This is a genomic window from Francisella sp. 19S2-4 (assembly GCF_036281795.1).
GTDB lineage: Bacteria > Pseudomonadota > Gammaproteobacteria > Francisellales > Francisellaceae > Francisella.
The window spans coordinates 1-51,279 of record NZ_JAWUZH010000011.1 but is presented as its reverse complement, the minus strand read 5'-3'; the positions used below and the strand labels follow the sequence as shown (position 1 = coordinate 51,279).

Here is a 51,279-nt window from a genome sequence, read left to right as displayed (position 1 = left end):
ACTAATATCTGTAACATCTGTATTTTACAAAATATATCTAACAATTTGGGATATTAATTCAACAGTCTTTAGAATGTCTAATTATAGCTTTTAAAAATGCTATAGGTATTTTAATTAAAAAGTAAAATAGGAAGGGATTATGAACCTTAAAAAAAGTTTAGTAATAATGGTAGCAACTAGTTTATTAACAATGAGCTTAGCTAGTTGTAGCTCAGGTGATGATAAGCAAAGTTCGATAAAATCAGAGGTATATGCTCCTACAGATAAGGACACACTTATTAAAGGTAATATGACTGAGCCTGAATCTTTAGATCCTATCCATGTTTCAACAAATGTTTCAGCAGCTATTGAGTATGATCTTGGAGAAGGATTGCTTGGAGAGAATCAGGCAAATCAACCTATTCCAGCCATAGCGACTTCTTGGAAAATCTCAGATAATAATTTAGTTTATACTTTTTATCTACGCAAAGATGCTAAATGGTCAAATGGAGAGCCTATTACAGCAGAAGATTTTGTTTACTCACTTAGACGAGCTGTGAATCCTAAAATGCTTCAGAAGTGAGCTATAAACTAGCGCCAATTAAAAATGCTCAAGCAATTATGGATGGTAAAAAACCAGTTTCTACATTGGGAGTAAAAGCTATTAATAAATATACCTTACAAATAACGCTTGATTATCCTGTTTACTATTTCTTAAGCATTATGGCAGATACTAGTACATATCCTGTATATGCACCAGGAGTTGAGAAGTATGGAGAAAGCTTTTTTCAAGCTGGCAAGCTTATTTCAAATGGTCCTTATGAATTAAAGGAGTGGGTGCCAAATGGACATATAACTGTTACGAAGAATCCATATTATTGGGATGCAAAAAATGTTCATATTAAAAATGTTAAATTTTTACCAATTACTGATAGGGTAGCTGCATATAATGCTTATGAATCAGGACGTTTAGATTTTGTTTCAGCAGTACCTGTAAGTAATTTACAAGCAATTAAGAAGAAGTATGGTAGTCAGGTTCGACATGCAGAATGGTTGACTCTAGAGTATTTAAACTTTAACTTAACTAAACCTCCTTTCAAGGATAATCCTAAATTGCGTCAAGCGTTATCTATGGTTATTAATCGTAAAGATTTAGTTAAATATGTTACAAAAGATGGAGAAACTCCAGCATATAGTTTCTTCCCTAGTAGTATTGAGGGAGGTATATATAAAGACATTGGTTATAAATGGAAAGATTGGCCAATGTCTAAACGTATTGCTGTAGCTAAAAAATTATATAAAGAAGCAGGGTATTCTAAAGATCACCCACTTAAGATAGATATTGAGTATAATACAGAAAATGTAATTAAGAAGAATGTTGAAGCTATTGCTCAAATGTGGAAAGATACTTTGGGAGTTGAATCAAAAGAGGCAAATTCTGAATTTAAGGTGTTCATAGGAATTAGATCAGCTCGAACTTATAGTGGGGTTGCTAGAGGAGGATGGATTGCTGATTTTAATGCAATAGATAATTTTGCAGATATGTGGACATGTAATAATGCTGATAATTATACCGGATATTGTAATCCAGAATATGACAAGTTAATTAAAGAAGGTGAAAAACAACCGAATCCAACGGCAGCTAAGCCTTACTTTACAAAAGCCTTAAACTTGGTTATGGCAGATTATCCAATCATACCTCTTTACTCAGGTACAGTAACACATTTAGTTAAACCATATATTAAAGGTTATCAGTCAAGCACAAATCATTTAGACCATGTTTATGATAAATGGCTATCTTTTAATAAGAAAAAGTAATTAGGTTCTGTGCACAAAAAATATAAATTAGATTGAAAATAGCTAAACCGTTGTTATTTAAAAGTTGAAAAGCAATAAATATCAAAGTTTTAGCAAGTGAATTATCATATAAAAGAAGTATTTTGGTCAAGTATTTTATCATTCTTAAAATTACAAAAAGGTATACATACAAATGATGAAAATAAGTTAAGATTATTTATTGAAGCAATATTTTACGTGTTACGTACAGGCTGCCAATGGCGGATGTTACCATTTTACTATGGTAAATATAGATCAATACATAAGCATTTTAAAGATTGGTGTGATAAGGGTATATTTTTTGATCTATTTCAGTCAGTGCAAGACCCTGATTTACAAGAAGTTATGCTTGATTCAACCATAACGAGAGCTCATGCCTGTGCTACAGGATATAACAAGGATGATAACCAAGCAATTGGTAGGTCAGTTGGAGGAGTGACTACCAAGATTCATGCTATAACTGATGCTTTAGGCAATCCGATGGAAATATTACTATCAGAAGGCAGAATTCATGATAGTAAAGTAGCAATAGACCTACTACAGAATGTATATAATACAAAAGTTATCGCTGATATAGTATATCACTCTAATGAGATTAGAGAACATATTCAAAATATATCCTCTGAGGCTATTATTCCCTGTAAATCAAATACTATAAATCCTATAGCTTTTGATATTCAAATATACAAAGAAAGATATTTGATAGAAAACTTCTTTTCTAAACTTAAACATTTTAGAAGAGTATTTTCCAGATTTGATAAAATCATTTCTGTATATCTAGGAATGATTAAATTAGCTTGTACTTTTATTTGGCTACGATGAAAATTTATTTTTGTGCACAGAAACTAATATAATTTATCTTTTTATCTCTAAAAACCATATAAAACCTAATCTTTATTGCCTATTCATTTTGTAACTTTTATACTTCTAATTAGAAATAATTAAAACTTTATGGTTATGAAAGAAATTTTAGGTCCAATAAACGATGTTATTAAAAATTCTAAAGAAAGTATACTAAATAAAAGTCTCAAAAAGCTTGACGTAGTTAGTAGAGAAGAATTTGAAGTTCAAAAGAAAATATTGTTAAAAACAAGACAAAAGCTTGAACAGATAGAAGCAAAGTTAGATAAGCTTCTTGATAAGAAAGGTTAGTATGTCGTTAGCGATATTAAAGAGCAGAGCCCAACTTGGTATTGAAGCTCACTCTGTATCAATAGAGGTACATTTGTCTAATGGGTTACCTGGTTTATCAATTGTGGGTTTACCTGAGGCAGCTGTTAAAGAAAGTAAGGATCGTGTCCGTAGCGCAATTATAAATTCAGGATTTAATTTTCCAAATAAAAGAATAACTATAAACTTAGCTCCAGCTGACTTACCTAAAAGTAGTGGACGTTTTGATTTACCAATTGCTTTAGGAATCCTATATGCTTCTGGGCAAATTAATCCATCTAAAAATCTTGATGAATATGAGTTTGCAGGAGAGTTATCTCTAAGTGGTGAGCTTAGAAAAATATCTAGTGCTATTTCAATGGCAATAAGATGTGTTCATGATGCTAAGAAGCTAATTATTCCAATTCAAAATGAAAAAGAAATAACTCTTGTTGAAGATGTACAAGCTTATGCATTGTCTGACTTGAAAGAGACGGTTGATTTTTTAGCAGGAGAGGATGATAAGCAAGAGATTAAGTTTGAGACAGAAATTGATTTTGATGGTTTATATCATGATCTAGAAGATGTTAAAGGGCAATATCAAGCAAAGCGAGCTCTTGAGATAGCTGCAGCAGGCGGACATAATATTCTCTTGGTAGGTCCTCCAGGTACTGGTAAGACAATGTTGGCAAGTAGGCTAAACTCCATTCTGCCACCGTTAGATAAAAAAGAAGCTCTTTCATCTGCTATGATTGCCTCAATTAAAGGTGAGTCTGGTATCGCAGAAAGCTTCTACAAAAGACCATTTAGGCATCCTCATCATACTTCATCAGGCGTATCGCTAGTCGGTGGTGGTTGTCAGTTCCATTAATTAATACTAATATCCATTAATTGTTGCTAATATTTTGATTCTTTTATGGATTTTCAATGATTTTTGTTATTATTTAAGTTATGTAGGTACCCTAGATACTAATGATTTGTATGTTCAAACTCAATGGTAAACCTATTAACACAGTCGTGGATAAACTTTGAGTTTTGTATAATAGAGTTTGATGAAAAATTATCAAATATATTAGGAAGGTGTTACAACATTTAATTAATAGTAGAAGAAGATATGTATATTAGCTCATTAAAAATACGAAATTTCAGAAATTTTTTATGCTCAAAATTCTTATTTAAGAAAGGTGTTAATACAATTCTTGGTGAAAATGGTTCAGGTAAAACCAATGCACTTTTTGCATTAAGACTCCTTCTTGATGAGTCGCTACCAAGAAACGTAACAAAATTACGAGATGGTGATTTCTGTCGTAATCTTGCAGGCTGGAAAGGCCACTGGATTGTGATTTCTGTGGATTTTGATGAGCTGTCAGCTCATGAAGGTTGCCAGATGCTAAAACATAATGCAGGTCATATGGACGGCAGCGATAAAGGTACATTAACTTATTATTTCCGACCTTGCCTAAAAACAAGGAAAGCCCTATTTGAAGCAAGTGGTAACATGGCTTTAGCCCAGCAAATAATTGATGAAATTAGTATTGAAGACTATGAACCAGTATTTTCAGGTAGAGCTAACGCAGATTTTTTATGTGATGATGCATATAAAAATCTAGTCGGTGACTTTCAAAACTTTGAGTTTCCAGACCCTGAAAGCAAAGATTTTAAAGCTTATGGAATTAATATTTCACCTCTGCACGAAGAAGTATCGTTCACTTTTGTAAAAGCACTGAGAGATGTAGTTTCAGATTTAAAGAACTATAGAAAAAGTCCATTAATAGCTTTATTAAAAGGATTAGAATCAGAAATATCTGATGAAGATTCTGAGAACATTACGGGTCTCGTCTCAGACATAAACAACGTAATTTCAGAGCTGGATGAAATCAAGAAAGTTTCTAGGGGAATCCAAGATACATTGCATAAAACGGTTGGCTATACTTTTTCTCCAGTTATCGATATTGAGTCGTCTCTACCAAGTGAATTAGATAAGCTGTTACAAAAACTTTCGCTAACTGTCGGTGACAATTATGTTGACGGTTACAGTGGTGACTTAAATGAGCTTAGTCTTGGTGGTGCTAATTTAATCTATGTCGCGCTAAAACTACTAGAGTATGAGCGAAAACAGGAGGCTGATAAAGCTGCACAGTTTTTAGTTATTGAAGAACCAGAAGCTCACATCCATACTCATATTCAAAAAACATTGTTTGAAAATAACGCTATTAATAAGACTCAGGTCTTCCTATCTACTCATTCAACTCATATCTCTTCTGTTGCCAAAATCTCTGAAATAAATATACTTGGTTTGAATGGAAATTACGTAGATGTTTTTCAGCCCTCAAAAAATCTAAATCCAATAGAGTGTAGTCGTATAGAACGATACTTGAATGCCACCCGCTCAACACTTCTTTTCGCTAAAGGAGTAATTTTAGTTGAGGGTGATGCGGAGCTTATATTGATTCCTACTTTAGTTAAAAAGGTCTTTGGTGTATCACTGGATGAGCTTGGGATTAGCTTAATAAGCATGGATAGCGCTTTTTTTAAGCACGTTTCAAACTTATTTCACCCTGACAGGATACGAAAAAACTGTGCAATTATTACTGATTTAGATGCATCCATCGAACCCCTTCCAGACAATGAGAATGATGACAACAAGTATCAAAAATCATGTCGAAATTCTCAAAAATCAGGCGTAGATAGAAAGGACGATCTAGACGAGTATACTAAGAGTAATGATTATATCAGCGCTTTTTACGCTAGCCATACTTTTGAAGTTGACTTTGTCGGTGCTGATAAATCGAATGTATTGGATGACGTGCTCCCATCAATTTACAAACAAGAAGCCAGTATTAATAATTCAAAAAGTCTGCTCAAAAATAGTGAAGTCAAAATTTATGGAAAAGAAATACTGCGTCTCGCTAATAAGGTTGGTAAAGGCTGGCTATCTTTACTGATATCTGAAAAAGTAACTTCTCAAACTTCCATTCCTAGATATATATTAGACGCAATTGCATTTTCATGTGGCTATAAGCTAACACCTCAAATTCTTTATAAGATGCTTTGTTACAGGCTTTCTAATAACCCCATGCCAGTAATGGAAGATAAAGATAAACCAATACAATTTTTTACCAAGAACAGCGTGGATATTAACGCATGTATTGTTGAATTCGAAGAACGATGCCCTGATGATGATTTATTTAATTTAATTAAATTATTGGATCAGTAGATATGAAGTTAAGTGTTGAACAGCACGCCGCTGTACACTGTACAGAAAATGTATACGTTACTGCTTGTCCGGGAAGTGGAAAAACTAGAGCACTTACGGCACGAATAGCAAAAGGTGTTGAGGAACTAAAATATAGAAGTAATAAAGTATTAGCCGTAACTTTCACAAATCGAGCCGCCGATGAAATAAAGACAAGACTAGAAGAGAATTACACCATAGAAAGTGGTCGCGTTTGGGCTGGAACGATTCATTCATTTGCACTTGAGTGGATAATAAAGCCTTATGCCTCATACGCTGAAACACTCAATTATGGTTACTCTATTGCGGATGAGTTTGAAACAAGAAAAATCCTTAGTAAATTAAAAGTCGCTAGAGGTTTAAGAGTCTTTGATGACGTAAATACAACCTTTAATAGGCAAGGTATGGTTGAAAATAGTGATGCCCGAGCAAAAGAAGTAGAACAGGAATACCGTCAGATACTATCTTCAAGAAAGAAAATCGATTTTGACCAGTCACTATATTTTGCATTTCAACTAATGGAAAGGCTACCAGAAATTGCTCAGACGTTAGGTAATATATTTACTCATATATGCGTTGATGAAATTCAAGATACTCAAGATTTACAGTATGCAATTTTATCCAAGATATTTAATGAGTCATGCAAAAAGCCTTCATTGTTTATTGTAGGTGATGAGAATCAAGCAATTTATGGAGGCATTGGAGGAAAATCTCTTTCCTTAGCAGAATTAAACTCAGAATTTATAGATAGCAATATTAACCATTTTACGTTTAGTGATAATTATCGCTCTACGCAAAGACTAGTAGACTACTTCTCTGTTTTTAGAGGTGTTCAAGGGGGGATATCAAAAGCGGCACATAAAAATGATCAAGGAACTATAAGTTTTTTTAATCAATCAGTACACAAAGATTATTTGGCTGAAGCTATATCAAAGTTAATTCAAACAGAACTCAATAATGGCGTAAATGAAAATGATATATGTGTTATTGCTCCTCAATGGGAGCCGATAAGATCGATGACAAAAAAGCTTATAACTTTATTACCACAGGTGAAGTTTGATGCCCCTGCTTTGTCACCATTTCATGGTCAGCATGATAATTTTTGGTTAATAGTTTCAAAATTGTTATTGACTGAACCATCAGGAATGTTGTTAAGTACCCGTGTTAGATGGGCAAATGAATTGTTAAATAACCTCATAGAAAGTCATCACCATATCCGTGATTTAACTGCTAAAAAGCTGCTCAAAGTAATTAACTCTTTTCACAGTAATACTGTTGTAGGCACGGAATACCTTAAAGAATGTTTTGAGTTTATCTTGGATGAGTTAGATATAGATTTAGTGCATGATTTGTTGCTCAAAGAGCAATTTGACTTGTTTTTTGAGAAAGCTACTTCAAATATAGAAAACAATAACGATCAATATGAAGATACTGTCATTGCCCTTAAGAGTTTTTTTAAGGAGTCTACGGGAATTGTTGTGGATTCTTGTCATGGAGTAAAGGGGGAGGAGTATAACACAGTAATAGCATTTGGTTTACTAAAAGGTTTTGTCCCCCACTGGAAGGATATAATTAATCAACCTGCTCAATTAGGACGGAGTGCTGAGTCCAAAATGCTTTATGTAATAGCTTCAAGAGCAAAAGAAAATCTTTTTTTATTTGCTGAAAATGGTCGTATGACAGCTAGGCACAATTTTTATACAACATCGGAAATGTTGAGCGCATATAACTTTAGATATGATTAATATCATAAAAAATTGAGTTAATGCAGTGAATCTCAAAAAATTATTTGAGACTTTTATTTTGAATGACTAGGCTTTGAATATTTCTTACTATTTTCTTTTAAAGATCTGGTTTTATTCTTATTGATGTTATCATCAAATGATTCTCGTTTTTCTAATGGTAAGCTTTGTCCTCTCTCTAGTTTATCATTAGCCTTTCGAAGGCCTTTAAACACAGTTTCCCAGGTTATTTTCTTTTTCATTAGAAACCTCTATATGGATTAATTTATTTAATTCTAGTTAATAAGATATTGGTTTTAAAGTCCATTTAATTATGCTAATGTCTTTAGTATTAGTGTTTAGAGTATTTTTTTCTTTGAAGAAGAATCAAAAAAAGGAAGCACCACCTTTAGAGTTTCTACCGAATGATAATAGGTATAGATTTATATGGACAATAGAAGGGCTTTTAAAAGGTGTGAGTTCAGAACCAGATGTTATGATGGTTTTTAGATATTTTTATAATGGTAGACCATTTGGTTTTGAGTGGTATCCTGTACCTTATAAATATGCATGTATATGTAAAGCCGGCCAAGTATATAAAGGACAAAAGCTTGTTGATAGACCATACCCTAATGAAGTGGATGATGTAGAGATATTATCTTTTTATGATGGTGAGACTTATTATATAGAACAGGAGACAGCTTTCAAGGTAAGTTACAATAATCCTGTGAGACATTACTCTACTAATTTACCTGAGAGTAAGAAATATATCTTACCGTTAGAAATGTTAAGGCCTTCAGTGAGAAAATGGACTTCATTAAATAAGAGTCCTCAGACGAATCAAATAACAGAGTTGGTTTGTGATGAAGGTAATATTTTGTATGTCCCAACATTTGAGATTTTTCAAAAAATGCTGGTGCCACAAAGTAAAGAGATACAAAGAAAGCTTTTGATTTCCCACCTTGATGAAATACTTAAAGATTATTTAGTTTTAGAAAATTGTTCAAAGATTGATGGCGATAAATGTAAGATTCAATTCAAGAAAGACTATGAAAACATTAGCAAGACCTCTAAACATTTTATAGCTTGTTTATACGTTGATGAGCAAACAAGAAAGATTGCAAGTGGAATATGGTCATATATGCAAAATAATTATGATAGAAACACTCCTATTATGCCAGCAGCAGAACCATATACTGATATGGATATAACTGCTAGAGGTATATGGCTAAAAGATAATGTTTTCTTAGTTCTTAACATAACTGGTTTGCATTTTGGACAAAAGGTGGAGCTAGAAGAGCTTATTGATGAATACTCAAATAATTCATCGGGAGATACTCGTAAATCACACAATAGAAAAAAGAGTATTCATGAAAATGATCTACCATACGACAACTATAATGATCCTGGTGCAAACGCTGGATTAAAAAAGATTAAAAGTAATGTTGATGTAGGGATCAATATGGGTATTACGAATTCTTCTATACAAAAAGAATCTGAAGGAAGTGTAGATAAAGAATTCATCGATGAAGATGAAACACTTGCTGTTAGCTTCGGTGATGAAAGTAATGCTTGTCAAAGTAAGAATATAGCAAAGTGTATTGATTATGAGATTGAAAAAAATAATATGGAAGGTAGCTTGTTTCTTATTTATGAAACTTTGATAAGGTTACAAAAAGCGTCGTATATTAGCGAGGTTTGTTGCTTAACCCATGATTTTAAAGATGTCCACAGCTATCATTTAAATACCTTTCCCAGGGAACTATTACCAAAAAGAAAGAATAGCTGGTTACTTAAGGACAATGGTGATTTAAGGAACTATTTATTAGTTAAGATAACTCTTGATAATGGTAGAAAATTAATCTTATTTGAGCTAGAAAAAAGAACAAGTAGCGAAGCATTTTGTGGGATACTTTTTAATAATCCTCATAGCTTCTTTAGAAGGTTGGATATACTTTTAAGATTTATTGTGGAAAATCGTGGTAAATTAACAGAAAAAGCTAACGGTAAATTAATTGATAAAGATCTGCCTGTAGATAATAATCAAGTATTTTCTCATAAATATAGTTCTAATCGTTTAGCAAATACTTTTATTTCATTATTAGAGCCCTATCAGAGTGATTAAATAGCTGTTTGTTCAGAGGTATAAAATAATCTTCATTTAATAGTTTTATAAAGCATTTGTCATTCTTCTTTCGTATTATTTTATCTGTTATATAAGAATATTTTGGTAGATCTATCTTATGGAAATATGCTAAACATAACATAATTAATTGTAGCTTTTGTTTTGATGATAGAAAATCTTTTCTTAAAAGACTTATTAATTGTATTCTTAAGTATGTTTTTGATTTGGTTGTTTTCGTTATTAAAGCCTTAGGAAGCTTTGACATTTTGTGGCTAACTAACTTTCTCTCAAATAAGTAGTTTATAAATTCTGTTATCGATGCTTTGTAGCCAGGATATATGAGAAGAAAAGAGCTGATGGCTTTTTCATTATATTCTTTCAAATTGAAAAAAATATGAGTCTCTATTAATTTGTTGGCTGGCGTAAGGGCTAATTTTATGCTACTTAAAGTTATTGATTTGAATTTGTTTAGTAAATAATGATAGTAATCAAGGAATACACTTGAGAGTTCTGAACTACAGCCTTTATGTTTATTTATATATTTATTTATCGTTTTTATATTTTGATAATCTTTTTTATCTAAATAGTTCTGAATAATCAAACCTTTGCCTAGTAAAAACTTAAAGAGAATGTTGCTGTAGGTTTTGTTCTGTTTGATATATTCAAAAATAATATCTCGATATGAGGGGAATTTTTTCTGATTTATGTAGAGTTTATCTATTAATGTAAAGTGTTCTAAGAAGCGATACAGATTGATACTAGAAAAATGTGGATCTCTATATTTAGCTAACCAAAAACAAAATTCTTTAAACAAGTCCTTCGTATATGTGAGATTTGCTTTATTAGCCTTTAGTTTGTTTCTTATGGCGTTCATAGAACTACAGTTCTTGCAAAAATTTCCAGACCCAGCTGGAATGTTTATACTACATACTTTACATTGCCGATATCTCTCTATTGAACATATTTTACATAAAGGTTCTTTTTTTATGTTGTAAGAATAAACAAATCTTTTATATTTACAGTGTGAGCATATTTTCTTAGCTGTCATAATATTCTTAATATTTCATTCATCATTTGATTAACTATATGCTTAGGTGTAGGAAGTAATAAACTCTTGCTACGAGAGGTTGATACTCTTGATTTGCTAGAATGATCTAGCAGTTGTGAAATATATTTGATACTAGGAGAGTTTGTGATTTGCTGGATAAACATTGTTCTTGTTATGTTACTGTTTCTTAAAATAAGAATTAAATCATCTAAAGAACTATAAGCTAGTTTTGTTAAAGCACAAAAAATCATATGTCTTTCTTTTATACTCTTTCGTTCAAAATGAGTGGGAGTTAGAACCACACTTTGTGATATAGAAAAATACTTCAGAAGCTTATTAAAAGCTTTGGGCCTATTAAAAGCTCTTTGTATTAAGGTTATTATGATTCTTAATGCTTCAAGCTGCTCATCATGACTATTTGTTTCTAATAAGTATGGTGCTTCAGTGTTGTTTAAGTGTTCCTGTAACTTTAGAGTATCATCATTTATTTTATAAACTTTTGAGCCTATTAGACTGCCATTGCAATATTGGCATTTTGCAATATCTGGATTATAATATCTTATTAGATGTGGAGCGAATGGGAAATGGCATATTGGGCAAGTATTTGAGAGTAATATCTTATGCTTTGAGCAGGCTGTACTCCAGGCAAGCCTCCAGCTTTTTCTGATATAAAAATCGTTATCTTTGATACATTCGTTACAATAAAGAAAACCATTGTTCTTAACTCTATTTCTAGAGCCTAGTGGAATAATCCAGGGTGTATATCCATGTCTAGAATCTGGTATAAAAGATTTGAGAGTGGAATTATACAGTTTCTTATAATCAACGCCAGATATCTTTGATAAATGTAATATTTGTGAGAGTGAAACACTCTTATCAATATCTAAAGACCATCCTCTCCAATTATTCCAAATGGCTCCTGTAAAGCTTATAGGATCAGAACCATTAGCTATTGAGTTTCTAATCAGCCATGAGCTTAGTATTTCATTATCTTTTATAGATAACACTACAGGCCATCTATGTATTTCTTCTTCTAAGTCCATGAGTTTTTTTAACCCATTTATGTTGTTTAATAATATCTGTAGATATTGATTCAGATTTTGTTTCTAAGGTTGTAATGCAACACTCTATTAGGAGCTTGTGTAAGTCACCAAGATTACCTTCTGAAATCGTATATAATAATGTTGCTTTTTCTTTGGACGCTAAATTAGATGCTTCTTTGAGAGGTAACCTCATTTCAAATGATTTTAGTAGTGACCTAAAGTTTTTATCTAAATCCCACTTTGGAAGATTTACTATATCAAATCTACTAGCATGCTGAGGATCTGAATGTAAAATTAAAGCAGCATCTTTGGTGCCAACACCTACTATTGGTATTAATAGTTCATTGCCAAGGTTCTTTATAGCATTCATAACAGTTCTTTGTTTAGAAGCTGTTCCACTAAGAAGATTGTGTATTTCATCTAAAATAAGCATTTTAACATTGCAAAGCCTCATTAAATGGATGACTTGATATCTAAGCTTAACTGTTGAATCTGTAACTCGGTAGGGCGTCCAAAATGTATCTAATATAGATACATATAGTCCCTTTTCATCAGCTGTAGCTGGAGATTGAGCAATAACTAGTGTTTTATTAACTTTTGACATACCATCTTCATCTTCAGAAGTATGATTAGGATGTATGGAATGAAAATAGTTGATCAGAGATGTTTTACCAATATTGGATTCCCCAATTAATAGGAGATTTTGCATTCTTGGTTGTTTTGGTCTTTTAAGTAGACTATTTAATAACTTTATAACATCTATTGTTTTGGGGTAGTTTATCCAAATAGGTTGATATAGATACTCAATTCTAGTATCTAAGTCTAATTCAACTATGCTTTTAGTTTCTTCGTTAAGGTGTGTATATTTCATTATCTATCCTTAATCAAAGGATTCTACATTATCATCCCAAAAATCATTCTCATTATTAGAGTTTTCTGTTGTTATCTTAAGAGTTTTTGGTGAAGAAAGTTGTTTATCACGGTTAGTTTTTCTTTGTATTGTTCTTCTAGCTTTCTTAGATTTTGAGATGCTAGATTTTACATGGTGTTGCATTTCTTCTAATGCCATTAGTATGTTAGCGGGCGTTATAGATGTTCTCTTTTTCTTTAAGTCACTTTTGATAGCATAATATTCGAATAGACTAAGAGGTGGAATTGATTGGTCTGCTAAAGGTATTTTAAAATAGTACTTTAGTTGAGGCTCATAAAACCAAATGTAAGATATATTCCTCGGGTCTCTTCTTAGTATGAATTTAGTTTTCTGCTTAGTATTTCTATTTATATGATTAATCCATGGCCTTAAGCAGTTATCATAATAATTTAAACCATCGATATTTACACCGTTCTTTTGGATGGTTCTGTTAAAGATAGGAAGAAAATCAATAAGTAAAGTTTCACTATCACTTGGTTTCATAGGATAGCCACAACCAGGATTTTGATCATCTCCAAATATTCCTTTTTCCCATTTTTCTATAGGCGTCATATCAATTGAGCTATGTTGCTTCTGGTGATATACTTTTGTAATAAATAGAAGTAGCCATTTTTCAAATTCAGCAAATGTCATGCAAGCATTTTTATCAGAATCATAATTAGCTCTTTCTGCTATATTTGAGAAAGTTGTTCCTGGTAAAGAGTGAACCTTTTTGACGATTGTTCCTATAAGTCTTTCTATATGTCCACCAAAATTAGGTCTACCAACGGGCCTAAATTCAATGTTTATACCATAGGATAAGCAGGACTTTCTCAAGCTATCAGATCTGAAATCTGCACCATTATCAACGTGTATAGTATTCATTAGTCCCCATACTGGCCATTCAGCATTAATATCATGCTCAAGTAACATTTTGTCTTTAGGAAGAATGGAGTTAGTTAAGCATAGAGCAACAGAAGCTTCGCTAGGAGGTTCAAGAGATAAGTAGTATCCTGTAATCATTCTACTAAAAACATCAATGGCTAAGGTTAGCCAAGGCCTACCGATGGGTAATCTATTATTATCATCAACAAGGATTATATCCATAAGAGTATGATCTATTTGTACAACTGATAATGGATGCGTTGCATGAGGGAATTTCCCAGCAGATGGATAATATAAATCTTGGGCTTTATTTCTATTTCCTTGTCTTTTTAATTTCTCTTCATGTGAAATTTTGGCAACACGGGCTCTAATGGTATTCTTACTTGGTGTAGTAATGTTTTTATTGTGGCACTCTATTTGTACAAGCTCTATTACTCTTTGGATACAAGGCTTTTGTTTAGTGAGATAGTATTCTTCAATATTTTTCTGAATAATAGCTTCAGCTGTTAAAGATAATCGCTGTGAGCCTAAAGTACATCCTCTTTTTTGTGGGAGTAAACTAGTTATTGAGCCAGTATTATTATATGCTCTTAACCATCTATAAATAGTAGTAAAATGAATATTATTGTCATAAGCGAGTTTTTCAATATCATCTTTGGTTGTAGACACTCCAATTAGTGGCTTAATTATAGAAAAGCGTTTTTCGACTTCTTCCCATTGTTTATCTGTGTATGAATCAATATCTTGCTGATGATTAGATATTTGATCTTTTTCTATGATACTTTTGACTTCATCAGTCAGAATAGATTTTGCCTTACCTGTTTTAACATCAACGCCAACAACAGTATTAAAGTCTATTGTTTGGGTAATTCTATATATATTTACGCCAACCTTAACATATTGATTGGGCTTAATAGATATACGACCTCTGTCTATATTGTTCATATTTGATTATCTCTATTATTTAACCAGACTATAGTCTTTCTATTTATAGGTGCTTGCATGTCGCAATACAATGTGTGATTAGCTATTAATCCAAGAATCTGTCCTAAGGCTATACCTTTTTGCTCACTCGTTACGTATAGATATTCTAAGATGTGGTCAATTGTTGAATGTCCGATGTTCGTAATATAGTCAATAATCCTAGATTCTTCTTGAGAAGAATACTTCATATGTTTACGATTATTAACCAATCTAATATTATCTAGATATGGACCTCTTATTTTATTCTCATCAAAAATCTTAAATACACAGCCATTATCTTTAGCATAAGAAGTAGCTAATTTAAACTTTTCTCTTAACTTATACCAATTAGATTTTATAAACTTATTAGGCTTAACTTCTACAATATAAGGCGGAATATTTGAGGATGCTAAAAAATCAATTCTAAAATCTGGTGTATATGAAGCATTGCGATTGCTTGAGTTTTTATACTCGATAGTTACTGGTTGTTCAGTAATATCAAGAACAACAAGATTAAACTCCATTAGTGATATAAAGTCTCTTTCTAATGTTGATTCAAAACTAACAGTTTTTTCTAATCTAAAAGGATAATTTCCTGAAACACTTGAATAAGTGTAGTGTATATCTCTATAATTAGACTTTATTTTCATAATGTTTTTTTCAGATGTTATTTATTAGCACTAATTCTTGGATAATTGACATATTTTATGGCAGATTATCATTAATTCTTGGAATTGTGTCTAATAAAATCATTGCTTTATATAGAAGTATATTAGCACTAATTCTTGGAATTGACAGTGGTAGCAATCCAATGCCTGGTGAAATTTCTTTGGCACATAATGGTGTTTTGTTTTTAGATGAATTGCCAGAATTTGACAGAAAAGTTTTAGAAGTTTTACGAGAGCCTTTAGAAACAGGTATTGTAAATATCTCTCGAGCAAGATGTCAGGTTGAATATCCTGCAAATTTTCAATTAATAGCAGCGATGAATCCATGCCCTTGTGGTTATTTAGGATCACAGTTCAAAGAATGTACAGACTCTATACAAGCAATTCGGCGCTATCAGAGTAAGCTTTCAGGACCTCTTTTAGATAGGATTGATTTGCATGTTGAGGTGCTAGAGCTTTCTAAAGAGGATTTAACAAATCAGAATTTACGTGGTGAAAAGAGCTATTATGTAAGACAGAGGGTTGAAAAAGCTCGCCAGATACAAATAACAAGGCAAGGTAAAATCAATGCTATGCTAAGTAGTAAGGAGTTGGATTTGGTTTGTAGCTTAAATGAAGAGAATAAAGAAATGCTATCTCAAGCAATAGAAAAGCTTGGATTATCGGCTAGAGGGTATTATAAAATATTAAAAGTAGCTAGAACTATAGCTGATATAAATGGTAGTAAAGATGTTGATAAAATTGCCATACAAGAAGCAATAAGTTATAGAAAAATGGATAAGTTTATTAAGTAGCTTTAAATGATAGCTGAGTTATAAAGCAATTAAAGTACCCTAAAGCAAAAATCGCCCTATGTTTAGTATATTTTATTTTCTATAATAATCATCAGAAATATAATTAAGCGTTAGTTAGCGTTTTTGAGACTAAAGAGGTATTGTTTTATGAGAAGACTTTTTTTGGATGCATTTAATCAAGAGAAATTAGAAAAACCTCCAGTATGGATTATGCGTCAAGCAGGTAGGTATTTACCTGAATATAGGGCTGTTAGATCAAAATTTGAGAACTTTATGGATATGTGTCGTAATGCAGACGCTTGCTGTGAAGTAGCTCTGCATCCATTAGATCGCTATGATCTGGATGCGGCAATTGTTTTTTCAGACATTTTGACAATTCCTGAAGCTATGGGCATGGATCTTAAATTTATTAAAGGTGTTGGGCCAGTGTTTTCAGATCCTATCGAATCTATAAAAGATCTAGGAAAGCTTAGATCAATAGAGGATAGTGTTGGAGATTTAGAGTATGTTTATAATGCAGTTAAAATAACTAGGTCAGCAATAAGTGTTCCTTTGATAGGTTTTACAGGTAGTCCATGGACATTGGCGGCATATATGGTCGAAGGATCTGGATCAAAACAGTTTAGTAAATTACGTAAAATGATGTATTCAAATCCACAATTAATGCATAGCTTATTACAAAGGCTATCAGATATCACAGTTATATATTTACTTGAGCAGGTTAAGTCAGGGGCTAGTTCTTTGATGATCTTTGATACATGGGGTGGAATTTTACCTCTGGAGAAATATAATGATTTTTCTTTAAAGTACATGGAATATATCGCTAGTAAAGTTAAGGAAAAATCAAATGTTCCAGTAGTGTTTTTTACTAAAGGTGGAGCTAATTTTTTTGACGAGTTAAAGGATAAGTCTTGTGATGGTGTTGGAGTTGATTGGAGTGTGACTATAAAACAAGCACGTCACAGGATTGGTGTTGGTAAAGTTCTTCAAGGTAACTTTGATCCGGCATTTTTATATGGAACTACAGATAGTATTCGAGAAACTGTTAAAAAGCATATGCAATTTATCCAATCAGATAAGTTAAATAATTATATTGTGAATCTTGGTCATGGTATTTATCCTGATATTGACCCAGATAATGTTAAAGTAATGATAGAGGCTATTAGAGAGTTTAGTGTTTAAGGCATAATTCTTGTTAAGAATCATTAAAAAACTTGACATAGTGAAAAACACTGTTATTATATATGTCTATAGACGCGGGGTGGAGCAGTTTGGTAGCTCGTCGGGCTCATAACCCGAAGGTCGTTGGTTCAAATCCAGCCCCCGCTACCAATCAGGAATTCTTTTACAAAGGCCCTTTAAGGGCCTTTTTGCTATCTAGACGATATGCAAAATCTAAGGGGTGAAAATGTTACTAGATGATTTATATGAGATAGTAGAACCCATCACAGCTGACTTAGGCTATATTTTATGGGGAATAGAGGTTGTAGGAAGTGGTAATATTACCATCCGTATTTTTATTGATCATGAAGATGGTGTTTCTGTTGATGATTGCCAAACTGTTAGTAGAGAGGTTAGTGCAATGTTTGACGTTGAAGATCCTATTTCTGGAAAATATGTTCTAGAAGTATCTTCTCCAGGAATGAATCGCCAGATTTTTAATATATCTCAAGCACAAGCATTGATAGGCTTTAGTGTAAAAGCTGTTACTTTAGCGCCTGTTGAATCACAAACAAAATTTAAAGGCTTGCTAAAAGGTGTTGATGGTAATAATGTTATTCTAGAGTTAGAGAATAACAAAGAGGTGAGTTTTGACTTTGATGAGCTTAAGAAGCTAAGAGTATCACCAGATTTTAGTTAGATAGAAGGAATAGGATATGAGCAAAGAATTATTGTTAGTATTAGAGACTGTAGCTAATGAGAAAGATATTTCAAAGGATCTTTTATTTGAGGCTATGGAAGAGGCTTTAGCTATTGTAACTAAAAAAGAACTTGATGAACAAATGAATATCGAGGTTACTATTAATAGAGTAACTGGTGAGTTTACGGCAGATAGAGTTTGGCACATAGTTTCTGAAGATGAAGATTTGATAGACTATTCAAAAGAGTTATATGAAGATGTTGCTCAAGAAAAGGGCTATGATGTTAAGGCTGGAGATGTGATACGTGAGCCTGTAGAAGTCAAAGAATATGGTCGTATAGCTGCAACAATGGCTAAACAGATCTTGATGAAGAAAATCAAGAATTTTGAGAAAGAAAAAACAGCAAAAATCTATCAAGGTAAAATTGGTGATATTGTTTATGGCGAAGTAAAAAGAGCGACATATGAAATATTAGTCATCGATCTTGGTAATAATGCTGAAGGTATTTTGCCTAAGAAAGATCTTATAGCTAGAGAAAGATTCCGTGTTGGAGATAAGATTAGAGCATGTGTAGAAAGTGTTGAGCAGGATGAGTTTGGTAAGCCAAATACAGTAATGCTAAGTAGAGCTAGCAATACAATGTTAAAAGCATTATTTAAGCTGGAAGTTCCTGAAGTTGAGGAAGAGCTTATAAATGTAGTGAATGTTGTTCGTGAACCTGGCTTTAGATCTAAGGTAACGGTTAAAAGCAATGATCAACGAATTGATCCTTGTGGAGCATGTGTGGGAGTTAGAGGGTCTAGAATTCATTCTATAATGAGTGAATTGAATGGTGAAAAAGTAGATGTTATCCTTTGGGATGAGGATGTTGTACAGTATGCTATTAACTCTTTATCTCCTGTCGATTCTGAAGATATATTAGAAGTTAATGTTGATGAAGAGTCAAATACAATGGATATCGTAGTTAAACAAGAAAGTTTATCTAAGGCTATTGGTAAAAATGGGGTTAATGTAAGACTTGCTAGTGCTCTTATTGGTTGGAGAATAAATGTCTTATCTGATGCTGAACAAGAAGAAAAGCAAATGTCTATAGTGGAGAAATTTGTTGAAGTATTAGATATAGATCATGATTTTGCTTTAGTCTTAATAGAAGAAGGGATAGAAACCTTAGAAGATCTGGCGTATTTAGATAGAGATGAGCTTTTAGAAATTGAAGGTTTTGATGAAGATGTTGTAGATGAGCTTCAAGAAAGAGCTAAAGCAGCTGTTTTATCAAAGGCATTAGGTGATAAAGAGCCAGCTGAAGATTTATTAAATATGCAAGGTATGAGTCAGGACTTGGCAAATCAATTGGCTCAGAATAATATAGTTACTATGGAAGATCTAGCAGATTTATCTGTTGATGAGTTACTAGATATTGTAGCTATGGATGAAGAGCAAGCAACAGATTTAATTATGCAAGCAAGAGCTCCTTGGTTTGAATAAAAAAAGTACGCGATAAATATAGAGTACAAGGGAGAGGGAAATGGCAGATATTACAGTTGGGCAATTAGCACAACAAACTAACAAAGATGTAGATACACTACTAAAGCAGCTAGAGTCTTTTGGTATATCTAAGTCTAGCGAAAAAGATACGCTTACATCAGATGAGATGAAAACGCTTTTAGAAAAAATTAATAGTGCAAAAACTGCAACAGCTAGAAAAAAAGTAACAACTATGAAACTTGATGGTAAACATAAGATAAATGTTTCTGTTAAGCGTAAAAGACGTGTTGCTAAAAAAACAGAAGATGTTGCTCCGAGTATTTCAGAGACTAAATCTCATGAAACAGAGCAAGTTGCTAAAGAAGAGCAATCTATAGTATCAGATGTTAAAAAAGATCAATCTTTGACAGCTCCGCTTGAGAAAGCTTCTGAGAAGAAAGTGGAAACAGCAGTTGCACAAGAGTCTAAAGTAGCTCCTATAAAGAGTAGTGGCTTCAAAATAACATCGATGCCTGAGGTGGTCTCAGAGGTAAGTGAGCAAGAAGATGCTGCTACAGATGATGCTTCTAACAATAAACAAGCAAAGAAAAAATCTACAAAGAAAGCTTTCTCTGAATCTGTTGCTAGTAGTAATACGAAATATAAGAGAGAAGAAGAAGAGAAGAAATCTAAAGCTAAAAAAGTTAGTGGTAAAGGATTTAAAAAAGCAAATCCTAGACAACTATCTCAGCTTACAGGTGATTTAGAATCATTTGATGATTTTGGATCTAGAAAAGGCAAGGTAAAACACTCAAAAGTTAAAAGACAAGAGTTTACTATGCCTGTTGAAAATACAGTTAAAACAGTTGAAATATACGAAGGTATTACTGTTAGTGATCTAGCTCAAAAGATGGCTGTAAAAGGCGCTGAAGTTGTTAAGATATTATTTAATATGGGTGTGATGGCAACTATTAACCAATCATTAGATCAAGATACAGCTATCTTAATTGTTGAGGAAATGGGCCATAAATATACTTTACATAATGAAAATGCTTTAGAAGAGGCTGTGACAACTGTTGATAGAAGTGGCTATAAGCAAATCTCAAGAGCTCCAGTTGTTACTATTATGGGACATGTTGATCATGGTAAGACATCTTTGCTTGACTATATTCGTAATGCTAGAGTTGTTGATGGTGAAGCTGGTGGGATAACACAACATATTGGTGCATATTCTGTAAAAACTAAGAAAGGTGCTTTGACGTTCTTAGATACTCCAGGCCATGAGGCTTTTACTTCAATGCGTGCTAGAGGTGCTAAGAGCACAGATATCGTGATTTTGGTTGTAGCGGCAGATGATGGTGTTATGCCTCAGACTGAAGAGGCTATTCAACATGCTAAGGCTGCTGGAGTTCCAATAGTTGTCGCAGTGAATAAGATTGATAAGCCTGAAGCAGATCCAGATAAGGTAATTGGCGAGTTAGCACAAAGAAACGTTATCCCTGAATCTTGGGGTGGTGATGCGATGTTTGTCAATGTTTCTGCAAAAACAGGTGAAGGAGTGCCAGATCTTTTGGATGCTGTATTACTTCAATCTGAAGTTTTAGAGTTAGAAGCGTTTGTTGATGGTAATGCAGAAGGTGTAGTAGTAGAGTCTCGTCTTGAAAAAGGTAGAGGTCCTGTTGCAACAGCGCTTATCAAAAATGGTAGACTTAAACAAGGTGATATAATTCTTTGTGGTAAGGAATATGGGCGTGTTAGAGCTATGTATAATGATCTTGGTAAACAGATTGAAATAGCGGGTCCTTCTACACCAGTTGAAATACTTGGTTTATCAGGTGTTCCAGCGGCAGGTGATGAGATGATTGTTGTTGAAAGCGACAAAAAAGCAAAAGAAGTTGCAACACAAAGAGCACAAAAGCAAAAAGAAGCTAAGATTGCTCAAGAGCAGTCTCTTAAATTATCCAATATGTTTAATAATATGGGTAAAGAGGGTGAGCAGCAGGTTCTTAAAATAATACTTAAAGGTGATGTTCAAGGCTCTGTGGAGGCGATTAGAGAATCACTAAATAAACTTTCAACAGAAGAAGTGAAGGTTGATATTATTGCTAGTGGTATTGGTGCAATTACCTCGTCGGATGTCACTTTAGCAGTTGCATCAACGGCTGTTATTGTTGGTTTTAATGTTCGTGCTGATGGTGCGGCTAAGAAACTAGCTGAGAGTGATGGTGTGGAGCTTCGTTATTATAATATTATTTATGATTTAATCGATGATGTTAAGAAAGCTATGACAGGTCTTCTATCTCCTGAGATGAAAGAACAGATTATTGGTATTGCTGAAGTTAGGGAGGTCTATAGATCATCTAAATTTGGTTCAATTGCTGGTTGTATGGTTATTGAGGGAAGTGTTAAAAGAACTAACCCTATCCGTGTACTAAGAGATAACGTCGTTATCTATGAAGGGAGTCTTGAGTCTTTGAAGCGATTCAAAGATGATGCTTCTGAAGTTAAAAAAGGTATGGAGTGTGGTATTGGAGTTAAAAACTATAACGATGTACGTGCTGGTGACCAGATAGAAGTGTTTGAGGTTATTGAAGTAGCTAAGGAGTTATAGTGTTATGGCTGCAGAAGGTAGAGTGCAAAGAGTAGCAAGCGAGCTACAGAAAGTAATATCTTTATTATTACGTACTAGAATTAAAGACCCTAAGCTCGCTACTGCAACTATTACAGAAATAGATCTTTCTAGAGATTTATCTTATGCGAAAGTTTATTATACATGTCTTGCTGTAGAAGATAGGGAATCTATTGCAAAGGCTTTTGATAAATCGAAAGGCTTCTTTAGATCATCAATAGCTAAGTCTTTAAATTTAAGAATAGTACCGAATCTAAAATTTATTTATGATCAATCGTTAGATTATGGTATGGAGATGGAAGATAAAATCCAGAAGGCTTTAGATGCGGATTCTAAAATAATCAAACAAGATAACAAATCTCTAGAAGAGAATTATAAAGACAGCGATAAAGAAGATAAAGCTGAAAAATTGAGGTAGATTTTCTATGAGCAAACTCACTGCTGTTAGAGGGTTTAATGATATATTACCTGAACAGAGCCATAAGTGGCAATTCTTAGAATCTAAAATAAAATCCATTCTTGATAATTATCATTATGATGAGATCAGACTTCCTATTTTAGAAAAAAGCGAACTTTTTCATAGAAGTGTTGGAGAAACGTCAGATATTGTTTCAAAAGAGACGTATGACTTTCAAGATAGAAATGGTGATAGTTTGACATTGCGCCCAGAAGGAACCGCTGGATGTGTTAGGATGGTTGTAGAAAATGGCTTGGCTAATAGAGGGCAGACGCAAAAGCTTTGGTACTGCGGGCCAATGTTTCGCTATGAAAGACCACAGAAAGGGCGCTATAGACAGTTTTATCAGCTTGGTGTTGAAGCATATGGTTTTGATTCAATTGCAATTGATTTGGAGATTCTCTCTATCGCATGGAATTTATTTAATGATTTGGGTATATCAGGTTATGTTACATTGGAGTTGAATAACTTGGGCTCGAGCATTAATCGGCAAGAGTATGTCAAAGCTTTATTAAATTATTTAGAACCATATCACAATGAGTTAGATGAAGATTCTATTAAAAGGTTAGATAAAAATCCTTTGAGAATACTAGATTCAAAAATAGAAAGAACGCAAGAAATTCTTAAGGATGCTCCAAAATTAATAGATTTTATTGATGATGAGCAAAAATTGAGGCTTCAGCAGACTTGTGAATATCTTGATGTTATGGGTATTAACTATATTGTTAACTATAATCTTGTAAGAGGGTTGGATTATTATAGTGGTTTAGTCTTTGAATGGACAACTGATAGGCTAGGTACTCAAAGTGCTATTTGTGCTGGTGGAAGGTATGATAGTTTGATTGAGAATCTTGGTGGGCAAAAAGCAGGCTCAATAGGTTTTGGTATGGGCATGGAGCGTTTATTGTTGCTTTTAGATGAGCTTGGTAAGTTATCAGCCAAAGATGACACATGTGACGTTTTCTTTGTGTTAGATAAAGACTATTTACATAAGTCTTTTGCAATAGTTGAAAGTGTTAGAGAGGCACTTCCTAATTTAAGAGTAAATATGGATCTTAAGGCGGGAGGTTTTAAATCACAATTTAAAAAGGCTGATAAGTCACAAGCAAAAGTTGCTGTAATAATCGGTTACGATGAGCTAGAGAGGGGATTCGCTAGCATTAAGTATCTTCAAAAAGACCATCCTCAAGAGCAAGTTTTGTTGAGTGAGTTGGTAAATTTCTTAGAAAGATAGGTTATGAAACTACATAATATAAAAGGTTATGCTTGGATCGTTGTTGCTCTGAGTTCATTTTTATTGATTGATAAATATATAATGAATGTTTCGCCAAGTTTGATTGCGAATGATTTAATGAGTAGTTTTTCAATAAATGCTACTGAAATGAGTGCAATGGTATCCTTGTTTTTATGGGCTGTTGTTTTTTGTCAATTTTTTGTTGCTGGGCCAATTGTTGATAGGTTGGGCTTTAGAAAAGTTAGCTTTTTTTCTTTAGTCTTATCAGCTATTGGTTTGCTGTTATTTGTTTTATCGGCAGATATTCATAGTTTTGTTTTAGGTTGTATATCAAGGTTAATGATTGGAATCGGAGCATCTTTTGCAACTGTTGGATATATAAAGGCAGCTGCGGTGTGGTTCAGTCCTCGTAAGTTTGCATTTGTGTGTAGTTTTCTTATGACTGCTGCGATGACGGGAGCATTATTAGGTCAAGTTCCGTTAGCATACCTTATAGAATTAACAGGATCTTGGCATAGAGCTTTGATAAGTTATGCTTGTTTTAGTGTTGTTATGGCATTGCTATATTTAGCTTTAGTAAGAGATTACAATCCTCACGCACCTGATGTTAATAAAACATCGGCAGACGCAGGGACTCTTGCTGGAATAAAAAGAGTGCTTTTAAATAAAAATAATTGGTATCTTACTCTATATACGGGTTTAACTTTTACAACGATAGATGTTTTTGGGGGTATTTGGGGTAATAATTATTTTAGAGAGCTTTATGAAATAACTTCAAAAGATGCATCATTTATAGTGTCAATGATGTTTTTGGGGCTTGCTATAGGCTCTCCTGTTATAGGTAAACTTTCAGAGAGATTTGATAATAGAATAGGGATAATGATCATATTCCATATTATTGCAACTATTTCACTGGCAGGTGTTTTACAATTTAAGCTTACGCCAATGTTTTCTGGAATTTTATTATTTACGTTTGGATTTTGTTTAGGTGTTTATATGCTTGCTTTTGCTATAGGTAATAGAATTAATCCTATAGTTGTTGCAGCTACAGTCGCAGCTCTTATCAATACAGGAGAGCCTTTGCTTGGGGCTTTGTTTGATCCTCTTATTGGACATATGTTAGATATGACATGGACAGGGCAGTATATTGATGCTCATAATAATATTACTAATGTAATATCAGAAGGAGCGCATAGATACTTTGGCATTCAAGCCTATCATAATGCCTTTTTAATATTGGTTTTTAGTATGATTGTGTCATTCTTCTTATTGATTTTAGTTAGAGATAAAGAAGTTAAGTGAAAAAATGAATCTTAAAGAAATATATTTTGAAAAAGTTAAGAAGCTTAATTTAAAAGCGGACTCTTTACAAATTGAAGCTGTGAGTTGTTTACAAAAAATAGTTGATCAACTTCTTTCGAAAAAAGCTTCAAAGATTGGTTTCTTTAAGAAATCGATTTACCCACAAATAACTGGTTTATACATGTGGGGAGGGGTTGGTCGAGGTAAGACTTTTATTATGGATATCTTCTATAATAATTTACCTATAGAAAAAAAAAGACGTCAGCACTTTTCTCATTTTATGAAAAGTATTCACTCGCAATTAAGAAAGTATCAAGGTAAAAAAAACCCTATATCAAAGGTGGCTTATGATATGGCTAAAGAGATGCAAGTAATATGCTTTGATGAATTTTTTGTCGAAGATATTGCTGATGCGATGATATTAGGGAATGTTTTTACAGAGTTGTTTAAATTAGGAGTTGTTTTAGTAGCAACCTCTAATATAGAGCCTGAGAAGCTATATCGTAATGGTTTGCAAAGGGAGCAGTTTTTGCCTGCTATTGATGTTTTACTTGAACATGTCGATGTTTTGAATTTAGATTCGGGAATAGATTATAGATTTCGTTTGCCAACTGATTATATGAATTATTTATATCCATATAATGAACAAAATCGTAAGAATTTTTTTGATAGGTTTTTTATAAGAAATAAATATTTTGATAAAGATTCAAAGATTCAAGTTTTAGGTAGAAGTATTCCAGTAATGCTTTTAAGTCATAATGATGTCTGTTTTGATTTTAAAATTATTTGTGGTGATGGTAGGAGTTCCCAAGATTATATAGATATTTGTGAGCAGTTTGAGCAAATATTTATATATAATTTAGTCGGATTTGATGAATATAATGAAGATATGGCAAGGCGTTTTATAGCCCTTATTGATGAATTTTATGATCAAAATAAGAAGGTTGTAATTTTAGCTAATTATGATTTTAAAGATATATATAAGGGTGAACGGTTAAAATTTGAGTTTCAGAGAACTGTGAGTCGCCTCAATGATATGCAAAACCCAAAATTTGGAGCCTCAAATGAATAAGGTTCAGTTTCTTGAAGTTTCTGATGATGTTGAAAGTCAGCGAATAGATAATTTTTTGATTGGGAAGTTCTCTCAATTACCTAAATCCTTAATTTATCGCTGGATTCGTAAGGGTGAATTACGAGTAAATAAGAAAAGAGTGAAGCAAACTTCACGAGTTAGTGCGGGCGATATTGTCCGTGTTCCTCCTTTTAGTCTCGAAGAGAGTCAGGAGCTGATAAAGGTATCGCAATCCCATCTTGATTTTCTTGAACAATGCATACTTTATGAAAATGATGACTATATTATTGTAAATAAACCGTCAGGGATGGCGGTGCATGGAGGATCTGGAGTAAATTCAGGACTAGTCGAGCGTCTAAGGCAATTAAGACCTAAAGCTAGACGTTTAGATTTGGTTCATCGACTGGATAAAGAGACTTCAGGATGTGTACTTTTAGCTAAAAAACATAGTTCATTGGTATATTTTTTTGATTTATTCAAGCAGAGAAAAGTTAATAAAATCTATTATGCTGTAGTTCATGGCAAATGGGATAGTAATATTAAAGAAATAGATTTACCATTAAAGAGAACGGAAACTAAAGATGGTCAGAGACTAGTTAAGATTGATAAAAAAGAGGGTAAAAAAGCTCTTACAAAAATTATATCAGTTAAGCATCTTGGCGATTATAGCTTGCTTGAAATTAAGCTGGAAACGGGAAGGACTCATCAAATTAGAGTACATACGAGGGCTATGGGAAACCCAATAGTCGCAGATAAGAAGTATGGTTTTGTCGATAAAGATAAAAAATTAGCTGATAATGGTGTTGATAGGTTATTGCTCCATGCTAGTAGATTAGAGTTTTTTGATGAAAAATTGCAGCGAAAGATAACAGCGGTAGCTGAGCTAGATAATAGATTTAATAAGTTTTTGTCAAATTAGTCTTTAGTATCTTTGATCATAATTAAGATTATTAATGACGCTACCATACTGATAACAAGTGTTGTGAAGGCAAAGTGATAAGAGCTTAAGTCAAAATACTTGATATCTGCAGAGCTTGTATGTTGAGAAACTATTTCACCTGCTTTATTTATATATTTGCCAGTCCAAGATAAATCTAAGAAATATCCTATTAGAGGATCAAATATTGCTCCTAATATAGGTTCTCCAGTATTGATAAAAGCAGCCACAGTTGCAGTGATTATGATTGGATTTATTCGATTACCTATTGCAAATGAGAGCATATAAATTCCAAGACATAAGCCAAAAATAAATAGTAGAACTGCTGATATAATAGCACTAGTCTTTGCTAGTAATACGAAGCTGATAGCTATAGTACCTATTATATGAAAAAATATCATTACACCTTTTCTACTATTAAGTGTTTCTGAAAGTTTACCAATTATTGGAGAGCCTATGGCCATACCTATGAATATCATTGAGATTATACTTGCAGCATCTTCTTTAGAAACATGATAAGCTTCACGGAAGTAAGCATTACCCCAAAAACCCGCAAAGGCATCAACAGCGGTAAAACTTAATCCAACATAGAATGTTAGTAACCAGTTGTTTTTATTTTTTACAACTTCTTTGAGGGCATCGATAGTTTTTAATTGGTGGCTAGGCGAACTAGCTTCTGGTTGTTTAGGGTTAAAGTCACGAACAATAATATAATATACGACTCCCATAAGTAAGCTAGCTACAGCAAATAAAAGCATAGCCATTTTCCAGTCACCACAAAGGCTGATTAGGTATGCTAGAGGAGCCTGCGCACATAATGCTCCAATCATTGCAGCAGTGGCTAAAAAACTAGCTGCGAAGGCAAATCTACGAGGTTCAAACCATACAGAGACAGCTTTTAGGTAAGAGATTGTTGCAAAAGAAACGCCAAATCCTGTAATTATTCTAGCAATATATGCCATGCTAAGACTATTAAGGTTGGCAGCAACAACAAATAAAATAACTCCTATTGCAGAAATAGTTATGGAGATAGGACTAATTATTCTAAAGCCAAATTTGTCGATAATTGGGCCAGCTAAAAAGAGTTGACAGATAATGATAGACCAAAAGAAAGCAGAGCCTAATGCGCCGGTTTGTGTAGCATTTGTACCAAAACTTGACATCATATCATCTGTAATAAGACTAGGAAAAACTTGCATTATATATTTATCAAACAATAAAAAAGAACTTAGTATTATTATTATCCAAGCATACCCGCGTATGTTGTGTATTTTCTGCTCCATGAGATCCAATATATGTAATAAAATATGATATATAGCTTTTAATTTTATGCTTGAAAGAAAGCTATTTCAAGATAAAAGCTTTTTCTTTTCTAATATGGTATTTTTTGTTATGATAAGTCAATATTTTTGTTAAGTTATGTGGTGTTATGTTAGCAAATATGATAATTGATGCTAAGAGGTTTGTACTGATACAGGCAGTATTGGCATTAGTTGGTTATGTTATAACTCTTTTATTTTTTAACCATTTATATGCTAATTCTTTCTTTATGGGTGCTTTGGCTATGTTTATAGCTAATATGGTGTTTTTTGGAAGACTTTTTGTACGTAAACAGTTCTCTCCTGGTATTGAAATCGTTATTTTTTATCTGAGTGAAATGCTTAAATTAGGCATTGTAGCTGTAATTACTATAGTGTTAGCGATTTATGTAAAACCGAAATTATTTTCTTACATTTCTGGATTAGTTTTGTTACAATTAGTAGTGTGTTTTGTGCCTGTCTTATTTAAAAAGATTAGATAGGTTTGTTTTTATGGTATTGAAATAAAAAGATAATACTTTTAAAGTAATATTTAATTTTATATTGGTGGAAAGTTTAATGGCAAATACAGAGGCAGGCTCTCAAGTAGCTACTGAATATGTTCAGCATCATTTACATCACTGGCAAATAAGCTTGGGTAAGGGTGCTTTTTGGCAGCTTAATGTTGACTCAATCCTAGTGAGTGGTGTCTTAGGGGTTGTTTTTATTCTTGCGATGTTTTTGGTGGCAAGAAAGGTTCACTCTGGTGTTCCTGGTAAGTTTCAAAATATGGTTGAAGCAATATGGGAATGGATGGATGGACTAGTTGCTGAAAACTATCATCAAAAGAGAGATTTTGTGACTCCGTTAGCTTTAACAATATTTGTATGGGTTGTTTTGATGAACCTAATGGATCTTTTGCCTGTAGATCTGTTTGGTTGGATTCTTAGTTTTTTTGATGGTGGTCACGAACCTTATTTTAGAGTTGTTCCTACAGCGGATCCAAATGTGACTTTTGCTATGTCTATAGCGGTGTTTTTCTTAGTTATTTTTTATAACCTTAAGGCAAAAGGTTTTGGTTTGGCTAAGGAAATTTTAAGTGCGCCTTTTGGTATTTGGCTATTCCCTTTAAATATATTTTTTAGATTGATTGATGAGGTTGTTAAACCGGTCTCTTTATCACTGCGTTTGTTTGGTAATATTTTTGCAGGAGAGCTTATATTTATTTTGATAGCTTTACTGCCTTGGTGGTTTCAGTGGACTTTAGGTAGTATATGGGCAATATTCCATATACTGATAGTTTTGATACAAGCTTTTGTATTTATGATGTTGACTGTGGTTTATTTAAATATGGCACAGGAAGCTCATTAATTTTTAATTAACTAAAAAAAAGAATCTTTAAAAAAACAGGAGAAATGAAAAATGAATATGTCTTTACAAGTTTTAGGAAACTTAAATGGTTTAACAGCGATTGCAGTTGCACTGTTGATTTCTTTACCAGCTTTAGGAACAGCTGTTGGTTTTGGTGTGTTAGGTGGTAAATATCTTGAAGGTGTTGCACGTCAGCCTGAGCTGGGTGGTATGTTACTTGGTCGTATGTTTATTGTTGCTGCTTTCGTTGATGCGTTTGCTGCAATTTCAATAGCAATAGGTTTCTTGGTTCTTTATGCAAACCCTTTAGCAATTCCTGGTTTAGCAGAAGCAGCTCAAAAAGTAGTTGGTGCATAATTTAGAATTATAAAATCATAAATTTCATTATCTAAAGGATAAGTAGATGGATATTAATATAACCCTAATTGGCCAGATGATAACATTTGCAATCTTCGTTGGTTTTACAATGAAGTTTGTATGGCCGCCACTACGCAAAGCTTTAGACGAGCGTAGAGAGAAAATAGCTGAAGGATTAGCTTCTGCTGATAGGGCATCTAGAGAATTAGAAGTTGCTAAGAGAAAATCAGCTGAAGTATTACGTGAAGCTAAGGCTAAAGCTACTGAGATAGTCGAGAATGCTTATGTTAGAGCACACAAGGTTGATGAGCAAGCAAAAGAAGAAGCTATTGCTGCAGCTGATAAAATCAAAAGTATGGCTATGGCTGAGATTGAACAAGAGAAGATAAAGGCGAGAGAAGAGCTTAAACATGAGCTTGTGACATTGGCTATGGCTGGAGCTAGTAAGATTATATCTGCAAAAGTTGATCAAAAAGCTAGTCATAAGATTTTAGAAGACTTTGTAGAGAAGGTTTAATTTTTAATAAGGTAAACACATGGTAAATCTAAGTGTGATCGCAAAGCCATATGCTAAAGCAGCATTTGAATTTGCGAATGAAAATAATCTACTACAAGAATGGTCTAGATTACTTAAAGTATTTGCTGAGTTAATTAAGGATAGCTCTATTGCAGAGATTATATCCAGTCCTGTTTTTTCGCAAGTAGAAATAGTAAGTGAGTTAAAAGATCAACTAGATAAAAACTTTTTTAATTTTCTTATCTTAGCTGCTGAAAATAAAAAATTGTCAGTTTTGCCTGAAATTGCAAAGCAGTTTGAAGTTATACAGAATGCTAGTAATAATGTTAAGACTGCAAATGTTACTTTAGCATATGCTGCAGATGAAGACTTATTAAATAGTTTGAAAAAAAGTCTGGAAAAAAGATTTGGCTGTTCTATAAATATTAAAGTAGATATTGATCCAGCAATAGTTGGTGGAGCAATAGTCAAGGTTGGCGATACAGTTATCGATAACTCTGTATCTGGTCGTTTAGAAAAATTAAAAAGTATTTTGTTATCATAAATTATAGGAAGTGAGCTTATGCAATTAAGTCCATCAGAAATAAGTGGTTTAATAAAACAAAGAATTGAGAAGTTTGATAATTCAATTGAACTTAAGTCAGAGGGAACAATCGTTAGTGTAGCTGATGGTATTGTTACTATATATGGTTTGGATGATGTGACTGCTGGTGAAATGATTAAATTACCAGGAGATCTTTATGGTCTTGCTCTTAACTTAAACACTGACTCTGTTGGAGCAGTTGTATTAGGTGAGTATGAGCATCTTAAAGAAGGAGATAAGGCATATTGTACAGGTAAAATCTTAGAAGTTCCTGTTGGAGAAGCTTTACTTGGAAGAGTTGTTGATGCTTTAGGTAATCCTATTGATGGTAAAGGTGAAATCGAAACTGATCATTCATCTCCAATTGAGAAGATTGCTCCTGGAGTTATTTGGAGAAAATCTGTAGATCAAGCGTTACAAACAGGTATTAAGTCAATTGACTCAATGGTTCCAATTGGGCGAGGGCAAAGAGAACTTATTATCGGCGATAGACAAATTGGTAAAACAGCCATTGCTATCGATACAATTATTAACCAAAAGGGAACTGGTGTTAAGTGTATTTATGTTGCTATTGGTCAAAAAGCATCATCAATTGCTAACATAGTTAGACAGCTAGAAGAGCATGGAGCTATGGAGCATACTATTATTGTTGCTGCGACAGCTTCAGATTCTGCTGCATTACAATATATTGCACCATATGCTGGTTGTTCTATGGGAGAGTACTTTAGAGATCGTGGCGAAGATGCTCTTATCGTATATGATGACTTAACTAAGCAAGCGTGGGCTTATAGACAGATTTCATTATTATTAAGAAGACCTCCAGGACGTGAAGCATATCCAGGTGATGTTTTTTATCTTCACTCAAGACTTTTAGAAAGAGCAGCTAGAGTGAATGAAGAATATGTTGAGAAGTTTACTGAAGGTAAGGTTAAAGGAAAAACTGGTTCTTTAACTGCATTACCTATTATTGAGACTCAAGCTGGTGATATATCAGCATTTGTACCTACAAACGTAATATCTATTACAGATGGACAGATATTTTTAGAGACAGACTTGTTTAACTCTGGTTTAAGACCAGCGATAAACCCAGGTAACTCAGTATCTCGTGTAGGTGGTGCGGCACAAACTAAAATCATCAAAAAACTAGGTGGTGGTATACGTTTAGCTTTGGCTCAGTTTAGAGAGTTGGAAGCATTTTCACAGTTTGCTTCTGATTTGGATGAAGCAACAAGAGCTCAGTTAAGTAGAGGTCAAAGAGTGACTGAACTTCTAAAACAGAAGCAGTTCTCGACATTATCTATCGCATTAATGGCTTTATCATTATATGCAGTTGATAATGGTTATTTAGATAGCTTAGAAGTTTCAGAAGTTATACCTTTTGAAGCAGCTTTACATGCTTTGGCTGAGGATAAATATGCTGAGATAATCGCAGATATTAATCAGACTGGTAATTATGATGCAGAAACTGCTGATAAGTTAAAAACTATTGTAGAAGATTGCAAAGCAAATCAAGCTTGGTAGGAGTATAGACGATGTCTAATGCTAGAGAAATAAAATCCAAAGTAGCCAGTGTTAAAAATACTCAAAAAATTACTGGTGCTATGGAGTTAGTAGCAGCAAGTAAGATGCGCGGCGCTATTGTTAAAATGAATAACGTACGCCCTTATGTTGAGAGTGCTAATACTATTATTAAAAATGTTACTGCTGCTAGTATTGATTATCCTAACCCTTATCTGTTTGATAGAGAAGCAAAAAGAGTTGGTTATATCATTACATCAACAGATAGAGGCTTATGTGGTGGATTAAATATTAATCTTTTTAAACATGTATTGAAGGATATTAAAAAGTATCTTGATAGTAGGGTTGAGGTTGATGTTTGTGTTATTGGTTCTAAAGCAGAAAATTTCTTTGCAAAACTTAAAGATGTAAATGTTGTAGCAACTGCTCATTATAATGATAAAGATATAGATGGTAGTGTTAGGGCTATAGGCGGAGCTGTTAAGGTAATGCTGGATAAGTTTACATCAGGTGAAATCGATAGACTATATATGAGTAGCAACCAGTTTGTGAGTACTATTAAACAAAGACCAAGATTGCAAACGTTACTACCAATTCAAGATATCTTTACTGAAGAAGAGAAGAAGGCAAATAAAGAGCAGGCCTCTAAAGGTCACTGGGACTATATTTATGAAAGAGATATAGAAGAAGTGTTAAACGCTCTTTGTATTAGATATATTGAAGCTCAGGTTAGAGGAGCAATATTAGAAAATGCTGCATGTGAGCAAGCTGCTCGTATGATGGCGATGAAAAATGCAACTGATAATGCTAGTGATATTATTGATCAGTTGAAACTAGATTATAATAAAGTAAGACAGGCTATGATTACACAAGAGCTTGCAGAAATTTGTTCAGGTGCGGCAGCAGTTTAGGAGAGGTAAATGAGTACAGGTAAAATTATTCAGGTAATTGGTGCTGTTATCGATGTAGAATTTTCTCGAGATAACACTCCAAAAGTATATGATGCTTTAAATGTAGAAGAAGCTGGTCTAGTACTAGAAGTACAGCAACAGATTGGTGATGGTGTAGTTCGTACTATTGCTATGGGATCAAGTGATGGTCTTAGACGTGGTATGAAAGTTAAAAATACTAATGCCCCTATTTCTGTTCCAGTTGGACAAGGTACTTTAGGACGTATTATGAATGTTTTAGGAGAGCCTATAGATGAGGCTGGCCCTATTGAATATACTGAGACAAGATCTATACATCAAGCCCCTCCTGCATATGATGAGTTAGCACTGAGCACAGAAATTTTAGAAACAGGTATCAAAGTAGTTGATCTTATTTGTCCATTCGCTAAGGGTGGTAAAGTAGGGTTATTTGGTGGTGCTGGTGTTGGTAAGACTGTAACGATGATGGAGCTTATCAATAATATCGCTAAAGAGCATAGTGGTTATTCAGTATTTGCAGGTGTTGGTGAAAGAACTCGTGAAGGTAATGATTTCTATTATGAGATGAAAGATTCTAATGTATTAGATAAAGTGTCTCTAGTGTATGGTCAGATGAATGAGCCACCAGGAAACAGATTAAGAGTAGCTTTAAGTGGTCTAACGATCGCTGAAGGTTTCCGTGATGAGAAGCGTGATGTATTGATGTTTATTGATAACATCTATCGTTATACTCTAGCAGGTACAGAAGTTTCTGCTCTTTTAGGTCGTATGCCTTCTGCAGTGGGTTACCAGCCAACTCTAGCAGCTGAAATGGGTGCATTACAAGAGAGAATTACATCTACTAAGACTGGTTCAATTACTTCAGTTCAGGCTGTATATGTACCAGCAGATGACTTAACAGACCCATCTCCAGCAACAACTTTCTCTCACTTAGATGCGACAATTGTATTATCACGTCAAATCGCTGAGTTAGGTATTTACCCTGCGGTTGACCCTCTAGATTCTACATCTAGACAGCTAGATCCATTGGTTGTTGGTCAAGAGCACTATGAAACAGCTCGTGCAGTACAAAAGGTATTACAAAGATATAAAGAACTGAAAGATATTATCGCAATTTTAGGTATGGATGAATTATCTGATGAAGATAAGAAAACTGTAGATAGAGCACGTAAGATCCAAAGGTTCTTATCTCAGCCATTCCATGTTGCTGAAGTATTTACCGGAAACCCTGGTAAGTTTGTATCATTAAAAGATACTGTTGCAAGCTTTAAAGCTATTGTTAATGGTGAATATGATCATTTACCAGAGCAAGCATTCTATATGGTTGGTTCTATACAAGAAGCGATTGAGAAAGCAAAAACTCTATAAGTAGGGTAAAAATATGACAAAAAATTATCTACAAGTTGATGTTGTTAGTCCTTTAGGCTCAGTTTTTAAAGGTGAAGCTGATATAGTTAGTCTTCGTGGCTCAGCTGGTGAAATGGGTATAGCTTATGGCCATACTGAATTACTATCAACTATGCCTGCTGGTGTTGTGAATATTAGGAAAGATGAACATACTGATGTGTTATATGTTTCTGGAGGCATTTTAGAAGTTACTCCAACTCGAGTGACTATTATGGTTGATGATATGGAAAGGGCAGAGAACCTTAACCAAGCAGAAGCAGAAAAAGCTAAAGCTCGAGCAGAAAAAGCTCTTAAAAATCCAGATGCGTCTAAACTAGATATAGAAGCCGCAAATAAGAGACTAAAAGAAGCAGATGCTCGTCTTAAAGCTCTTAATTCTTCTAAAGGCCTATATTACTCTAAAGATTAATTTATATTTGTTGTTAGTTATATTTATAATACTTCACTTCTAATAATTATTTACTAAATAAAATACATAAATTTGAATTTAATAATATTTTGTAAATTTAAAGTGATATTTAACGAATTTTTTTAAATATTAGAGTAAATGTATGTGTAAAATTTATTTAATTGAATCTATTAGTTCTTGAAGCTCGCCAGAATCTTTCATTTCCATTATGATGTCACATCCACCAACTAGCTCACCGTTTATCCAAAGTTGAGGAAATGTTGGCCAATCAGCGTATTTTGGTAGAATAGCTCTAATATCTGGATTTTCTAAAATGTTTACAAAAGCAAATGGCTTTCCACATGATCTAACTGCTGTAGCTGCATGAGCAGAGAATCCACATTGAGGTAGATTAGGAGAGCCTTTCATATATAAGATAATATCATTTTCTTTTATTTGTTTTTCGATTCGATCTATAACTTTCTGCTCTTCTGGTGTATACATTATAAAGTTTCCTTTTGTTTATTGGACAAGTAAGTTTAGAAATTTGGTTAAAAAGATGATAGCATATTATATTAAATTGGTATAGTATCAAAACATTACAAATATTTTAAATAATAAGTAAAGGAGTAAACAAATGAAATTTGAATTACCAGAATTACCTTATGCTAAAGATGCGCTAGAGCCTGTAATTTCAAAAGAGACTATAGAGTATCACTATGGCAAACATCATCAAACATATGTTACAAATCTAAATAATTTAATAGAAGGTTCTGAGCATTCAGGAAAAACTTTGGAAGAAATAATAAAAACATCTTCTGGTGGATTGTTTAATAATGCAGCTCAGGTTTATAATCATACTTTCTATTGGAATTGTTTAACGCCAAATAAAACTGAGCCATCTAGTCAGTTAAAAGCAGCTATTGTAGAAACTTTTGGTTCACTTGCTAATTTTAAAGAAGAGTTTTCTAAGATTGCAGTTACTACATTTGGTTCTGGTTGGGCATGGCTAGTTAAAGATTCATCAGGTAAGTTGGAGATTCTTAGTACCAGTAATGCAGGATGTCCTTTAACGGATAATAAACGTCCACTATTAACTTTTGATGTTTGGGAACATGCGTACTATATTGATTATCGTAATGCTAGACCTAAGCATGTTGAAGCTTTATGGGATATTGTTAACTGGAAGTTTGTCTCTGAACAGTTTGCGAAATAGTTATCTATGGGTAAGAACAAGTTATCTTTAATTTCTTTTATTGTAGGAGTATTACTAATATTTCTTGCAATGTTAGTGGTTATATTTTTTCCAAGTCTTAAGATAACTGCAGCAGTAAAGAATATAGTTTTATTAATTCTTTTATTTCCTTGGGCTATTTTTATTTTATCTATTTTGTTTGGAAGCAAAAAAGATAAAAACTAATCTTATCTAAGATTAGCCATTAATTTTATTTTTTCTTTAAATAAATAAATTACTATAGAGACTATAATTCCCACTATGAAGCTAAATATGAATAATCCTTCCCAATTATAAAGACTCTGAATATATCCTGCAATCGGTCCAATAAGAACTCTACCTAAAGAATCAATCGAGCTTAGAATGGCAAACTGGGTAGCTGAGAACTTTACATTGACAAGACTCATTATCATGGCTACTAGTATTGCTGTTCCCATTGCTCCACAGAAATACTCTACAGCAACTGAAGATACCATTAAGAAATAGTTTTTGCCAACTATAGCTAGTAAAGCATATGTTAGATTAGCACAAGCCATAATAATGCTAAAGTATAAGAAGCTCTTATAAACACCTATTTTTTTTGCTATTAAGCCTCCTACAACTAGTCCAACAAGTGAGGGAATAAGTGCAAAAGCCTTATATGCTATAGCAATTGTTGTTTTGTCAAATCCTAGATCGACGAAGAAAAGAGAGTTTAATGAGAATGCAATAGCATCAGCAAGCTTATACGCAATAATGATAATAATTATAATAAATGCTGTATAAAACCCTTGTCGTGTGAAGAATTCAATAAAAGGTAGTATGTAAGCATCTTTGAAACTATTTGGAGATTCTTTGCACTCACTTTCTTTTAGTATGAGAGTGTAAAGTGGACATATGATAAAGAATAGTATCATTGTTAGCCATGCTAAATTCCAGTTATTATTTAGCTGTTGCACTATAATTAAAACAATAGAACCTGTTACTAACATGCCTATGCGATATCCCATAACAGCTACAGCATTTCCTAGCGCTCTTTCTGATTCTGTAAGAACTTCTGTTTGATATGCATTTATAGCTATGTCTTGAGTTGCTGAAGTAAGACATATTAGGAAGCCAATAAAGGCTATTATAAAAGGAGAGTTCGCTGGAGAGAATCTACTCATGGCTGCTATTAATAGAATTAGCACTATCTGCGTTAAAAGTATCCAGCCTTTTCTGCGTCCTAGCTTAGGTATTTTTATTTTATCTAGTAGGGGAGCCCATAGGTATTTAAACGTATATGGTATAGCAATAAGTGTTAGAAAGCCTATATCCTTTGTTTCTATGCCATTGTCTTTATACCAAAGAAATAAAGATGATGCTGTAAGCATAAGGGGAAAGCCTGATGCATAACCTAATATAAACATGCTAAACATTTTAGCTTGTTTAAAAGGAGCTGTTAGCTTTTCAACTAGTGTAGGTTTGTTAGCCATTTGTATTTATATTCGTTTGAAACAAATTAATGTTAAGACTAATTTAAATTAAAGAGAAAGTAAATAGAATGATTGGGAGAAAATCTTATAAGTCTCTGCTAGTTTCACCAGTATATAGCTGTCTAGGACGACCAATTTTTTGTGCAGGGTCATTAACCATCTCTATCCATTGAGATATCCAGCCTGATGTTCTAGCAAGAGCGAATATTGCTGTGAACATATCTTCAGGAATACCCATAGCTTTTAAGATAATGCCTGAGTAGAAATCTACATTAGGGAAAAGTTTTCTTTCAATGAAGAATTCATCTTGTAATGCGATTTCTTCTAATCTTTTAGCAATCGTTAAAAGAGGGTTATCACTATTACCAAGTTTAGCCAAAATTTCTTCACAGTTTTTCTTCATGGCAGTAGCTCTTGGATCTGTATTTTTATAAACTCTATGGCCAAAGCCCATTAATCTAAACGGATCATCTTTATCTTTAGCTTTAGCTATATATGTGTCTATATTGTCAACGCTACCTATTTGAGCTAACATTTTTAAAACGGCTTCGTTAGCACCTCCATGTGCAGGTCCCCATAATGCTGTAATACCTGCGATAATTGCTGCATATGGAGATGTACCTGTTGAACCAGATAGTCTAACAGTAGATGTTGAAGCATTTTGCTCATGGTCAGCATGGAGCATAAAAATTGTATCCATTGCTTTAACATGAAGTTCATCAGGTTTATAGTTTGTATCTTCAGCAAACATCATATAGATGAAGTTCTCTGCGTAGCCATACCCAGGTTTAGGATCGAGCAATTTTTTGCCTTGATTATGTCTATAAGCCATAGCTGCAATAGTAGCAATTTTTGCCACAATATTTTTAGCAACTTCGTCTTGAGTTTCTTTTTTACCATTTTGGATATATTCCGCAGCTAAAACATTAACGCCAGCAATTAATCCAGACATAGGGTGAGTGTGTTTTGGTAAGGCAGAGATTGCAGCTTTCACATGCTCACATACAGTCATTCTAGAAACGATTTCACTTCTAAACTTTTCTCTTTGCTCATCAGATGGTAGTTCGCCATATATTAGAGCATAACAAAGAGTTCTATAGTTTGATTTCTCGGTCCATTCTTCGATAGGGTAACCTCTATGCAGAAGTATACCTTTGCCACCATCGATATAGGTTATTTTAGATTCACATGCTGCTGTTGACATAAATCCTGGATCATAAGTGAAAATACCGTGCTTTACTAGTGATGAAACGTCTATACAATCATTTCCTAAGCTAGGAGAGTATACAGGTAATTCTATTTCGATATTTTTTGCTTCGTATTTAAGCGTAGCGTATTTGCTCATTAAAACTGGCCTCCACGTAAAAAAGAGTTAATGAAAAAATCATCTAAATGTGGTTTTGCAATATAGAGACTGCAATAAAAAAGATGTCCTTAACACAATATTTGACATCGCCACAGAGGGAATGATAAGCTAAAGATTACTCTTTTGCAAATATCTTTTGCAAATAAAAAATCTTATTAAATAATATTGATTAAATATATATCTTAACGATATCTTGGTATTAGTTAGTTTTTTGTTTTATATATGTAAAAAAATTAAACTTAAAACTTCACTTAAAAGTTTGAATTTAATTCTACAAAAATATATCATTAAGATGTTGTATAATATTGGTTTTAGTCCGATTTATTTATATATTAAAAATTGCTTCGGAGGGATATCGAGCGTGAAAAAAATTACTAACATTGACTTAATGTCGATAAAATCGTATAACTTCCCTATTACTGCAATAAGCTCTATATTGCATCGTATATCAGGGGTGATTCTAATTATTGCTATACCATTAGCAGTTGTGGGAATGAACTATTCTCTTGCTGGACCGACTGGCTATGAGGATACTGTAGCTGTCTTAACAAAAAGCTGGGTTAGCATATTTTTTTGGTTATTTCTGTCTGCAATAACTTATCATGTGTATGCTGGGATTAGACATATTATTATGGATATGGGTTTTGGCGAAAGTATGAAAGTTGCTAAGGCAACATCTCTAGTAGTTATTATTTTGGGTGTTTTATCAGCTATCTTTTGGGGGTGCTACTTATGGCTGTAATTTCATTAACTTCTTCGGGTATTAAGGATTTCTTTGTTCAAAGAGTTACTGCTGTCATTATTGCAGTGTATTTTGCATATCTCCTTATTGAAGCGTTATGCTTATCTTATTCAGGTAATTTAACTTATGATAGCTGGAGAGGCTTGTTTGCTGATGGCATGTTCTTTAGGATTGCTACGCTTATTGCTTATTTAGCAATGTTTTTCCATGCGTGGGTAGGAATATGGATTATTTGCGGCGACTATATTAAATGTGCTTGGGCTTCTGCTCTTGTTATGCTAAGTTTTGTTTTAGTTTATGTATTCTGCTTTTTTTGGTTATTCGCAGTTTTATTTTTCTACTAAGAGGTTGTTTTTATGAGTATAGCTACACAAGAATTTGATGCTATTGTTATTGGTGCTGGAGGAGCTGGCCTAAGAGCTGCATTTCAATTATCTCAATCTGGGTTTAAAACAGCTGTTGTTTCTAAGGTTTTCCCTACAAGGTCTCATACAGTTGCAGCGCAAGGTGGTATTGCAGCAGCTTTAGGGAATATTAAATTTGATGATGATCTTCCTTCTGATGATTGGAAGTGGCATATGTACGATACGGTAAAAGGGTCTGACTATATTGGTGATCAAGATGCTATTGAATATATGTGTGAGCATGCACCACAGTCTATTATCGAATTAGAACATATGGGTATGCCTTTTTCACGTTTAGAAGATGGTAAGATATATCAACGTGCTTTTGGTGGGATGTCAAGAAACTTTGATCCTGCAAATCAAGCGAAAAGAACGTGTGCAGCTTCTGATAGAACTGGCCATGCATTATTGCATACACTTTATCAAGGTAACTTAGCACATAAAACTAACTTTTACACTGAATGGTTTGCTGTTGACTTAGTTAAAGCAGATGATGGCAGTGTATCAGGTGTTATTGCTTTATGTATAGAAACTGGTGAAACAGTATTCTTAAAATCAAAATTAACTATATTAGCAACTGGTGGTGCTGGACGTATTTATGAGTCTAGTACAAATGCTTATATTAATACAGGGGATGGTATGGGGCTAGCTTTAAGAGCTGATATTCCTCTTCAAGATATGGAGTTTTGGCAATTTCATCCAACAGGTATTGCCGGTGCTGGTGTTTTGGTTACGGAAGGTTGCCGTGGCGAGGGTGGTATTTTACGTAATAAAGATGGCGAGAGATTTATGGAGCGTTATGCTCCTAATGCAAAAGATCTTGCTTGTCGTGATGTTGTATCAAGAGCTTCGCAGCAAGAAATTATGGAAGGACGTGGCGATACATTTAGTGGTTCAAGCTGTGTGTGGTTGGATTTAACCCATCTTGGTGAAGATGTGATTGATGAGAGATTACCTACTGTTAGAGAACTTGCTAGAACTTTTGCAGGTATAGATCCTGTAGAGAAGCCAATTCCAGTTGTACCAACATGTCATTATCAAATGGGTGGTATTCCGACTAATAAGCATGGTCAGGTTATTACACAAGTAAATGGTGAAGACAAAATTATTGGTGGCTTATATGCAGTTGGTGAATGTGCGTCTGTATCTGTTCATGGCGCTAATAGATTAGGTAGTAACTCTTTACTTGATTTAGTTGTATTTGGTAGGGCTGCGGGTATGCATGCTGAGCAAAGCTTAAAAGAAGGTATGACTATTAAAGAAACTTCTCAAGAAAATATAGAAAAAGCAACAGCTAGAATTAAGAAGTGGGACTCTTCTGAAGAAAGAGGTTGTAAAGAGAAGATTTCTGAGCTTAGAAAAGAACTTCAGCAAACTATGCAACAGTATTTTTCAGTATTTAGACAGGAAAGTACAATGAAAGAAGGCTTAGATAAGTTATATGCTCTAAGAGAAAGAATGGAAAATGCTGTTTTAGAAGATAATTCAAGAGTATTTAACATGATGAGAATTGAGGCTTTAGAGCTTGATAACCTTATGTTGACAGCTGTTGCTACTGCAAAACTTGCTCTAGAAAGAACAGAGTCAAGAGGTGCGCATTCAAGAGTAGACTACCCAGATAGAGATGATAAAAATTGGATGAAGCATACTCTATATTTCTTAGATGGTGATAAAACATCTTCACGTGGTGTGAATATGTCTCCAACTAAGGTTAAAGCTTTCCAACCAGCAGAACGTAAGTACTAATTACAAGGATTTAATATAATGGACGTAAGATTTAAAATTTATAGATATAATCCAGAAGTTGACAAAAAACCTTATTACGATGAGTATACTGTTTCAGTAGAGAATGAAGGTGTTAAAGTTTTAACAGCTCTTGAACTTATCAAAGAGCAGGATCCTACTTTAGCAATGAGAAGATCTTGTCGTGAAGGTGTTTGTGGTTCTGATGGCATGAATATCAATGGTAAAAACCGTTTAGCGTGTATTACCTCTATTGGTGAATTAAGACAGCCTATCAAAGTAAATCCTCTACCAGGCTTACCTGTTGTGAGAGATTTAATCGTTGATATGAAGCAGTTCTACAAAAACTATGAAAAAGTTAAGCCTTATCTAATAAACAATGATGAGCCACCTGTTAAAGAGAGGTTGCAATCTCCAGAAGATAGAGCTAAATTGGATGGTTTATATGAGTGTATTTTATGTGCTTGTTGTACTACATCTTGCCCATCTTTCTGGTGGAATCCAGATAAGTTTATAGGCCCATCTGGATTATTACAGGCATATAGATTTATAGCGGATTCTAGAGATACAGCTACTGAAGAAAGATTAGATGATCTAAAAGATCCGTTTAGTTTATTTAGATGTAGAACTATTATGAACTGTGTTTCAGTTTGTCCAAAAGGTTTAAATCCAACAGAAGCTATTGGTAAGATAAGATCTGCATTATTAAAAAAGAATGTGTAAAAAATTAAAACCTGTATTTAGGTATTTATATGGAAAAAAAACAATCAGAATTTAGTCAATGGCTAGATAGCACGCAGTTTTTTGGTGGTAATCTAGAATATCTTGAATCAATATATGATGATTATATTTCGGGCAACTATGAGGGGATAGATCCTAAGTGGTTGTCCTTTTTTGATTCTATAGCTACAGCAACAGATACTGTTCATAGAGATTTAGTTGATGAGTTTAAAAGCTTAGCTAAACATAAAGTAGGTAGTACGATTGTTGTTGGTGAAAATGATATAACTTTAAAAGCAAAATCTTTGGTTAAAGCATATCGTTCACATGGTTATAAATCAGCAAATATTGATCCGTTAGGTCTTACAAGATTTGATAGAGACTCTGGACTTGAACTATCTGCTCACGGTTTGTCTAGTAATGATTTATCAGAAGAGGTAAATCTTGGTGATTTTACTAATAACAAGACAATGTCTTTAAAGCAAGTTGTTGAGAAGGCAAAAGCTATTTATGAATCAAGTGTTGGCTATGAATATAGATATATTGGTAATAAAGAAGAAAAGCTTTGGTTACAAGATAAAATTGAAAATGCATCTCCTGCCACAAATGATGAGAAAAAATGGATTTTACAGCAGTTGGTTGCTGCCGAAGGGTTAGAAAAATATCTTGCTCTTAGATATGTTGGGCAAAAAAGGTTTGGCCTAGAGGGTGGAGAATCCCTTATACCATCACTACAGCATATTATAGAAAAGGCTGTTGCTAAGCATGAAACTCGTTTTGTACAGCTGGGTATGGCTCATAGAGGTCGCTTAAATGTACTTGTGAATATTTTAGGTAAAAACCCTAAAGAATTATTTGAAGAGTTTGAAGGTAAACGAAGTGAGAAAAGTTTATCGGGTGATGTGAAATATCACATGGGTTATTCTAACTACAGAAGTATAGATGGTAAAGAGGCAAAGATTGCTTTAGCTTTTAACCCATCACATCTTGAGGTTGTCGATCCTGTTGTTGAGGGCGCAGCTAAGGCTATTCAAGATAAGCTTGAAGGAAATGTATATAATAAAGTTTTACCTATATTAATTCATGGAGATTCTGCTTTTTGTGGACAAGGTATTGTAATGGAAACATTCGGCTTTTCATTAACAGAGGCTTATGGAACAGGTGGTACTGTACATCTAGTTGTAAATAACCAAATAGGCTTCACAACAAGCAGTAAGTTTGGTGTTAATAGAAGTAGTAACTACTCTACAGATATCGCAAAAATGGTAGATGCACCTATTTTTCATGTAAATGGTGATGATCCTGAAGCTGTTGTTAGAGTTACAGAAATTGCTTTAGAATATCGTATGAAGTTCAATAAAGATGTTGTTATTGATCTAGTTTGCTATCGTAGAAATGGTCACAATGAGACAGATGAGCCATCAGGTACTCAACCAGAAATGTATGAAGTGGTTAAGAAACTTCCTACTACTTTAAAACAATATGGTGAAAAGTTAGTTAAAGAAGGTGCTGTAGATGATGACTTTATTTCTAGACTTACATCAGGATATCGTAGTAAGTTAGATGAAGGTAAAGTTACAATTGATATTCTTGATAGAAGTACAATTAGAGATAAGTTAAAAGTTTGTGATTGGGTGCCATATATAGGCAAACAAGAAACTAAGTATGACTATAAGCCAATATCTAAAGAAACTCTTAAAAAACTTGCAATAAAAATGAGTACAGTTCCAGAAGAGATCAAAGCTCAAATGCAAGTTAAAAAAGCTATTACAGATAGAGTTAAAATGGCTGATGAGGAACTTCCTTTAAATTGGGGTTTTGCTGAAAGTTTAGCATATGCAACGATACTTGATCAGGGATATGCCGTGAGAATTTCTGGTGAGGATAGTGGTAGAGGTACTTTTTCACATCGCCATGCGGTAGTTAAAAATATGGATACTAAGTCACCATTAAAAGAATATATTCCATTAGAGCATATTAATGAAAAAGCTAGATTTGATGTAATAGACTCAACTCTTTCTGAGTATGGTGTTTTAGGATTTGAATATGGTTATAGTTGCTATAGCCCAGATTCTTTAGTAATTTGGGAAGCGCAGTTTGGAGATTTTGTAAACACTGCTCAGGTTGTAATAGATCAGTTCCTTGTTGCAGCAGAAGAGAAATGGGGAATCCTATCAGGATTAACATTGTTTTTACCTCATGGCCAAGAAGGTGCTGGGGCTGAGCACTCATCTGCGAGATTAGAGAGATTCTTAAGCTCGTGTGCTAATAATAATATGCAAGTTTGTACACCTACTACTCCAGCTCAAATATATCATCTTTTGAGACGTCAAGTAATTAGACCATTAAGAAAGCCTTTAATAGTGATGACGCCAAAGAGCTTACTAAGAAATCCTATGGCAGTTTCATCTCTAGATGAGTTAGCTACAGGGAAGTTTGAGCCAGTAATTGATGATGCAAATGCTAAGGTAGATAAGATCAAAAAACTAATACTATGTAATGGAAAAGTATATTATGATCTTATGAGTAAAAAGCAAGATGCACATGAAGATATTGCTGTAGTAAGATTAGAAGAACTATATCCTTTCCCTAGAGAGGAAGTGGCAGAGATTTTTGCTAAATATAAAAATGCTGAGAAAATTGTTTGGTTACAAGAGGAGCCTCAAAATAAAGGTGCGTGGTATAACATCAGACACTTTATCGAAAGACTTGTTGGTAAAAATCAAGAATTACTGTGTGTTGCTAGAGAAAGATCTTCTACTCCAGCAGTTGGTTATCATGCTCTTTATGTTAAGCAGCAAGAAGAAATTATAAATAGAGCTTTAGAAATATAAAATAAATTATTACTAGGAGTAAGAAATGATTGAATTAAAAGTACCTATGTTTCCAGAGTCAGTAGCAGATGGCACATTAGCTCAGTGGAATAAAAAGGAAGGTGACTTTGTACAAGAGGGTGATATTTTAGCAGAAATAGAAACAGACAAAGTTGTATTAGAAGTTCCTGCAACAGCTAGCGGTATTTTAAAAAATATTAAGAAAAACGAAGGTGATATCGTTCTTTCTGAAGAAGCTTTAGCTAATATTGATACAAATGCTTCATCATCACAAGAAAGCTCGAAAGAAAGTGCTCCTCAAACAGAAGCACCTCAACAACAAGCTACAACAGGTGCTGAGATAGATGTTAAAGCTCCAGTTTTCCCTGAGTCAGTAGCAGATGGTACTATCTCTGATTGGCATAAGAATGAAGGTGATGCTGTTTCAGAAGGTGATATTTTAGCAGAAATAGAAACTGATAAAGTTGTATTAGAAGTTCCAGCTACATCAAATGGAATCTTGGCAAAAATATTAAAGCCAGCAGGTGAGACTGTTCTTTCAGCAGAATTGATTGCGAAGATTGTTGAAGGTGCTGTAGCAGCTCCATCTAAAGTAGCTGAATCTAGTGAACAGCAAGCATCAGCTTCAAGTGATAATGATCCACACCTAGTACCTTCTGCACGCAAAGCATTTAATGCTAGTGGTTTAGACTCGGCTGCAAATATACAAGGTACAGGTAAGAAAGGACGTATTACATCTGGTGATGTTAAGAAAGCGGCAACGGCTCCAAGTAGTGCTGGACAATCAGCTCCAGTTGCACAGCAAGGTCCTAGATTTGAAAAACGAGTTAAGATGACTCGCCTACGTCAAACTATCGCAAATAGGCTGGTACAAGTACAGCATACAAATGCAATATTGACTACTTTCAATGAAGTAGACATGACAGCAGTTATGGAGCTTAGAAAGAAATATAAAGATATGTTTGCTAAAGAACATGATACTAAGCTTGGCTTTATGTCTTTCTTTATCAAGGCAGCTACTGAGGCTCTTAAGAAGTTCCCGGATGTTAATGCTTCTATTGATGGTGATGAAATTGTTTATCATAACTTCTTTGATATTGGTATTGCAGTTGGTACAGATAGAGGATTAGTAGTTCCTGTTTTAAGAGATACAGATACTAAGTCTTTGGCTGAGCTAGAAAATGATGTACTTGATAAAGCAATCAAAGGTCGTGATGGTAAGTTAGGTTTAGAAGATATGCAAGGTGGTACATTTACTATTACAAATGGCGGTACTTATGGTTCTATGCTATCTACTCCTATTATAAACTCACCTCAAAGTGCTATCTTAGGAATGCACAATATTGTTGAGCGTCCTATGGTTGTAAATGGAGAAATTAAGATTCGTCCAATTATGTACTTAGCATTATCTTATGATCACAGAATTATTGATGGTGGTACTTCTGTAAGATTCTTAAAAATGATCAAAGAATTGTTAGAAGATCCAAATAGAATTCTTCTTCAAGTATAGTTTTTCATTTTTTTAATTTTTTCTAAAAGGTATTTTTCTATGAGTTTAGATTTTATAAGAAACAAGATTGTTGCTGTGCCTGATTTTCCTAAGCCAGGTATCATGTTTCGAGATATTACTCCTTTACTAGCAGATCCTAATGGTTTGAAAGCTACAGCTCAAGCCATGGCTGAAGAGTTGAGAAAAAATGACATTAAACCAACAGTGATAGCAGGAACTGAAAGTAGAGGATTTATCTTTGGAGTAGCATTAGCTGAGGTTTTAGGTCTAGGATTTGTTCCTGTAAGAAAACCTGGTAAGCTTCCTAGAGAGACTTATAAAATAAGTTATGACTTAGAGTATGGCAGTGATAGTCTAGAAGTGCATAAAGATGCATTTACAACTGGAGATAAAGTTCTAGTTGTCGATGATTTATTAGCTACTGGAGGGACTGCAAAAGCAACAATTAAACTTATAGAAAAAGCACAAGCTGAAGTTGCATCTCTTATCTTTGTTATGGAACTTGACGGTTTAGGTGGCAGAGAGGCTTTAGAAGGCTATAGTGTTTCAGCATTATTAAAATTTTAAGAGGTAGACTATATGGCAAAGTACTTTGGCACAGATGGAATCAGGGGTGAGGTAGGTAACTCAACTATCACAGCTGAGTTTATGCAGAAACTAGGTAATGCTGTTGGTTCTTTAATTAATAATAAAGGCTATCCCAAGTTTGTAGTTATAGGTCAAGATACGCGTAGCTCTGGTAGACTTCTTAAGTTTGCCTTAGTTTCAGGGCTAAATGCTGCTGGAATTGATGTGATAGACTTAGGAGTTGTACCAACACCAGTTGTGGCGTTTATAACTGTCAAGCATAAAGCTGCTGCTGGATTTGTAATTACAGCATCACATAATAAATTTACTGATAATGGTATTAAGCTTTTTTCATCTGATGGTTTTAAGCTTGATGATGCCTTAGAAGAAGAAGTTGAAGCTAAAATAGATAGTGATTTTATTTATCAACCTGAATATAAGTTTGGAAATTATAAACTTTTAGAGAATTCTATTGATGAGTATATAGCTGAAATGCATCAGCGTTTTGGAAGTTTAGTAAACTATAAAGGTAAAGTTGTCGTTGATTGTGCTCATGGAGCGGCATCACATAAGTTTGAAGCATTACTTGATAAGTTTGATATTGACTATGTTTCAATTGCATCTAATCCAGATGGTGTAAATATCAATGTTGAGTGTGGCGCTACTTGTATAGATAACATCAAGAGAGCTGTTAAAGAGCACAATGCTGATTTAGGTATTTCTTTAGATGGAGATGCAGATAGAATAATTATAGTTGATGAAAACGCACAAGAGATAGATGGTGATGGTATTTTAAATATCCTTGCTCAACATAGTGATATTTGTGGAGGCACTGCTGGAATAGTTGGTACACAGATGACAAATATGAGTTATGAAAATCATTATAAAGCCAACAATATTCCATTTATACGCTCTAAAGTTGGTGATAGATATGTCCTTGAGGATTTAAAAAAATACGGTTACAAGATTGGTGGCGAATCATCAGGTCATGTGATTAATTTAAACTTTGGTACAACTGGAGATGGGCTGTTTACAGCTATACAGCTATTAGCAATTTTCTCACAAGCAGATAAGCCTGTTTCTGGGTTTAAATTACAAGGTGAGCTTATGCAACAAACCTTGATTAATGTACCTTTAACAAAAAAGGTTACAACTGAAGATCTAGCAAAAATGGTTGATGATGTCACAGATGTAGAAAACAGATTAGCTAACAGAGGAAGAGTTTTGTTAAGACCATCTGGAACAGAGCCTGTATTAAGAGTTATGGTTGAAGCTGATAATAAAGATTTAGCTTTAAAAGAAGCAAAATATTTAGTGGAACAAGTAAAACAAAAATTGGTGTGAATATGCAAAAATTAATTATGGGAAATTGGAAAATGAATGGTAACACTGCAAGTATAAAAGAACTTTGCAGCGGCATTTCTCAAGTAAACTATGATAGCTCAAAAGTTAGTGTAGCTGTTTTTCCATCAAGTGTATATGTTAAGGAAGTAATCTCTCAGTTACCTGAGTGTGTAGGTGTAGGCCTGCAAAATATTACTTTTTATGATGATGGTGCTTATACTGGTGAGCTTTCAGCAGATATGTTACATGATATTGGATGTGATTATTTGTTAATAGGGCATTCTGAAAGAAGATCTTTGTTTGGTGAGACAGATCAAGATGTTTTCAAAAAACTAGAGAAAGTTATAGATACATCTGTGGTACCTGTAGTGTGTATTGGTGAGTCTTTAGAAGATAGAGAAGGTGGTAAACTAGAAAAAGTCTTAGCAACTCAGTTAGAGCTAGTTTTAAGTAAGCTTACTACTCAACAATTAACAAAGGTTGTTATTGCTTATGAACCTGTTTGGGCTATAGGAACAGGAGTTGTAGCATCTTTAGAACAAGTACAAGAAACACATCAATTTATCCGTTCATTAGTGGCTAAAGTAGATGAAAATGTTGCTAAAAATATGAAAATAGTGTATGGTGGTAGCCTAAAAGCTGGAAATGCTAAAGATATATTAAGCCTTGCTGATGTGGATGGTGGTTTAATAGGTGGAGCGTCTCTAAAAGCTTCTGAGTTTAACGAAATAATAAATCAAGCAAATAAAATATGTACGGAATAATTTTAACTATAGATATTATCGCAGCTATTGCAATTGTTATATTGGTATTGTTGCAACAAGGTAAAGGCGCTAACATGGGAGTATCCTTTGGTGCGGGCGCTTCAAATACAGTTTTTGGTAGTAAAGGTGCGGCATCTTTCCTATTTAAAATGACAGTGTTTTTTACGGCATTATTTTTTGTATGTTGTCTTAGCCTTGGATATTTAGGTAAGACTTCTAACTCTAATGTTGTAGCTAGTTCAACTAGTTCTGATCAGTCTATAGCTAGTCAATATGATCAATATCAACAAGAAGTTTCTAAAGCATCTGGTGCTAAACAGGAATCTACTACAAAAAAATAGTCTTATAATAGATACATCTTTGCACTGGTGGTGGAATTGGTAGACACGCCATCTTGAGGGGGTGGTGTCCGTAGGACGTGTGGGTTCAAATCCCACTCAGTGCACCAAATATAATTTCTAACAAGTTTCAATAAGTATCTAAAACCCTTTAAAGTCATACTTTATCTAGTTTTATAGAGTTACAAATCATATCAACAAAGTCCTTGTTAAAGAATATCTCAGACTGTATCCAAGATCATATTTAATATAAATAAAAGCTAGCTTACCGCTAAAGTTTCACTTAGTACCTTTAAAATATTTTATCGATACTATAATTAATTGATAAACTTATTAATTCTTTAAGGTTATATGTCTTTATGAGTAATTGTACTGAAGAAGCTGTTGATAAAAATATTATCGAGGGTACAAGATATTTTATATCTTTAGCTGAGCTAGGTTCATATACTGCTGTTAAAAATTTTTATAGTATGGAAAAAATATACGGTTAGAAGTAAATTGGAAAGACTGTTGAATAAATCTTTCAATTTCTATGAATAGGAATATTTTTGCTATTTTTAGTAAAAACTTAGCCTTAA

48 protein-coding genes, 2 tRNA genes and 2 pseudogenes are annotated in these 51,279 nt (G+C 33.7%); 42 read left to right on the top strand and 10 right to left on the bottom strand.

Annotated elements, in window-relative coordinates:
* Positions 1–139 precede the first annotated feature (139 nt).
* The 7 genes from R8535_RS03940 (at position 140) to R8535_RS03910 (ending at position 7,944) form a co-directional block, all read left to right on the top strand.
* Positions 140–562, top strand: a complete 423-nt coding sequence (locus R8535_RS03940) for an ABC transporter substrate-binding protein (protein WP_329496778.1) — start codon at positions 140–142, stop codon at positions 560–562.
* Positions 559–1,797 carry a peptide ABC transporter substrate-binding protein gene (locus tag R8535_RS03935; protein ID WP_329496776.1) on the top strand — a complete coding sequence of 413 codons (1,239 nt, stop codon included), beginning with the start codon at positions 559–561 and terminating at the stop codon, positions 1,795–1,797. The genes R8535_RS03940 and R8535_RS03935 overlap by 4 nt, the downstream gene beginning before the upstream one ends.
* A gap of 96 nt (positions 1,798–1,893) precedes the next feature.
* A complete protein-coding gene (locus tag R8535_RS03930) occupies positions 1,894–2,637 on the top strand; it encodes an IS5 family transposase (protein WP_329496774.1) in 744 nt (247 codons plus the stop codon).
* Positions 2,638–2,772: 135 nt separating this feature from the next.
* Complete coding sequence (locus R8535_RS03925; RefSeq protein ID WP_329496780.1) at positions 2,773–2,967, top strand: accessory factor UbiK family protein; 195 nt, start codon at positions 2,773–2,775, stop codon at positions 2,965–2,967.
* A 1-nt stretch (position 2,968) separates the two neighbouring features.
* Entirely contained in the window at positions 2,969–3,835 is an 867-nt protein-coding gene (locus tag R8535_RS03920; protein WP_329496773.1) for a YifB family Mg chelatase-like AAA ATPase, read from the top strand.
* A gap of 243 nt (positions 3,836–4,078) precedes the next feature.
* On the top strand, positions 4,079–6,181 hold the full coding sequence (locus R8535_RS03915) for an ATP-dependent nuclease (RefSeq protein ID WP_329496771.1): 2,103 nt from the start codon (positions 4,079–4,081) through the stop codon (positions 6,179–6,181).
* Between the two features lie 2 nt (positions 6,182–6,183).
* The gene (locus R8535_RS03910; protein ID WP_329496769.1) at positions 6,184–7,944 is read left to right on the top strand and encodes an ATP-dependent helicase; all 1,761 of its coding nucleotides are present in this window, start codon (positions 6,184–6,186) and stop codon (positions 7,942–7,944) included.
* A 53-nt stretch (positions 7,945–7,997) separates the two neighbouring features.
* Here R8535_RS03910 and R8535_RS03905 read toward each other — a convergent pair whose 3' ends face one another.
* The gene (locus R8535_RS03905) at positions 7,998–8,183 is read right to left on the bottom strand and encodes a hypothetical protein (RefSeq protein WP_329499480.1); all 186 of its coding nucleotides are present in this window, start codon (positions 8,181–8,183) and stop codon (positions 7,998–8,000) included.
* Positions 8,184–8,296: 113 nt separating this feature from the next.
* On the opposite strand from R8535_RS03905, the gene R8535_RS03900 reads away from it, so the two are divergent.
* Entirely contained in the window at positions 8,297–10,045 is a 1,749-nt protein-coding gene (locus R8535_RS03900; protein WP_329496766.1) for a hypothetical protein, read from the top strand.
* On the opposite strand, the gene R8535_RS03895 is transcribed toward R8535_RS03900, so the two are convergent.
* From R8535_RS03895 to R8535_RS03875, 5 genes are read right to left on the bottom strand one after another with little or no spacing between them, the layout of a single operon-like run.
* Complete coding sequence (locus tag R8535_RS03895; protein ID WP_329496764.1) at positions 10,011–11,093, bottom strand: hypothetical protein; 1,083 nt, start codon at positions 11,091–11,093, stop codon at positions 10,011–10,013. The genes R8535_RS03900 and R8535_RS03895 overlap by 35 nt on opposite strands.
* Complete coding sequence (locus R8535_RS03890; protein ID WP_329496762.1) at positions 11,090–12,136, bottom strand: TniQ family protein; 1,047 nt, start codon at positions 12,134–12,136, stop codon at positions 11,090–11,092. The genes R8535_RS03895 and R8535_RS03890 overlap by 4 nt, the downstream gene beginning before the upstream one ends.
* Positions 12,111–13,007, bottom strand: coding sequence for a TniB family NTP-binding protein (locus R8535_RS03885; RefSeq protein WP_329496760.1), 897 nt, complete (start codon positions 13,005–13,007; stop codon positions 12,111–12,113). Before R8535_RS03885 ends, R8535_RS03890 begins: the two co-directional genes overlap by 26 nt.
* A gap of 9 nt (positions 13,008–13,016) precedes the next feature.
* Positions 13,017–14,876: a Mu transposase C-terminal domain-containing protein gene (locus R8535_RS03880; RefSeq protein WP_329496758.1), complete on the bottom strand. Its 1,860-nt coding sequence runs from the start codon at positions 14,874–14,876 to the stop codon at positions 13,017–13,019.
* Entirely contained in the window at positions 14,873–15,544 is a 672-nt protein-coding gene (locus tag R8535_RS03875) for a TnsA endonuclease N-terminal domain-containing protein (RefSeq protein WP_329496757.1), read from the bottom strand. Before R8535_RS03875 ends, R8535_RS03880 begins: the two co-directional genes overlap by 4 nt.
* 140 nt (positions 15,545–15,684) lie before the next feature.
* Between R8535_RS03875 and R8535_RS03870 the strand changes: the two are divergent.
* The 11 genes and pseudogenes from R8535_RS03870 to R8535_RS03820 all read left to right on the top strand — a co-directional run.
* Positions 15,685–16,356, top strand: a pseudogene (locus R8535_RS03870) (ATP-binding protein); the annotation flags it as partial.
* A 147-nt stretch (positions 16,357–16,503) separates the two neighbouring features.
* Positions 16,504–17,538, top strand: a complete 1,035-nt coding sequence (hemE, locus tag R8535_RS03865; RefSeq protein ID WP_329496753.1) for a uroporphyrinogen decarboxylase — start codon at positions 16,504–16,506, stop codon at positions 17,536–17,538.
* Between the two features lie 73 nt (positions 17,539–17,611).
* Positions 17,612–17,688 (top strand) — tRNA-Met (locus R8535_RS03860).
* Positions 17,689–17,764: 76 nt separating this feature from the next.
* Complete coding sequence (gene rimP, locus R8535_RS03855) at positions 17,765–18,217, top strand: ribosome maturation factor RimP (RefSeq protein WP_329496751.1); 453 nt, start codon at positions 17,765–17,767, stop codon at positions 18,215–18,217.
* Between the two features lie 16 nt (positions 18,218–18,233).
* Complete coding sequence (gene nusA / locus R8535_RS03850) at positions 18,234–19,703, top strand: transcription termination factor NusA (RefSeq protein ID WP_329496749.1); 1,470 nt, start codon at positions 18,234–18,236, stop codon at positions 19,701–19,703.
* A 40-nt stretch (positions 19,704–19,743) separates the two neighbouring features.
* Complete coding sequence (gene infB / locus R8535_RS03845) at positions 19,744–22,293, top strand: translation initiation factor IF-2 (protein WP_329496746.1); 2,550 nt, start codon at positions 19,744–19,746, stop codon at positions 22,291–22,293.
* A gap of 4 nt (positions 22,294–22,297) precedes the next feature.
* A complete protein-coding gene (gene rbfA / locus R8535_RS03840) occupies positions 22,298–22,729 on the top strand; it encodes a 30S ribosome-binding factor RbfA (RefSeq protein ID WP_329496745.1) in 432 nt (143 codons plus the stop codon).
* A 7-nt stretch (positions 22,730–22,736) separates the two neighbouring features.
* Positions 22,737–24,002, top strand: a complete 1,266-nt coding sequence (gene hisS / locus R8535_RS03835; protein ID WP_329496742.1) for a histidine--tRNA ligase — start codon at positions 22,737–22,739, stop codon at positions 24,000–24,002.
* A gap of 3 nt (positions 24,003–24,005) precedes the next feature.
* Positions 24,006–25,304, top strand: a complete 1,299-nt coding sequence (locus R8535_RS03830) for an MFS transporter (protein ID WP_329496740.1) — start codon at positions 24,006–24,008, stop codon at positions 25,302–25,304.
* Positions 25,305–25,308: 4 nt separating this feature from the next.
* Complete coding sequence (zapE, locus tag R8535_RS03825; protein WP_329496738.1) at positions 25,309–26,376, top strand: cell division protein ZapE; 1,068 nt, start codon at positions 25,309–25,311, stop codon at positions 26,374–26,376.
* Complete coding sequence (locus R8535_RS03820) at positions 26,369–27,295, top strand: RluA family pseudouridine synthase (protein ID WP_329496736.1); 927 nt, start codon at positions 26,369–26,371, stop codon at positions 27,293–27,295. The genes zapE and R8535_RS03820 overlap by 8 nt, the downstream gene beginning before the upstream one ends.
* Here the strand turns inward: R8535_RS03820 and R8535_RS03815 are convergent.
* Positions 27,292–28,596, bottom strand: coding sequence for an MFS transporter (locus tag R8535_RS03815; protein WP_329496734.1), 1,305 nt, complete (start codon positions 28,594–28,596; stop codon positions 27,292–27,294). The two genes, R8535_RS03820 and R8535_RS03815, sit on opposite strands and share 4 nt — an antisense overlap.
* Positions 28,597–28,742: 146 nt before the next feature.
* On the opposite strand from R8535_RS03815, the gene R8535_RS03810 reads away from it, so the two are divergent.
* The 9 genes from R8535_RS03810 (at position 28,743) to R8535_RS03770 (ending at position 35,702) form a co-directional block, all read left to right on the top strand.
* The gene (locus tag R8535_RS03810) at positions 28,743–29,114 is read left to right on the top strand and encodes an ATP synthase subunit I (RefSeq protein ID WP_329496732.1); all 372 of its coding nucleotides are present in this window, start codon (positions 28,743–28,745) and stop codon (positions 29,112–29,114) included.
* 76 nt (positions 29,115–29,190) lie between these two features.
* Positions 29,191–29,982 carry a F0F1 ATP synthase subunit A gene (gene atpB, locus R8535_RS03805; RefSeq protein WP_329496730.1) on the top strand — a complete coding sequence of 264 codons (792 nt, stop codon included), beginning with the start codon at positions 29,191–29,193 and terminating at the stop codon, positions 29,980–29,982.
* A gap of 51 nt (positions 29,983–30,033) precedes the next feature.
* Complete coding sequence (locus tag R8535_RS03800) at positions 30,034–30,339, top strand: F0F1 ATP synthase subunit B (protein ID WP_150467522.1); 306 nt, start codon at positions 30,034–30,036, stop codon at positions 30,337–30,339.
* 46 nt (positions 30,340–30,385) lie between these two features.
* Positions 30,386–30,856 (top strand): F0F1 ATP synthase subunit B, encoded by a 471-nt coding sequence (locus tag R8535_RS03795; protein WP_329496727.1) that lies wholly within the window; start codon positions 30,386–30,388, stop codon positions 30,854–30,856.
* 19 nt (positions 30,857–30,875) lie between these two features.
* Positions 30,876–31,400 carry a F0F1 ATP synthase subunit delta gene (locus tag R8535_RS03790; RefSeq protein WP_329496725.1) on the top strand — a complete coding sequence of 175 codons (525 nt, stop codon included), beginning with the start codon at positions 30,876–30,878 and terminating at the stop codon, positions 31,398–31,400.
* A gap of 18 nt (positions 31,401–31,418) precedes the next feature.
* A complete protein-coding gene (gene atpA, locus R8535_RS03785; protein WP_329496723.1) occupies positions 31,419–32,960 on the top strand; it encodes a F0F1 ATP synthase subunit alpha in 1,542 nt (513 codons plus the stop codon).
* An 11-nt stretch (positions 32,961–32,971) separates the two neighbouring features.
* On the top strand, positions 32,972–33,868 hold the full coding sequence (locus R8535_RS03780) for a F0F1 ATP synthase subunit gamma (protein ID WP_329496721.1): 897 nt from the start codon (positions 32,972–32,974) through the stop codon (positions 33,866–33,868).
* 9 nt (positions 33,869–33,877) lie between these two features.
* Complete coding sequence (gene atpD, locus R8535_RS03775) at positions 33,878–35,254, top strand: F0F1 ATP synthase subunit beta (protein ID WP_329496719.1); 1,377 nt, start codon at positions 33,878–33,880, stop codon at positions 35,252–35,254.
* A 13-nt stretch (positions 35,255–35,267) separates the two neighbouring features.
* On the top strand, positions 35,268–35,702 hold the full coding sequence (locus R8535_RS03770; protein ID WP_329496717.1) for a F0F1 ATP synthase subunit epsilon: 435 nt from the start codon (positions 35,268–35,270) through the stop codon (positions 35,700–35,702).
* 153 nt (positions 35,703–35,855) lie between these two features.
* Here the strand turns inward: R8535_RS03770 and grxD are convergent, their stop codons facing one another.
* Positions 35,856–36,185 carry a Grx4 family monothiol glutaredoxin gene (gene grxD / locus R8535_RS03765; RefSeq protein WP_329496715.1) on the bottom strand — a complete coding sequence of 110 codons (330 nt, stop codon included), beginning with the start codon at positions 36,183–36,185 and terminating at the stop codon, positions 35,856–35,858.
* Between the two features lie 133 nt (positions 36,186–36,318).
* Between grxD and R8535_RS03760 the strand changes: the two genes are divergently transcribed.
* Both R8535_RS03760 and R8535_RS03755 read left to right on the top strand, forming a co-directional pair.
* On the top strand, positions 36,319–36,897 hold the full coding sequence (locus tag R8535_RS03760; RefSeq protein WP_329496713.1) for a superoxide dismutase: 579 nt from the start codon (positions 36,319–36,321) through the stop codon (positions 36,895–36,897).
* A gap of 6 nt (positions 36,898–36,903) precedes the next feature.
* A complete protein-coding gene (locus R8535_RS03755; RefSeq protein WP_329496711.1) occupies positions 36,904–37,101 on the top strand; it encodes a hypothetical protein in 198 nt (65 codons plus the stop codon).
* 2 nt (positions 37,102–37,103) lie between these two features.
* Here R8535_RS03755 and R8535_RS03750 read toward each other — a convergent pair whose 3' ends face one another.
* Both R8535_RS03750 and R8535_RS03745 read right to left on the bottom strand, forming a co-directional pair.
* Entirely contained in the window at positions 37,104–38,369 is a 1,266-nt protein-coding gene (locus R8535_RS03750; RefSeq protein ID WP_329496709.1) for an AmpG family muropeptide MFS transporter, read from the bottom strand.
* Between the two features lie 85 nt (positions 38,370–38,454).
* Complete coding sequence (locus R8535_RS03745) at positions 38,455–39,714, bottom strand: citrate synthase (RefSeq protein ID WP_329496707.1); 1,260 nt, start codon at positions 39,712–39,714, stop codon at positions 38,455–38,457.
* Between the two features lie 382 nt (positions 39,715–40,096).
* On the opposite strand from R8535_RS03745, the gene sdhC reads away from it, so the two are divergent.
* The 12 genes and pseudogenes from sdhC to R8535_RS03685 form a co-directional block, all read left to right on the top strand.
* Positions 40,097–40,477, top strand: coding sequence for a succinate dehydrogenase, cytochrome b556 subunit (sdhC, locus tag R8535_RS03740; protein WP_329496705.1), 381 nt, complete (start codon positions 40,097–40,099; stop codon positions 40,475–40,477).
* Entirely contained in the window at positions 40,453–40,821 is a 369-nt protein-coding gene (gene sdhD / locus R8535_RS03735) for a succinate dehydrogenase, hydrophobic membrane anchor protein (RefSeq protein WP_329496703.1), read from the top strand. The genes sdhC and sdhD overlap by 25 nt, the downstream gene beginning before the upstream one ends.
* Positions 40,822–40,833: 12 nt before the next feature.
* Entirely contained in the window at positions 40,834–42,627 is a 1,794-nt protein-coding gene (gene sdhA / locus R8535_RS03730; RefSeq protein ID WP_329496701.1) for a succinate dehydrogenase flavoprotein subunit, read from the top strand.
* Between the two features lie 18 nt (positions 42,628–42,645).
* Positions 42,646–43,347: a succinate dehydrogenase iron-sulfur subunit gene (locus R8535_RS03725; RefSeq protein WP_329496699.1), complete on the top strand. Its 702-nt coding sequence runs from the start codon at positions 42,646–42,648 to the stop codon at positions 43,345–43,347.
* A 29-nt stretch (positions 43,348–43,376) separates the two neighbouring features.
* Complete coding sequence (locus R8535_RS03720; protein WP_329496697.1) at positions 43,377–46,178, top strand: 2-oxoglutarate dehydrogenase E1 component; 2,802 nt, start codon at positions 43,377–43,379, stop codon at positions 46,176–46,178.
* Between the two features lie 25 nt (positions 46,179–46,203).
* Positions 46,204–47,688: a 2-oxoglutarate dehydrogenase complex dihydrolipoyllysine-residue succinyltransferase gene (gene odhB, locus R8535_RS03715; RefSeq protein WP_329496695.1), complete on the top strand. Its 1,485-nt coding sequence runs from the start codon at positions 46,204–46,206 to the stop codon at positions 47,686–47,688.
* A 39-nt stretch (positions 47,689–47,727) separates the two neighbouring features.
* The gene (locus R8535_RS03710; protein ID WP_329496693.1) at positions 47,728–48,255 is read left to right on the top strand and encodes an adenine phosphoribosyltransferase; all 528 of its coding nucleotides are present in this window, start codon (positions 47,728–47,730) and stop codon (positions 48,253–48,255) included.
* 12 nt (positions 48,256–48,267) lie between these two features.
* Positions 48,268–49,599: a phosphoglucosamine mutase gene (gene glmM, locus R8535_RS03705; protein ID WP_329496691.1), complete on the top strand. Its 1,332-nt coding sequence runs from the start codon at positions 48,268–48,270 to the stop codon at positions 49,597–49,599.
* Between the two features lie 2 nt (positions 49,600–49,601).
* Positions 49,602–50,363 (top strand): triose-phosphate isomerase, encoded by a 762-nt coding sequence (gene tpiA / locus R8535_RS03700; RefSeq protein WP_329496689.1) that lies wholly within the window; start codon positions 49,602–49,604, stop codon positions 50,361–50,363.
* Positions 50,351–50,704: a preprotein translocase subunit SecG gene (gene secG / locus R8535_RS03695; RefSeq protein WP_329496687.1), complete on the top strand. Its 354-nt coding sequence runs from the start codon at positions 50,351–50,353 to the stop codon at positions 50,702–50,704. Before tpiA ends, secG begins: the two co-directional genes overlap by 13 nt.
* Positions 50,705–50,725: 21 nt before the next feature.
* Positions 50,726–50,811: transfer RNA gene (locus R8535_RS03690), tRNA-Leu, on the top strand.
* A gap of 249 nt (positions 50,812–51,060) precedes the next feature.
* A pseudogene (locus R8535_RS03685) lies at positions 51,061–51,211 on the top strand (LysR family transcriptional regulator); the annotation flags it as partial.
* Positions 51,212–51,279 lie beyond the last annotated feature (68 nt).

Bases quoted from the DNA above. Each gene is read 5' to 3' on its own strand.
- R8535_RS03940 (WP_329496778.1), top strand. From the start codon at position 140: ATGAACCTTAAAAAAAGTTTAGTAATAATGGTAGCAACTAGTTTATTA.
- R8535_RS03925 (WP_329496780.1), top strand. From the start codon at position 2,773: ATGAAAGAAATTTTAGGTCCAATAAACGATGTTATTAAAAATTCTAAA.
- R8535_RS03920 (WP_329496773.1), top strand. From the start codon at position 2,969: ATGTCGTTAGCGATATTAAAGAGCAGAGCCCAACTTGGTATTGAAGCT.
- R8535_RS03915 (WP_329496771.1), top strand. From the start codon at position 4,079: ATGTATATTAGCTCATTAAAAATACGAAATTTCAGAAATTTTTTATGC.
- R8535_RS03910 (WP_329496769.1), top strand. From the start codon at position 6,184: ATGAAGTTAAGTGTTGAACAGCACGCCGCTGTACACTGTACAGAAAAT.
- R8535_RS03905 (WP_329499480.1), bottom strand. From the start codon at position 8,183: ATGAAAAAGAAAATAACCTGGGAAACTGTGTTTAAAGGCCTTCGAAAG.
- R8535_RS03895 (WP_329496764.1), bottom strand. From the start codon at position 11,093: ATGACAGCTAAGAAAATATGCTCACACTGTAAATATAAAAGATTTGTT.
- R8535_RS03890 (WP_329496762.1), bottom strand. From the start codon at position 12,136: ATGGACTTAGAAGAAGAAATACATAGATGGCCTGTAGTGTTATCTATA.
- R8535_RS03885 (WP_329496760.1), bottom strand. From the start codon at position 13,007: ATGAAATATACACACCTTAACGAAGAAACTAAAAGCATAGTTGAATTA.
- R8535_RS03880 (WP_329496758.1), bottom strand. From the start codon at position 14,876: ATGAACAATATAGACAGAGGTCGTATATCTATTAAGCCCAATCAATAT.
- R8535_RS03875 (WP_329496757.1), bottom strand. From the start codon at position 15,544: ATGAAAATAAAGTCTAATTATAGAGATATACACTACACTTATTCAAGT.
- hemE (WP_329496753.1), top strand. From the start codon at position 16,504: ATGAGAAGACTTTTTTTGGATGCATTTAATCAAGAGAAATTAGAAAAA.
- rimP (WP_329496751.1), top strand. From the start codon at position 17,765: ATGTTACTAGATGATTTATATGAGATAGTAGAACCCATCACAGCTGAC.
- nusA (WP_329496749.1), top strand. From the start codon at position 18,234: ATGAGCAAAGAATTATTGTTAGTATTAGAGACTGTAGCTAATGAGAAA.
- infB (WP_329496746.1), top strand. From the start codon at position 19,744: ATGGCAGATATTACAGTTGGGCAATTAGCACAACAAACTAACAAAGAT.
- rbfA (WP_329496745.1), top strand. From the start codon at position 22,298: ATGGCTGCAGAAGGTAGAGTGCAAAGAGTAGCAAGCGAGCTACAGAAA.
- hisS (WP_329496742.1), top strand. From the start codon at position 22,737: ATGAGCAAACTCACTGCTGTTAGAGGGTTTAATGATATATTACCTGAA.
- R8535_RS03830 (WP_329496740.1), top strand. From the start codon at position 24,006: ATGAAACTACATAATATAAAAGGTTATGCTTGGATCGTTGTTGCTCTG.
- zapE (WP_329496738.1), top strand. From the start codon at position 25,309: ATGAATCTTAAAGAAATATATTTTGAAAAAGTTAAGAAGCTTAATTTA.
- R8535_RS03820 (WP_329496736.1), top strand. From the start codon at position 26,369: ATGAATAAGGTTCAGTTTCTTGAAGTTTCTGATGATGTTGAAAGTCAG.
- R8535_RS03815 (WP_329496734.1), bottom strand. From the start codon at position 28,596: ATGGAGCAGAAAATACACAACATACGCGGGTATGCTTGGATAATAATA.
- R8535_RS03810 (WP_329496732.1), top strand. From the start codon at position 28,743: ATGTTAGCAAATATGATAATTGATGCTAAGAGGTTTGTACTGATACAG.
- atpB (WP_329496730.1), top strand. From the start codon at position 29,191: ATGGCAAATACAGAGGCAGGCTCTCAAGTAGCTACTGAATATGTTCAG.
- R8535_RS03800 (WP_150467522.1), top strand. From the start codon at position 30,034: ATGAATATGTCTTTACAAGTTTTAGGAAACTTAAATGGTTTAACAGCG.
- R8535_RS03795 (WP_329496727.1), top strand. From the start codon at position 30,386: ATGGATATTAATATAACCCTAATTGGCCAGATGATAACATTTGCAATC.
- R8535_RS03790 (WP_329496725.1), top strand. From the start codon at position 30,876: ATGGTAAATCTAAGTGTGATCGCAAAGCCATATGCTAAAGCAGCATTT.
- atpA (WP_329496723.1), top strand. From the start codon at position 31,419: ATGCAATTAAGTCCATCAGAAATAAGTGGTTTAATAAAACAAAGAATT.
- R8535_RS03780 (WP_329496721.1), top strand. From the start codon at position 32,972: ATGTCTAATGCTAGAGAAATAAAATCCAAAGTAGCCAGTGTTAAAAAT.
- atpD (WP_329496719.1), top strand. From the start codon at position 33,878: ATGAGTACAGGTAAAATTATTCAGGTAATTGGTGCTGTTATCGATGTA.
- R8535_RS03770 (WP_329496717.1), top strand. From the start codon at position 35,268: ATGACAAAAAATTATCTACAAGTTGATGTTGTTAGTCCTTTAGGCTCA.
- grxD (WP_329496715.1), bottom strand. From the start codon at position 36,185: ATGTATACACCAGAAGAGCAGAAAGTTATAGATCGAATCGAAAAACAA.
- R8535_RS03760 (WP_329496713.1), top strand. From the start codon at position 36,319: ATGAAATTTGAATTACCAGAATTACCTTATGCTAAAGATGCGCTAGAG.
- R8535_RS03755 (WP_329496711.1), top strand. From the start codon at position 36,904: ATGGGTAAGAACAAGTTATCTTTAATTTCTTTTATTGTAGGAGTATTA.
- R8535_RS03750 (WP_329496709.1), bottom strand. From the start codon at position 38,369: ATGGCTAACAAACCTACACTAGTTGAAAAGCTAACAGCTCCTTTTAAA.
- R8535_RS03745 (WP_329496707.1), bottom strand. From the start codon at position 39,714: ATGAGCAAATACGCTACGCTTAAATACGAAGCAAAAAATATCGAAATA.
- sdhA (WP_329496701.1), top strand. From the start codon at position 40,834: ATGAGTATAGCTACACAAGAATTTGATGCTATTGTTATTGGTGCTGGA.
- R8535_RS03725 (WP_329496699.1), top strand. From the start codon at position 42,646: ATGGACGTAAGATTTAAAATTTATAGATATAATCCAGAAGTTGACAAA.
- R8535_RS03720 (WP_329496697.1), top strand. From the start codon at position 43,377: ATGGAAAAAAAACAATCAGAATTTAGTCAATGGCTAGATAGCACGCAG.
- odhB (WP_329496695.1), top strand. From the start codon at position 46,204: ATGATTGAATTAAAAGTACCTATGTTTCCAGAGTCAGTAGCAGATGGC.
- R8535_RS03710 (WP_329496693.1), top strand. From the start codon at position 47,728: ATGAGTTTAGATTTTATAAGAAACAAGATTGTTGCTGTGCCTGATTTT.
- glmM (WP_329496691.1), top strand. From the start codon at position 48,268: ATGGCAAAGTACTTTGGCACAGATGGAATCAGGGGTGAGGTAGGTAAC.
- tpiA (WP_329496689.1), top strand. From the start codon at position 49,602: ATGCAAAAATTAATTATGGGAAATTGGAAAATGAATGGTAACACTGCA.
- secG (WP_329496687.1), top strand. From the start codon at position 50,351: ATGTACGGAATAATTTTAACTATAGATATTATCGCAGCTATTGCAATT.